Source organism: Paenibacillus sp. FSL E2-0201 (assembly GCF_037963325.1).
GTDB lineage: Bacteria > Bacillota > Bacilli > Paenibacillales > Paenibacillaceae > Paenibacillus_AQ.
On the sequence record NZ_CP150154.1, the window covers coordinates 3,690,584 to 3,748,254 of the forward strand.

Annotated in this window: 56 protein-coding genes and 1 pseudogene (2 of these 57 running past the window's edge); 19 read left to right on the forward strand and 38 right to left on the reverse strand. The window is 43.4% G+C overall.

What is annotated here, in order from left to right; genetic code table 11:
* The 3 genes from NSU15_RS16675 to NSU15_RS16685 form a co-directional block, all read left to right on the forward strand.
* Nucleotides 1-79, forward strand: partial view of a L,D-transpeptidase gene (locus tag NSU15_RS16675; protein WP_339286816.1) — the end only. The gene continues 260 nt to the left of window position 1, outside the view; only the last 79 of its 339 coding nucleotides appear in the window; its start codon lies off the left edge, out of view; it ends in the stop codon at nt 77-79.
* Between the two features lie 147 nt (nt 80-226).
* Nucleotides 227-607, forward strand: a complete 381-nt coding sequence (locus NSU15_RS16680; RefSeq protein ID WP_042128341.1) for a hypothetical protein — start codon at nt 227-229, stop codon at nt 605-607.
* Between the two features lie 219 nt (nt 608-826).
* Nucleotides 827-1,405, forward strand: coding sequence for a hypothetical protein (locus NSU15_RS16685; protein WP_042128343.1), 579 nt, complete (start codon nt 827-829; stop codon nt 1,403-1,405).
* A 125-nt stretch (nt 1,406-1,530) separates the two neighbouring features.
* Here the strand turns inward: NSU15_RS16685 and NSU15_RS16690 are convergent, their stop codons facing one another.
* From NSU15_RS16690 to NSU15_RS16700, 3 genes are all read right to left on the reverse strand, one after another.
* A complete protein-coding gene (locus tag NSU15_RS16690) occupies nt 1,531-2,310 on the reverse strand; it encodes an MBL fold metallo-hydrolase (RefSeq protein WP_170880280.1) in 780 nt (259 codons plus the stop codon).
* Nucleotides 2,310-2,810, reverse strand: coding sequence for a cupin domain-containing protein (locus NSU15_RS16695; RefSeq protein WP_076118734.1), 501 nt, complete (start codon nt 2,808-2,810; stop codon nt 2,310-2,312). The genes NSU15_RS16690 and NSU15_RS16695 overlap by 1 nt, the downstream gene beginning before the upstream one ends.
* A 73-nt stretch (nt 2,811-2,883) precedes the next feature.
* Nucleotides 2,884-3,909, reverse strand: a complete 1,026-nt coding sequence (locus NSU15_RS16700) for a CDC27 family protein (RefSeq protein ID WP_076118736.1) — start codon at nt 3,907-3,909, stop codon at nt 2,884-2,886.
* Between the two features lie 508 nt (nt 3,910-4,417).
* Here NSU15_RS16700 and NSU15_RS16705 point away from each other — a divergent pair.
* Nucleotides 4,418-5,638, forward strand: coding sequence for an IS256 family transposase (locus NSU15_RS16705; RefSeq protein ID WP_076119303.1), 1,221 nt, complete (start codon nt 4,418-4,420; stop codon nt 5,636-5,638).
* Between the two features lie 32 nt (nt 5,639-5,670).
* On the opposite strand, the gene NSU15_RS16710 is transcribed toward NSU15_RS16705, so the two are convergent.
* From NSU15_RS16710 to mutS, 14 genes are all read right to left on the reverse strand, one after another.
* The gene (locus tag NSU15_RS16710) at nt 5,671-6,603 is read right to left on the reverse strand and encodes a TraB/GumN family protein (RefSeq protein ID WP_339286821.1); all 933 of its coding nucleotides are present in this window, start codon (nt 6,601-6,603) and stop codon (nt 5,671-5,673) included.
* An 825-nt stretch (nt 6,604-7,428) separates the two neighbouring features.
* Nucleotides 7,429-8,757, reverse strand: coding sequence for a type I glutamate--ammonia ligase (gene glnA / locus NSU15_RS16715; RefSeq protein ID WP_076118740.1), 1,329 nt, complete (start codon nt 8,755-8,757; stop codon nt 7,429-7,431).
* A gap of 33 nt (nt 8,758-8,790) precedes the next feature.
* A complete protein-coding gene (locus NSU15_RS16720) occupies nt 8,791-9,201 on the reverse strand; it encodes a MerR family transcriptional regulator (protein ID WP_042128355.1) in 411 nt (136 codons plus the stop codon).
* A gap of 83 nt (nt 9,202-9,284) precedes the next feature.
* Nucleotides 9,285-10,538, reverse strand: coding sequence for a methionine gamma-lyase family protein (locus NSU15_RS16725; protein WP_076118742.1), 1,254 nt, complete (start codon nt 10,536-10,538; stop codon nt 9,285-9,287).
* Between the two features lie 133 nt (nt 10,539-10,671).
* Complete coding sequence (gene hflX / locus NSU15_RS16730; RefSeq protein ID WP_076118744.1) at nt 10,672-11,961, reverse strand: GTPase HflX; 1,290 nt, start codon at nt 11,959-11,961, stop codon at nt 10,672-10,674.
* Nucleotides 11,962-12,001: 40 nt separating this feature from the next.
* On the reverse strand, nt 12,002-12,967 hold the full coding sequence (locus NSU15_RS16735) for an AAA family ATPase (protein WP_042128361.1): 966 nt from the start codon (nt 12,965-12,967) through the stop codon (nt 12,002-12,004).
* A gap of 93 nt (nt 12,968-13,060) precedes the next feature.
* The gene (locus tag NSU15_RS16740) at nt 13,061-13,717 is read right to left on the reverse strand and encodes a YdcF family protein (RefSeq protein WP_076118745.1); all 657 of its coding nucleotides are present in this window, start codon (nt 13,715-13,717) and stop codon (nt 13,061-13,063) included.
* A 4-nt stretch (nt 13,718-13,721) separates the two neighbouring features.
* The gene (locus NSU15_RS16745) at nt 13,722-14,276 is read right to left on the reverse strand and encodes a DUF402 domain-containing protein (protein ID WP_042128364.1); all 555 of its coding nucleotides are present in this window, start codon (nt 14,274-14,276) and stop codon (nt 13,722-13,724) included.
* A 288-nt stretch (nt 14,277-14,564) separates the two neighbouring features.
* Nucleotides 14,565-17,141, reverse strand: a complete 2,577-nt coding sequence (locus NSU15_RS16750; protein ID WP_076118747.1) for a PBP1A family penicillin-binding protein — start codon at nt 17,139-17,141, stop codon at nt 14,565-14,567.
* A 139-nt stretch (nt 17,142-17,280) separates the two neighbouring features.
* Nucleotides 17,281-17,520 (reverse strand): RNA chaperone Hfq, encoded by a 240-nt coding sequence (gene hfq, locus NSU15_RS16755; RefSeq protein ID WP_042128368.1) that lies wholly within the window; start codon nt 17,518-17,520, stop codon nt 17,281-17,283.
* Nucleotides 17,521-17,539: 19 nt separating this feature from the next.
* Nucleotides 17,540-18,520, reverse strand: a complete 981-nt coding sequence (gene miaA, locus NSU15_RS16760; protein ID WP_076118748.1) for a tRNA (adenosine(37)-N6)-dimethylallyltransferase MiaA — start codon at nt 18,518-18,520, stop codon at nt 17,540-17,542.
* Nucleotides 18,510-19,289 carry a class I SAM-dependent methyltransferase gene (locus NSU15_RS16765; RefSeq protein ID WP_076118750.1) on the reverse strand — a complete coding sequence of 260 codons (780 nt, stop codon included), beginning with the start codon at nt 19,287-19,289 and terminating at the stop codon, nt 18,510-18,512. The genes miaA and NSU15_RS16765 overlap by 11 nt, the downstream gene beginning before the upstream one ends.
* A 42-nt stretch (nt 19,290-19,331) precedes the next feature.
* Nucleotides 19,332-21,320, reverse strand: a complete 1,989-nt coding sequence (gene mutL, locus NSU15_RS16770) for a DNA mismatch repair endonuclease MutL (protein ID WP_339286826.1) — start codon at nt 21,318-21,320, stop codon at nt 19,332-19,334.
* Between the two features lie 32 nt (nt 21,321-21,352).
* Nucleotides 21,353-24,100, reverse strand: a complete 2,748-nt coding sequence (gene mutS, locus NSU15_RS16775; protein WP_339286828.1) for a DNA mismatch repair protein MutS — start codon at nt 24,098-24,100, stop codon at nt 21,353-21,355.
* Between the two features lie 275 nt (nt 24,101-24,375).
* On the opposite strand from mutS, the gene NSU15_RS16780 reads away from it, so the two are divergent.
* Complete coding sequence (locus NSU15_RS16780; RefSeq protein WP_042128377.1) at nt 24,376-25,173, forward strand: GNAT family N-acetyltransferase; 798 nt, start codon at nt 24,376-24,378, stop codon at nt 25,171-25,173.
* A 115-nt stretch (nt 25,174-25,288) separates the two neighbouring features.
* On the opposite strand, the gene NSU15_RS16785 is transcribed toward NSU15_RS16780, so the two are convergent.
* The 7 genes from NSU15_RS16785 to NSU15_RS16815 all read right to left on the reverse strand — a co-directional run bounded on the left by NSU15_RS16785 (nt 25,289) and on the right by NSU15_RS16815 (nt 32,644).
* Nucleotides 25,289-26,671, reverse strand: a complete 1,383-nt coding sequence (locus NSU15_RS16785) for a hypothetical protein (RefSeq protein WP_339286830.1) — start codon at nt 26,669-26,671, stop codon at nt 25,289-25,291.
* Between the two features lie 221 nt (nt 26,672-26,892).
* A complete protein-coding gene (locus NSU15_RS16790) occupies nt 26,893-27,450 on the reverse strand; it encodes an outer spore coat protein CotE (RefSeq protein WP_042128379.1) in 558 nt (185 codons plus the stop codon).
* A 225-nt stretch (nt 27,451-27,675) separates the two neighbouring features.
* A complete protein-coding gene (locus tag NSU15_RS16795) occupies nt 27,676-28,698 on the reverse strand; it encodes an HD-GYP domain-containing protein (RefSeq protein WP_052414631.1) in 1,023 nt (340 codons plus the stop codon).
* 165 nt (nt 28,699-28,863) lie between these two features.
* Complete coding sequence (locus NSU15_RS16800) at nt 28,864-29,850, reverse strand: aromatic acid exporter family protein (RefSeq protein ID WP_042128381.1); 987 nt, start codon at nt 29,848-29,850, stop codon at nt 28,864-28,866.
* 105 nt (nt 29,851-29,955) lie between these two features.
* A complete protein-coding gene (locus tag NSU15_RS16805) occupies nt 29,956-30,792 on the reverse strand; it encodes an ABC transporter permease (protein WP_339286832.1) in 837 nt (278 codons plus the stop codon).
* Complete coding sequence (locus tag NSU15_RS16810) at nt 30,792-31,568, reverse strand: ABC transporter ATP-binding protein (RefSeq protein WP_042128385.1); 777 nt, start codon at nt 31,566-31,568, stop codon at nt 30,792-30,794. The genes NSU15_RS16805 and NSU15_RS16810 overlap by 1 nt, the downstream gene beginning before the upstream one ends.
* Nucleotides 31,569-31,621: 53 nt before the next feature.
* The gene (locus tag NSU15_RS16815) at nt 31,622-32,644 is read right to left on the reverse strand and encodes an ABC transporter substrate-binding protein (RefSeq protein WP_042128388.1); all 1,023 of its coding nucleotides are present in this window, start codon (nt 32,642-32,644) and stop codon (nt 31,622-31,624) included.
* A 272-nt stretch (nt 32,645-32,916) separates the two neighbouring features.
* Here NSU15_RS16815 and NSU15_RS16820 point away from each other — a divergent pair, with 272 nt between their 5' ends.
* Entirely contained in the window at nt 32,917-34,617 is a 1,701-nt protein-coding gene (locus NSU15_RS16820; protein WP_339286834.1) for an alpha-amylase family glycosyl hydrolase, read from the forward strand.
* Here NSU15_RS16820 and NSU15_RS16825 read toward each other — a convergent pair.
* Nucleotides 34,604-35,272: a hypothetical protein gene (locus NSU15_RS16825; protein WP_339286836.1), complete on the reverse strand. Its 669-nt coding sequence runs from the start codon at nt 35,270-35,272 to the stop codon at nt 34,604-34,606. The genes NSU15_RS16820 and NSU15_RS16825 overlap by 14 nt on opposite strands.
* A 142-nt stretch (nt 35,273-35,414) precedes the next feature.
* On the opposite strand from NSU15_RS16825, the gene NSU15_RS16830 reads away from it, so the two are divergent.
* Nucleotides 35,415-35,654 carry a hypothetical protein gene (locus NSU15_RS16830; RefSeq protein WP_042128392.1) on the forward strand — a complete coding sequence of 80 codons (240 nt, stop codon included), beginning with the start codon at nt 35,415-35,417 and terminating at the stop codon, nt 35,652-35,654.
* A gap of 120 nt (nt 35,655-35,774) precedes the next feature.
* Here the strand turns inward: NSU15_RS16830 and NSU15_RS16835 are convergent, their stop codons facing one another.
* Nucleotides 35,775-35,912 carry a hypothetical protein gene (locus NSU15_RS16835; RefSeq protein ID WP_170880275.1) on the reverse strand — a complete coding sequence of 46 codons (138 nt, stop codon included), beginning with the start codon at nt 35,910-35,912 and terminating at the stop codon, nt 35,775-35,777.
* A 227-nt stretch (nt 35,913-36,139) separates the two neighbouring features.
* On the opposite strand from NSU15_RS16835, the gene NSU15_RS16840 reads away from it, so the two are divergent.
* A complete protein-coding gene (locus NSU15_RS16840; protein ID WP_042128394.1) occupies nt 36,140-36,766 on the forward strand; it encodes an FMN-dependent NADH-azoreductase in 627 nt (208 codons plus the stop codon).
* A gap of 120 nt (nt 36,767-36,886) precedes the next feature.
* Here NSU15_RS16840 and rsgA read toward each other — a convergent pair.
* The 5 genes and pseudogenes from rsgA to NSU15_RS16865 form a co-directional block, all read right to left on the reverse strand.
* Nucleotides 36,887-37,621, reverse strand: a pseudogene (gene rsgA, locus NSU15_RS16845) (ribosome small subunit-dependent GTPase A); the annotation flags it as partial.
* A gap of 12 nt (nt 37,622-37,633) precedes the next feature.
* Nucleotides 37,634-37,981 (reverse strand): hypothetical protein, encoded by a 348-nt coding sequence (locus NSU15_RS16850; protein ID WP_339286839.1) that lies wholly within the window; start codon nt 37,979-37,981, stop codon nt 37,634-37,636.
* Nucleotides 37,982-38,471: 490 nt separating this feature from the next.
* Nucleotides 38,472-39,143: an HAD family hydrolase gene (locus NSU15_RS16855; RefSeq protein ID WP_042128397.1), complete on the reverse strand. Its 672-nt coding sequence runs from the start codon at nt 39,141-39,143 to the stop codon at nt 38,472-38,474.
* A 161-nt stretch (nt 39,144-39,304) separates the two neighbouring features.
* A complete protein-coding gene (locus NSU15_RS16860; protein ID WP_042128399.1) occupies nt 39,305-39,760 on the reverse strand; it encodes a DUF3939 domain-containing protein in 456 nt (151 codons plus the stop codon).
* Between the two features lie 121 nt (nt 39,761-39,881).
* Complete coding sequence (locus NSU15_RS16865) at nt 39,882-40,478, reverse strand: metalloregulator ArsR/SmtB family transcription factor (RefSeq protein ID WP_042128401.1); 597 nt, start codon at nt 40,476-40,478, stop codon at nt 39,882-39,884.
* Between the two features lie 179 nt (nt 40,479-40,657).
* Between NSU15_RS16865 and NSU15_RS16870 the strand changes: the two genes are divergently transcribed.
* Complete coding sequence (locus NSU15_RS16870) at nt 40,658-41,662, forward strand: YpdA family putative bacillithiol disulfide reductase (protein WP_042128403.1); 1,005 nt, start codon at nt 40,658-40,660, stop codon at nt 41,660-41,662.
* 1 nt (nt 41,663) lies between these two features.
* On the forward strand, nt 41,664-42,107 hold the full coding sequence (locus NSU15_RS16875) for a DUF441 domain-containing protein (protein ID WP_042128405.1): 444 nt from the start codon (nt 41,664-41,666) through the stop codon (nt 42,105-42,107).
* Between the two features lie 75 nt (nt 42,108-42,182).
* Here NSU15_RS16875 and NSU15_RS16880 read toward each other — a convergent pair whose 3' ends face one another.
* The 3 genes from NSU15_RS16880 to NSU15_RS16890 form a co-directional block, all read right to left on the reverse strand.
* Entirely contained in the window at nt 42,183-43,121 is a 939-nt protein-coding gene (locus NSU15_RS16880; protein WP_339286843.1) for a DUF4179 domain-containing protein, read from the reverse strand.
* Nucleotides 43,114-43,632: a sigma-70 family RNA polymerase sigma factor gene (locus NSU15_RS16885; protein WP_076118962.1), complete on the reverse strand. Its 519-nt coding sequence runs from the start codon at nt 43,630-43,632 to the stop codon at nt 43,114-43,116. The genes NSU15_RS16880 and NSU15_RS16885 overlap by 8 nt, the downstream gene beginning before the upstream one ends.
* A 134-nt stretch (nt 43,633-43,766) precedes the next feature.
* Nucleotides 43,767-45,515 (reverse strand): ABC transporter ATP-binding protein, encoded by a 1,749-nt coding sequence (locus tag NSU15_RS16890; protein WP_076118776.1) that lies wholly within the window; start codon nt 45,513-45,515, stop codon nt 43,767-43,769.
* A gap of 125 nt (nt 45,516-45,640) precedes the next feature.
* On the opposite strand from NSU15_RS16890, the gene NSU15_RS16895 reads away from it, so the two are divergent.
* Complete coding sequence (locus tag NSU15_RS16895; RefSeq protein ID WP_042128412.1) at nt 45,641-46,156, forward strand: hypothetical protein; 516 nt, start codon at nt 45,641-45,643, stop codon at nt 46,154-46,156.
* Nucleotides 46,157-46,232: 76 nt separating this feature from the next.
* On the opposite strand, the gene NSU15_RS16900 is transcribed toward NSU15_RS16895, so the two are convergent.
* Nucleotides 46,233-46,550, reverse strand: coding sequence for a HesB/YadR/YfhF family protein (locus tag NSU15_RS16900; protein ID WP_042128414.1), 318 nt, complete (start codon nt 46,548-46,550; stop codon nt 46,233-46,235).
* A gap of 546 nt (nt 46,551-47,096) precedes the next feature.
* Between NSU15_RS16900 and NSU15_RS16905 the strand changes: the two genes are divergently transcribed.
* The 3 genes from NSU15_RS16905 (at nt 47,097) to NSU15_RS16915 (ending at nt 52,341) form a co-directional block, all read left to right on the forward strand.
* Nucleotides 47,097-48,845 carry an ABC transporter transmembrane domain-containing protein gene (locus NSU15_RS16905; RefSeq protein WP_042128416.1) on the forward strand — a complete coding sequence of 583 codons (1,749 nt, stop codon included), beginning with the start codon at nt 47,097-47,099 and terminating at the stop codon, nt 48,843-48,845.
* 47 nt (nt 48,846-48,892) lie between these two features.
* Nucleotides 48,893-50,980, forward strand: a complete 2,088-nt coding sequence (locus NSU15_RS16910) for an ABC transporter ATP-binding protein (RefSeq protein WP_339286846.1) — start codon at nt 48,893-48,895, stop codon at nt 50,978-50,980.
* Between the two features lie 107 nt (nt 50,981-51,087).
* The gene (locus NSU15_RS16915) at nt 51,088-52,341 is read left to right on the forward strand and encodes a winged helix DNA-binding domain-containing protein (protein ID WP_339286848.1); all 1,254 of its coding nucleotides are present in this window, start codon (nt 51,088-51,090) and stop codon (nt 52,339-52,341) included.
* On the opposite strand, the gene NSU15_RS16920 is transcribed toward NSU15_RS16915, so the two are convergent.
* From NSU15_RS16920 to NSU15_RS16930, 3 genes are all read right to left on the reverse strand, one after another.
* Nucleotides 52,318-52,782, reverse strand: coding sequence for a hypothetical protein (locus NSU15_RS16920; RefSeq protein WP_042128422.1), 465 nt, complete (start codon nt 52,780-52,782; stop codon nt 52,318-52,320). The genes NSU15_RS16915 and NSU15_RS16920 overlap by 24 nt on opposite strands.
* A 240-nt stretch (nt 52,783-53,022) precedes the next feature.
* On the reverse strand, nt 53,023-53,370 hold the full coding sequence (locus NSU15_RS16925; protein ID WP_042128424.1) for a four-helix bundle copper-binding protein: 348 nt from the start codon (nt 53,368-53,370) through the stop codon (nt 53,023-53,025).
* Between the two features lie 94 nt (nt 53,371-53,464).
* The gene (locus NSU15_RS16930; RefSeq protein WP_076118782.1) at nt 53,465-54,490 is read right to left on the reverse strand and encodes a GTP-binding protein; all 1,026 of its coding nucleotides are present in this window, start codon (nt 54,488-54,490) and stop codon (nt 53,465-53,467) included.
* A gap of 172 nt (nt 54,491-54,662) precedes the next feature.
* On the opposite strand from NSU15_RS16930, the gene NSU15_RS16935 reads away from it, so the two are divergent.
* The 5 genes from NSU15_RS16935 to NSU15_RS16955 all read left to right on the forward strand — a co-directional run.
* Nucleotides 54,663-55,175, forward strand: a complete 513-nt coding sequence (locus NSU15_RS16935; RefSeq protein WP_339286850.1) for a MogA/MoaB family molybdenum cofactor biosynthesis protein — start codon at nt 54,663-54,665, stop codon at nt 55,173-55,175.
* A 99-nt stretch (nt 55,176-55,274) separates the two neighbouring features.
* Nucleotides 55,275-55,487, forward strand: coding sequence for a hypothetical protein (locus NSU15_RS16940; RefSeq protein ID WP_076118784.1), 213 nt, complete (start codon nt 55,275-55,277; stop codon nt 55,485-55,487).
* Between the two features lie 188 nt (nt 55,488-55,675).
* Nucleotides 55,676-56,713: a metalloregulator ArsR/SmtB family transcription factor gene (locus NSU15_RS16945; protein WP_076118786.1), complete on the forward strand. Its 1,038-nt coding sequence runs from the start codon at nt 55,676-55,678 to the stop codon at nt 56,711-56,713.
* A 24-nt stretch (nt 56,714-56,737) separates the two neighbouring features.
* Nucleotides 56,738-57,535, forward strand: a complete 798-nt coding sequence (locus NSU15_RS16950) for an ABC transporter permease (RefSeq protein WP_076118788.1) — start codon at nt 56,738-56,740, stop codon at nt 57,533-57,535.
* A 22-nt stretch (nt 57,536-57,557) separates the two neighbouring features.
* Nucleotides 57,558-57,671, forward strand: the 5' end (the start) of a protein-coding gene (locus NSU15_RS16955; RefSeq protein WP_339286852.1) for an ABC transporter ATP-binding protein. 906 nt of this gene lie beyond the right edge of the window; only the first 114 of its 1,020 coding nucleotides appear in the window; it begins with the start codon at nt 57,558-57,560; the stop codon falls past the right edge of the window.

A 57,671-nucleotide genomic window follows, 5' to 3' on the forward strand; every position in this document is an offset into this window, starting at 1 on the left:
TATTCGGATGTACAATGCGGATATGCTAGCACTAGCTGCGATTGTTCCGATTGGAACACAAGTAACGATCAGGAATTAAATCTATCCATAAATAAACACACCTCACTCATGGTTCAATGAATGGGGTGTGTTTGTATTTAAGTTTTTTTAATGGCGTAATAGGAATTATGTGGTTATATGTCGAATAATGTTAACAGGATTTCAAATAGAAAGGAAGTGTCTGGTTTTGAACAACTCCAAAATAAGAACCCTCGTCGATTTTAAAGTCGATGCACTTGTTAAACTCTCAGGATTATTGTTAAATAACGATCAAGCTAGTGGAAAAAAAGTAAATCTACTCACTTCATTTGGCAGTATTCAAGGGACGATCTCCCCTTCCGCCTCCAATAAAGAGGATGTTTTTGACTTAAAATCTCTAATGGATGATGTCATTGTAGATGAATACATATCTTATTTAGGTGCGGAACATCCCGATAAAAATTTCAGCTATAACTTTGTAGTCCTTAATGATGTTTCTGTAAGACCCTATGCTAACTATGAGTCATCGATCGAATACAAGCAGCTAATTGTGTATACCGATCAAATTACGGCTTTCAATTTCTTATAATTTTGACATATTTACATTAATAACTCTCACCTAAGCACTCAGTAACTGCCCAAGCATGCATTAAAGGCGGATCTCTGGGTGCTTTTTTTGCTAATGCTGTAATTATTCCTATTTTTCAACGAATTTCACTTTTAGCAGATACTAGTCGAGAAGATTTAGGCATATCTTTCATTAAGTAATAAATCTTGCTCTGCTGAGATAACTAGGAGGTGTGATTCCATGCTGATTTTCTTAATGTACATATTTGGTATTATAGGAGTTGTCTTAATTCTTAGTGCCGGTTTTCTAGAATTGAAAAAGCTATCTACTTCTTCAGACCTTTCAAAGCTGTTAAACGCAATCTCATCCTTTAACATCATATTCACCAAAACGTTCATTCCACCCAATCAATCTCACTTGATCGCCCTTAACGAATCCTATAAGAAAATAGCCATAGGCAGTAGCGATCCGAAAACACGTAAAAAAGCTATAGCAAAACTGTATTCCTTCGATAATGTAATGGGATCAGAGATTGTTGTTAACGCGCTAACCCATTCAAAAGTATCCAAAAGTCAACAAAGCAGCAAATCAACCGCTTCAAGTGCGAATATTAATGTGCTTAATAGCGCTGACGAAGAGGCTAGTGTTATTGAGGAACTTACGCTTAAAATATATATGAACAGCAGTGAAATGCCTGTGTATAGTATCTCCTTCTTGCCAGGCTTATTGCCTATTAAACAATCCGACAATCAGTATAAAGAAGCTTACTCCCAAGTACAGCAGTTGCATGCATTTTTCAGGACGATCGTATCCGAATAAACGCCCCCCTTCTGCCTCTTATTACTTCACTTTATTTTTTCCAATTAGAGATTTTGAAAGCCTTAAGGAATGACAAAAAAACGGTCCTTTTGGGAGGGCCGTTTTCACTGCAGCAAACATTCATTTTAAAATTGCACACTAAATCCTTTAAAGTGGTGAATGCCCGTACCATGAACGACAAGATCCAGTTCACGTAATTCACGAACTGCCTTCATAACCTCTTGCAAAATAGCTGGATCTAGACCCAACGTATTATGAGAGCCGAATACTTGAGATACATTTGGAATTTGCGCAATCTTTTCTAAAGAAGCCACTAAATCGACCGGACTAGTCGAAGGATAAAATGCATAAACAGGTGTAACATCATACAATAAATCCCCTGTAAACAGATACCCTTTGACATGATCAAAGACGCTTATATGGCCTGGTGAATGACCCGGTGTGTGGTAAATTTCTAATTCACGCCCTCCAATGTCAAGCACATCCCCCTCTTGCAATAGAGCTGTCGGTTTACCTTGAAATGGTGTGTATGTACTAGGATCAAAGGATTCAGGTGGAGTTAACGTAAGGTCTCTGCTCATATCTTTTCTGATCTGGGCAAGGGACAAGCCTTGTATTCCATTTATCAGCCAATCCTCATCCTCTTTATGAACATAGATCGTATCGAATTGTCCATGACTGCCTATATGATCTGCATGAACATGTGTGGTGATAACAGCAATAGGTAAATCCGTTAACTGATCTGTGATTCTTTTTATATTATCGATGCCTAATCCTGTATCAATCAATACAGCTTGTTCTTTTCCTAACAGCAGAAATGAATGCACCTTTTCCCAATGACCATATTCACTTATCGCATACGTTATCGGGTCAATTTCCGTAACTGTGAACCATCGATCTTTCATCAAGTGCGATCCTCCATTCCGTTCCACTTCTCTCGGACCTGTTCTTCACCTTTATAATAGTCCGCCTGCTCATCCGCTTGATAGATCTCTTGATATGGGAGAATGTTGATTTTACCTGAGTCAGGATATTCGCAAACATCTATGCCCTGATTCGTTCGAAGATCAAGATACCTGCAGGGTGCTTCCGTATGATTATAAAGTTGATGCGCACCTTCCGGTCCCATTTCAAAAAAAATCACATCGCCTTCACTAACCTCAGTAAAACCCTCAGGAGTTCTTAACATTGCTTTTCCTGCTAAGATCACAAATATCTCTTCAGCATTTCTATGAAAATGATAAGGAAAGGAATATTTATCTGGATCTAGCGATCTAATGTCGAAAACAAGATGTTTAGAATTAGCAACCTCAGCCAGCCTCTCACTTGTATGCCAAGCAAACTCAGGGATCGGAGATAACTTTTGTTTAAAAGAAACTGTATTTTCATTAAAAATCTTCACCATTATTAAGCCCCCTTATCCTCAAAAACTGTGCATACCATATCATTTGATTGGAAATTTAAGCAACAATGATTAATCAGGCTTCTAGGAAGTCAGGATTTTTATGTATTTTACAACCAAATAAATAACATTTTGATTCAACATATGCCGTAAAATTCATACTAGGACGATAATTTAAATGTAGGATATCATCATAGCCTCTAAGATAATCCCGTTTATCAGCCTCCAGTTCCAACTTATATCTTTCGCGATCTTCTGGAGTAAAATCTTCATCTTCATCCGTTATGCAACTAATTAATTCTTCATTAATCTTAACCAAGGCATTGTTCAGAATGTCCTTAGCCTTATCCAAAAATCCACATTGAACGTTGGCATACAAATAGCGAAGCACCCAGTCCGGACTGACCCATAATTTAGTTCCCTCATAAGCATTGACCACGTTAGTATACTGATCCAGTTCATAATAAATGTCTGCTAACCCTTCCTTATCTATCTCTGAATTCTTATCATCCATAGACCTCACAAGCTCTTCAATAGCCTCTTTTGGGTAAGATCCTGTCTTAATTTTACATACAGCATAATAATACAATGCCCAGTAGCTGTAGCATTCATTTTTAACCTGATGAGCCTTCCAATAGTACTCTGAAGCTTCTTCCAGTTGTCCCAATTGAAATAAAGTTGCTGCGAGATTATATTGATTTAGAAAGGTTGGTTTAACACTAAAAGATCGTTCTAGCGCTGATTTTGCTTCATTCCATCTCTCTTTTGCAAAATAAAATTGACCAAGCATTGCACTGGGAACTTCTGACTTTGGATTCAGCAGCATTACTCTTTCTAATAAAAGAATCGCATCTTCTTCACGATTGATCCATCCACCACTCTCGATCTCCGGCTCTCCTTCATGAAAATAAAAGTAAGCCAAATTAGATAATGACTGTTCAGAAGGGTTTATTTCAGCATTCCTCTTGAAGAGTTTAAAAGCTTCTAAATAATCATTAACTTCCATACTAGCCATCGCCAGTTGATTAGCTATTAATGGATTCGTTGAATCTTGTTTATACGCAAATTTTAAATCATTAAGTTCATTTGTATAATCAGTCATTCTTATTCCTTTCTAAAGTTCCAACATAAATTCCATAAATCAAAAAAATGCAGAGCTCTATTAAAATGGAAATCAGTTCCGTATCACTCCTACCTAGGAGAATGTCGTATATACCACTTAGTTTATCATTAATATTTGTAATTTTGGGAGATTAATCAGATTTTTGGAAATTATCCAGAAGTCACCCTACCGAAACAGGATTACCAAACACAAAAAGCCTCAACACCAAAGGTGTCAAGGGTTTGAAGGTTCTAGTAAAGAGTTATGTATTGCCTTGGAATGTTCCAGAGATTAATTTCCAACACCCACAACTATGTTAGTCTTCGAGAGTAACTGTTGATAAGCTATTTATTTACGAAAGACGGTAAAGCCCTTATCCTGAAGCAGTTCAATGATTCCATACTCACCCAGATAATGGAGAGCACCAACGACAAGGAGTCTGTAAAATATATTGTGTAAACTCTCAAACCCATTAAAATGGAAGTAAGAGAAAGGTTGGGGAGAACACATGGGACTTTGGACAAAACAGCAGTTACGGGAATTTATTAAGGAAAACAATTTGGTAAGCGCACAGGATGCGCAGAATGCTCTAAAAGAGCTGTTTGCGGAGACGATTCAGGAGATGCTGGAAGCCGAAATGGATACTCATTTGGGCTATGGAAAGCATGAGGTGAAAGCGAAGCTCACGCCAAACAGCCGTAACGGAAAGAGCCGTAAAACCGTAGTCAGTGAGTATGGTGAGCAGGAAATCGCTATTCCTCGGGATCGGTTGGGCGAGTTTGAGCCCTTGGTCGTCAAGAAGCATCAGTCGAATGTAACGGGCATCGAAGAACAAATTATTGCGCTGTATGCGAAAGGGATTAGCACCCGAGAAATTCAGGACCATTTAGGGCAGATGTATGGTATTGAGGTATCTCCAACGCTCATTTCCAATGTCACGAACAAGATTGTGCCTCTCATTAAAGAATGGCAGAACCGGCCTCTGCAAGGGGTCTATGCCGTCGTCTATTTGGATGCGATCCACTTCAAAGTCAAGCAAGATGGGGCCATTATCAATAAGGCTGCCTACATGGTCATTGGCATTGATCTGGACGGAAACAAAGACGTGCTGGGGATGTGGATTGGTGAGAATGAGTCCTCCAAGTTCTGGCTGAGTGTGCTGAATGAACTGAAGAATCGCGGGGTTCAGGACATTCTCATTATCTGCGTGGATAACCTGTCCGGATTCTCTCAAGCGATTGCCGCCTGCTATCCTCAAACGGAAATCCAGAAGTGTATTATTCACCAAATCCGCAGCTCCACACGGTACGTGTCGTACAAGGATATTAAGAAGGTAACAGCCGACTTAAAGCCTATTTACAAGGCAGCTACCGAGGAAGGTGCCTTGCTTGAACTCGACCGTTTCGAGGAAGTTTGGGGAGCGAAATATCCCCTCATTATCCGTTCCTGGCGGACCAATTGGGACGAACTCGCTACCTTTTTCAAGTACCCGCCTGAGATCCGCAAACTGATTTACACCACCAATATGATTGAGAGTTACCACCGTCAGCTTCGTAAAGTGACGAAGGGAAAAAGCATCTTTCCCACAGATGAGGCGCTACTAAAAATGCTCTATCTGGCCACCGTCGACGTCACTCGGAAATGGACAGGACGTGTCCAAAACTGGGGGCAAATGCTGCTCCAGCTGTCGGTCTTTTTCCCCGATCGGGTCGGTCAACACTTGCGTTAAATTCGCGACTTCCCCCTCGGGGGAATCTGTGCTTAAAAGAGTTTACACAAAATTATTGACAGACCCACGACAATGAAATACTCATCTTCCTTATTGGTATTTAGGTAACCTTCAATCTTTTCAGCCATACCTATATTACGATCAGTCAGCATCGCTTTTCCGTATTCTGGATCACTATATAGGCTGTTAGTTATTTTGAGCAGCGTTTGTTCATCGCCTTTCTTCCACATCTCTATCAATTCGTCTGTTGGATCATTGATGACGCCAGAATTATAATCGTCTAGCGTAGTATTGAGACTCTTCTCCTGCCGCTCCTTAGAGAAGCCAGCTAAGGCCCCCATCTGGGATTCCTGAGTTTCTAGTCCTATTACCGGGATCTTGCGTTCAAGGGCTTTCTGAAGAAAATACAGATCAATTCCTTCTTCTAGGTTGTAGTCAGCCTTCAACGACATAACTGAAATATTTCCTTCCACCTGCCAAGGCTTAAACGCATCATATGCGTTGGCCTCCAAACCGTTCTTCATCAAAAACTCTTTTACTTTCGCATACGTTTCCTTGGATACATGATCTTTTAGTGTAGTGCCATCCTTATACATCATCATATCTACAATCCTCTTCTGCTGCTCTTCATCAGGGGCTTTGGTAAAATCAATTTCAAGACCCAAGTAATCCGCTTCTGCAAAAACTTTCTCATATTTCGAATGCAGGGGGTAGAAGTTATCATCCGTAAGATGTATTGATCCTACGAGGTAAACCGTCGTTCCGTTATTCTTCACTTCCCACATGAAACCACGAGCGCCATCAATTGTTACGCCTTTCATAGTAGGCGAATTTGATGCATACTCGATCTCTTGATTATTTGCCTTCGAGGCCGCTTGCTGTGGAGACTTCATAGAGCAGGCCCCTGATACGAGGATGCATACGGAAAGAATGAGCCATAAGACCGATCTTCTCCATTTTTTCATATCGTATCTCCTTCCAATGATACACATCAAATCGATCAGATGTGATAACCGCTAATCTCCAAAATGCCGCCTTATTCTGGTGGAGATCTAAGCTCCATTCCGTTGTGAATATATTTCTACTTACTTCGGACAGACCAAGCGGTACTACCCCAGTTGCGAGAACATTGTGTAATCTGCTGTCGTTTATCTTTTTTGTTCTTTATCAGCTCTATATTTTTGATACTCTTCTATGTATGTTCTTTATGATGATTTCTTAATAATTAATTCATTGCACTCACTTAACACAGTCATTTCCTAACTTTACTTTTATAGCCATCCCCTTACTATTACTGGATACGATTAATTATGCATTATGGTTCCATTATTTTAATTCTTAACACTTTTTCGAATGAGGATGGTAGAATCGTCTAATTTCCTTGCCTTGTGCTATAGAGCAAAAGTGAGCATGAGAAACTGGGCTAATTCAGGTATGCTGCGGAGTCCGGTGTTTTCAGAGATTATCGTATAAGAAAAACAGACCCGTCAAGCAATAGCTTGGCGGGTCATTTTATGTATGCTTTAATTCAAAGTATTTCCTGGCAAGTTAGAGTATGGTCACTTTATTTCAAAAGTATAATTTACGTTCTCAAGTATTTCTTACTAGTAATCAAAATATGGGTAATTCCAAAATTGTACGAAGCCCATATGAGATCTATCCTCGAATAGCACCCACTATTTATTTGTGGGCATCTTGTGGGCACCGTCATTACAAAGGTCCCTTACTACTCCCACGCCCACACACAAAAAAAACCCTCAACGCCATTAGCGTCAAGGGGTTTAACAGTCCTAGTAAAGAGTCATGTATTGTGCTCTTTCCCACTCGTGAACTTGTGTTCTGTAGATATCCCATTCGATTTCTTTCAGCTCGTAGAAGTGAGCCAGAGCATGTTCACCGAGAGCTTCGGTAATAACATGACTGCGGATCATTTCGCTAAGTGCTTCTTTCAAATCGGATGGCAAGCTTGGAATACCTTCTTCAATACGCTCTTCTTCAGACATCACATAGATGTTACGGTCAATTGGAGCTGGAAGATCAAGCTTACGTTTAATTCCGTCAAGACCTGCTTTCAACATAACAGCAAGTGCGAGGTATGGGTTAGCTGCTGGGTCCGGGTTACGAACTTCAACACGTGTGCTAAGGCCTCTAGAAGCCGGGATACGAATCATCGGGCTACGGTTACTCGCAGACCAAGCTACGTAGCAAGGAGCTTCATAACCAGGAACAAGACGTTTGTATGAGTTCACTGTTGGGTTAGTAATCGCTGCAAAAGCACGAGCGTGCTTTAAAATACCTGCCATGTAGTAACGAGCAGTTTTGCTCAGACCCAACTTGTCGCTTTCATCGTAGAACATGTTTTCCTTGCCTTTGAACAAGGATTGGTGAGCGTGCATACCAGATCCGTTGATACCGAACAATGGTTTAGGCATAAATGTTGCATGCAAGCCGTGTTGACGGGCTACCGTCTTCACAACCAGCTTGAAGGTTTGAATTTGGTCAGCAGCAGTAATCGCATCAGCATATTTAAAGTCAATCTCATGCTGGCCGGATGCTACTTCATGGTGAGAAGCTTCGATTTCAAAGCCCATTTCTTCAAGGGTCAATACGATTTCACGACGACAGTTTTCTCCTAGATCTGTTGGCGCTAAGTCGAAATAACCACCTTGGTCATTCAATTCCGTAGTTGGATTGCCTCTTTCGTCAGTCTTGAATAGGAAGAATTCAGGTTCAGGTCCAACGTTCATAGCTGTGAAACCCATTTCTTCTGCTTCCTTCAGACAACGCTTGAGGATACCACGTGGGTCTCCAGCAAAAGGTGTTCCATCTGGCATGTAAACATCACAAATCAGACGTGCTACACGACTATCTGTCACCCAAGGGAAGATAACCCATGTATCAAGGTCAGGGAAGAGATACATATCGGATTCTTCAATCCGTACGTAACCTTCGATGGAAGAACCATCAAACATCATCTTGTTATCAAGTGCTTTTTCCAATTGGCTAACTGGAATTTCAACATTCTTGATAGTACCTAATAGATCCGTAAATTGCAGACGAATAAAACGAACATTCTCTTCCTTGGCAATGCGTAAAATATCCTCTTTAGAACAGCTCATGTGATCCTCTCCCTTTCAAACTTCTATATATTATTATTTATTAAAAAACCGGGATAACTCACCTTGAATCAAAGACACTTGTCCCGGTCTTTTACCGGAAACTAGTTCTTGCTTCAGCATTCGGTGTAACTGGGAATCGGATAGCTCTCTACGTCTAACCTCTGTATCAGGTGTAATAACAGTTGCTTCCTCGGATTCCTTAGAGACAGGATTCATCACTTGCTTAATGCCAGCAATATTAACACCCTTCTCTATCAGTGCTTTAATTTCTAATAGGCGCTCAACATCATTAAAAGAGAACAACCGCTGATTCCCCGACGTACGTGCTGGTACGATCAGACTGTGCTGCTCATAATAACGAATTTGTCTTGCAGACAGATCAGTCAGCTTCATTACAATTCCAATAGGAAATAGTGCCATATTTCTGCGGATTTCATCACCCATGACTCATCCAACCTTCCAATGATCTTTTTCTGATCTCATTGTACATTTCCTAATACAGCGTGTCAATGGTGTGTGAGATATTCTTACAGCAATTTTCTTTCACGCATACTTTGGAGCGCCATCAAAACGCCATATTTCACATGTGAATAAGTTAATCCACCTTGCATGTACCCAATAAAAGGAGCACGTATAGGTGCATCTGCAGATAACTCCAAGCTTCCACCTTGAATAAACGTACCTGCCGCCATAATAACAGGATGTTCATAACCTGGCATATCCCAAGGCTCTGGTACCACATGGCTGTCTACAGCCGCAGCGCGCTGAATGCCCTGAACAAAGGCAATTAAGTGTTCTGGACCATCAAAGGAAACCGCCTGAATTAAATCTGTCCGCGGCTCATTCCACGCCGGCTTCGTCTCAAACCCGCAGCGCTGAAATACTGATGCAGCAAAAATGCTCCCTTTTAGTGCTTGCCCTACAGTGTGCGGAGCCATAAACAATCCTTGGTAAAGACCACGAGTTGTTCCTAGCATAGCCCCTACCTCACCACCGATACCAGGAGCGGTTAGACGATAAGCTGCTAATTCCACAAGATCCTGTCGACCACAGATATAACCGCCGGTCTCAGCAATACCGCCACCTGGGTTCTTAATTAACGAACCTGCTACCAAATCTACACCAACCTGTGGTGGCTCAAGCTCTTCGGTAAACTCACCATAGCAATTGTCTACGAATACAATAACTTCCGGTTTCATCAACTTTACCTTCGAAGTCATCTCACCAATTTCAGCTACTGTGAAAGAAGCACGCCAATCATATCCTCGTGACCTTTGGATTCCAATTACCTTAGTATTTTCGTTAATAGAGAGAGCTACCTCATCCCAATCGATCTTTCCTTCTGCCGTCAGAGCAACCTCTCGATAAGTGATCCCGAAATCTGCGAGAGAGCCTGTCCCATCGCCGGCATGTCCAATTACCTTATGTAGGGTATCATACGGACGTCCTGTGATATACAGCAGCTCATCACCTGGGCGTAGCACACCAAATAGAGCTGTTGATATCGTATGTGTTCCTGAAGCGAAATGCGGGCGTACCAGAGCAGATTCCGCACCAAAAACGTCAGCATAGACAAGATCCAACACTTCACGGCCACGGTCATTATACGCATACCCCGTTGAACCGGCAAAGTGAAAATCACTGACTTGATGACGCTGGAACGCTTCTATAACCTTCCACTGATTCTTATCTACCATACGATCAAGGGCTTTGACAGCGCCTTCTATTTCAACTTCTGCGGCCTCTGCCGCGCTCAAAATATCCTCTGCAAAAACTACCATTCGTTCTTATTCGCTCCTTACATTTACTTGCCATCATAATGACAGAAAGCGGCAGTTAACTGACGCTTTCTAGATTAGCTATTATTTTATACCTATATACGCAGCATTTCCACTTTAGGAATAACTGACAAGATTACTGCTGGTCCACAAAATCAGCAAGCATGTAACCCCATTTGTCATAATCCTCTTTGTTGAGACGAACGTTATAGAGCACATCGTTCTCGTCATAAGTCGTTTCCAGAACTTCACCCACCCTATAGAGCAAGGAAGAAATGTCACCTCGGTCTCCGGGAATGCGGAAGTTGAGTGTGTCGCCAGCCAGTTCATCAGCGATCATTTCGGTAATCCGAGTTAAATCTTCAGGATTAAATGCACTGATCTTCAAGTATCCTGTACCTGTCGGCAACATTTCCAGTTGTTCAGGCTGACAAAGATCAATTTTATTAAAGAGTACGATTTGAGGAGTACTAGCTGCACCTAAGTCCTGCAAAATAGTTTGAACAACCTCCATCTGCTCCTCACGCATTGGTGAAGAGGCATCCACCACATGCAACACCAAATTGGCCTCATTGACTTCCTCCAGCGTTGCACGGAAAGAAGCGACTAGATCATGCGGAAGATTCTGAATGAAGCCTACAGTATCCGTAAGCACAACCTCTTTACCACCTGCTAGCTCAAGAACACGTGAGGTTGGGTCCAGTGTGGCAAACAACTGGTTTTCAATATAGACATCCGCATCGGTAAGTTGCTTAAGCAGCGTTGATTTCCCTGCATTCGTATACCCAACAAGTGCGACTTGCACCGCTCCCGCCTTGCGGCGACGCTCCCGATGTAGCTCCCGAGTCTTAACGACCTCATCAAGCTGACGCTTCAGCTCCGTAATCCGATCACGAATATGCCGGCGATCAGTTTCCAGCTTACTTTCGCCCGGACCTCTAGTCCCAATCCCGCCACCTAGTCTAGATAAGTTCTTGCCTTGGCCAGAAAGCCGGGGTAACAGATAGGACAATTGTGCCAGCTCAACCTGAATAATCCCTTCTCGCGTCTTCGCACGCCCCGCAAAAATATCCAGAATAAGCTGCGTCCGGTCAATAATCTTAAGATCCAGAGCCTCCTCAAGGTTCCGTACTTGGGCTCCGGACAATTCTTGATCAAAGATAGCTGTATTAGCCCCGTGAGCCTCAGCAGCCATTCGGAGCTCTTCTACCTTGCCTTTACCAATAAACCATCTAACATCAGGCGTTTCCTTATTCTGACGCAGCACATCCAGAACTTCAACACCTGCCGTTTCAGCTAATTGCACTAATTCCTGCAGAGAAAGCTCAGGATCAATTCCTGTTCTTTTAATTTTATCTGTGACGAGACTTACCAATATCGCTCGATCTTGTACATCTGTTTCCGTATCATGCGTAGTTATTGCCATGTATGCCATGCTCCTTATGACGGTGATAGTATCCTGTAAATCATAATTTAAAATCTTCAGTTCGAAGCGTCATTAATTCCTGCTTGCCTGGGCTGGTACTTTCATACTGGTTAAGCAGTCTTACAGCCTGCCCCCGAACAGCTTTTTCAATGGCGTTGCGAACATACCGCGCATTACTGAAAGCATGAAGACTTTCCGTCTTCTCTACTAACAAATGCTGCTTTAACTTGAGTATCGCCTGTGGCATCAAAATATAGTCGCGATCTTTTGCCATTAGTTCAGCAATCTGCAACAGTTGGTCGATCGTATAATCAGGAAATTCTACTTGTATTGGAAACCGTGAAGGCAATCCAGGATTGCTCATCAAAAAATACTCCATCTCCCCAGAGTACCCCGCTAAGATAAGTATAAATTGACTGCGATGATCCTCCATGGCCTTGACCAACGTATCAATCGCTTCTTTTCCAAAATCCTTTTCCCCGCCACGAGCAAGGCTATAAGCCTCATCAATAAACAAAATGCCGCCCAAAGCCTTTTTCACCAGATCACGAGTCTTCTGTGCTGTATGACCAATGTATTCGCCGACAAGGTCAGCTCTTTCCACCTCAATGAGATGTCCTTTGGTCAGTACACCCATACGTTGGAACAACTTGGCTACGATTCTAGCTACAGTTGTTTTACCCGTTCCGGGATTTCCTTTAAAAACCATGTGATAGGCTTGCCCGCCGCTTGCAAGTCCTGCCTCAGCACGCATTTGTGCAATCTGTAATAAAGCGTAGATTTCAAAGACTAGCTCTTTGATATTGTCCAGACCCACTAAACCCTCCAATTCTTGTGTTAACTCTTGGAACAAGCTAGTGTGGCCGTGATTTTTTGGAGGCAGTGGCCGACTCTCTCCAGTAGGGTGAGTTATAGCCGGAGGCTCTTGACTCCGCAATACAATGTTGATTTGTCGAGACGGTCTTTCTTCCTCCCGTCCACTGGCCGCTGCTACGCGTCCGCTCATCGGTATCACCTCATTATCCAGGGCTGACTTCTCTTATCAAGTCTATTCCATCAAATGAAGTGTTATTAGAAGATTCGGGATTTTTTGGACAAATCACAGGAATAGCTGCTGAAGCTTCCATTTCGTATAGGCTAGAATCTCACGTGATTTATGTCTTGTCATCGATAGAACGGTGGATTCTGTAAGTCCAAGCTCAGGATTCACATATCCAAGCTCGTCTGCAATTTCATGAGCCCGCCACCCATGATAAGTATGCGTAATGATTATTGCTGAAGACAAGCCTTCACGCGCCATAATCTCTTTACTATACAAAAGATTCTCGTAAGTGCTGGTAGCTTCATTCTCTACAAAAATAGCGCTATCCGGCACGCCTTTAGCAACCAAATAATTACGCATTCCTTGAGCTTCGGTATATTGTAAATCAGGTTTATCTAAACCACCAGAAACAATAAGATGCGGGAACATCCCTTCTTCATAAAGCTTCAGTCCGTAATCCAGTCTTTCCTTGAGTCCAGGGCTTGGCTCATCCCCCCACATCGACATACCAAGAATGATCCCAACTTCCGCCTTTTGCATAGGATCTGTCGTGGCAGCTTTATTAATATTGTTTAACGCATAAGCACACCACAACAATCCAGCAATCACAATAATCGATAAAGCGATAAGCAACGTTCGTTTCGACCAGAATCTGCGTTTTTTGGAAACAATCCGAATCGGGGAAGATCCTCTTCCGTAGACGTACCATTCCATTTCTTTATTTCCTCCTGAATTCTCCATGATGAAATAATTCGGCACGATGCTTCAAAGATAGTGAGAAATAAGGGAAAGCATGAGCATCAATGCCGCGCAAAATAGTATTGGCTGTCTCCCAGGCGAGTTTATAATCACTCTCGGAAATATCTTCCCTCTCCAGTGCTTCCTCTAATTCATCCTCATCAAGCAAGAAAACCTCGCCGTTCCAAAGCACAACCACATCCAGATACAAATCATCAAACCATGGAACGCCTTGGTCTGTGACGCCCTGAACCTTGCAGGTGTCTATGTACCATTGAATGATATTTTGCCGTTCGTCGAACATAGCCGTCACAATATAGTGACTGTCTTTGGGGAAATATTGCAGCCAGGAATAACCTTTATCCGCAATACGATATGTATGCCGTCCATAGCTCTTCCACAGTGGTTCTTTCAGCCCGTAGATGGTATAAAGCGTAATATATCCGCTGAATTCCCGGCTCTCCACATAGCGGCAGGCAAAATGGCGACGCGTAATCCGGCGCCAGTTGGCCCGGTCTCCGAATTTACGTTTCATAGAAATTACCCTCTCCAGTATGGTGTCTTCAGCTTAACACATTTAGCGGATACACTCAAAACATCCCGTAAAATACAACCAATTATTATTACAATACAGTTAGCAAAGTAAGGAGTTGTAACTGGCAATGTAGCTGAAATGGATGACAACAGTCCATTCAAAGTACCATTCTCTTCAAGGAGCACGTTAACCCTACTCAAAAAAAAGAAGCTGTCTCATTAGTAGCATTCACTACTTTTGAGACAGCCTCGGGTAAAGAATAGCTAACTTCATAAATTCTAAGCGTCTTTATTGAACAGAAGAATCTCCATTCAAATGGCCAACCTCTTGATCAGGGCTCGTCGTTGCATTACCGCTGTCATTCCCTGAGGTCCCGCCTCCAGAAGGTACATCTGGTGGCGCGGTAGGTATCGGTGTTATTGACGGTGGAGGCGTAGTGATTTCAGGCAAGGTACCTGTTCCACCATTATTCCCGCCTCCATTATTGTCACCACCATTATTCCCACCATTACCATTGCCATTTCCATTATCCCCACCATCTTCAGGTGTTGGTGTCGGAAGATTAGGATCAATAGTCGGCTCAGGTGTTGGCATCTCATCCTGCACAGAGACAGTAACCACATTTGATGGTTCACTTTCCAATTGGGTCGCAGGATCATAAGAAGTAACATAGTACTCGTAAACCAGCCCAGGCATTGCACTAAAATCTCCTGCACTAGTCGTGACCGTATTTAACAATAAGCTAAAATCTGCCTCAGAGGTCTCTCTACGATATATACGATATTCCACACCTGCAACAGGAACTGCCTTCCAACCCAGGTTTACTGTCATCGTAGATGGATCATAGGCTGCTGTAAGACCACTAACATTCTGAGCAGGTTCTGGTGTTTCAGTAGGCTCAGGAGCAATTTCATTATCTAGCTGTGGGAAAGACTTCTTAGGAACATCCCTTAACGCTTCCTCCATCACCTTGCCCCAGAATGCTGCGGCAAGCCCACTGCTATTCTTAAGCAGATGCTTCTTACTTGGCTTGTCATAACCCATCCACACAGCTGCTGTCCATTCTGGTGTGTATCCTACGAACCATACGTCACGGTTCGAGCTGATTCCAGAATATCCACTTTGAGTTGTACCGGTCTTACCAGCAACAGGACGGTCAATCCTTGCTTTTCTACCTGTACCACTCTCAACAACCTTTTGCATCATCTCGGTCATTTGATAAGCCGTCTCCTTACTCATTACACGTTCAGGAGTTGTATTGGCTTTGAAGACAGTCTCTCCGCTGCTATCAGTGATCGATTTAATCGAATAAGATTCTCGTAGTTCACCGCCATTTGCAAAAGCACTGTAGGCTTGTGCCATTTCCAGTGTATTCGTTCCTTTGCTCATACCTCCGAGAGCTAGTGAAAGGTTCTTGTCCTCATCTTCCAGTCCAATCCCTAATTTCTTGGCGAATTTAAATCCGGTATTCACTCCAATTTCATTAAGCAACCAGACCGAAGGAATATTCTCTGATTTCTGTATAGCATCACTCATACTGATACTCTTAGAATACCCGTGAAGGTTAGTTGGGCAATAGTTCGCGAAACACTGCTTCTCGTTGCTAAGCGTAGAATTCATGTTGTATTTTCCTGTTTCCAGTGCTGGAGCATAAGAAACGATTGGTTTAAAAGCTGAACCTGGAGAACGTCGGCTGCCCGTTACACGGCTGTAACCTTTTTTCTCATAATTCCGTCCACCTAGAAGTGCGACGATGCCACCATTCTCCTGATTGACGATGGTCATAGAACCTTGTACCAGCTCGTCGTCTACACTCTTCTCGAAGTTATCACTGTCTGCAAAAGCATCCTCTACGGTTTCTTGAGCGTGCTTATCCATCGTGGTGTAGATCTTGTAACCACCAATATTCAGATCATCTTCAGACAAGCCAAACTTCTCTTCCGCTTCTTCCACTGCGAAATCAATAAAAGCTTGGTAACGCTGTTTCTTTTCAGGCGGCTTATAATTATAATCCACGGCTTGTGCTTCGTCTCTTTCTTGCTCCGTAATATATCCTTGCTCATACATGAGCTGAAGCACTACTGCTCGTCTTTCCTTTGAAAGCTCTGGGTTGCGCAATGGGTTGTAACGAGACGGTCCCTTAGGCATCGCAGCCAATGTCGCAATTTCCCAAACCTTAAGATCATTCAGATCGCTTTTGCCAAAATATCTTACTGATGCTGCTTTAATTCCGTAGATCGTACCCCCAAAGTTTATTCGGTTCAGGTACATGGTAATGATCTCTTCTTTAGATTTCTGGTTCTCCAACGCTACAGCAATGGATACCTCAGTCGCTTTACGGAAAAATGTCTTATCCCGTGTCAAAAAGATGTTTTTGGCCAGCTGCTGAGTAATGGTACTACCGCCTTCTACCATGCTGCGTGCAGCAATATCTTTTACCGCTGCCCGGCCGATAGACCATAAATCCACACCAGAATGCTCAAAGAAGCGTTTATCTTCTGTAGCCACAAAGGCATTGATCAATAACGGAGGGATCTTCTCATACTCTACAGGATCACTTTTCTCAAGCGATAATTCACCGATTAAATTAGCATTGCGGTCATATACTTTTGTAGTTTCATTAACGGTTAGCTTATCTTGGTTCTCAAGAAGAAGTTTTTGACCATTCAGCATAATGAACAGATAACCGCCCAGCGCACAGAAAATGGCCAACGCTGTAGCAAAGAACAAGCTCCACAGCACACGCTTCTTCGTTAAAAATTTCTTTTTCTTTTTACTTTTAGGTTTTGTTTTTGAATTAGAATTGGAACTGGACGATCCTCTATTTCTATTGTTATTCGTCCTTGATGAATCATCTCTAGACATGATGCCTCCTGACTCCCTTCCTTGATAAATCATGTATGGACTGCTCTGAATGAAAAGAACAACCTTCTCAGGTTGCTCTAGCACTCTCTATTCAAACGATTTATAAACAAGAAAGGTTTCACTTCAAATTTGATAAATGTTATTCTTCGTTACTATTGTCCTGCATGAGTGACACACTGCGTTGTGGTGTAAATGTGGATATCGCATGCTTATACACCATTTGCTGGCGCCCATCACTATCAATAACGATTGTAAAATTGTCGAAAGCTTTAATAATTCCCCGGATTTGAAAACCGTTGGTCAGATATACTGTAGCAGGGATATTTTCTTTGCGTAGTTGGTTCAAGAATGTATCTTGGATGTTAATGGACTTGTTCATATGACGTACCCCCAATGGTTCAATTATATTGTTCAGAAGTATATTCAAGACCTGAGAGAAACTTTCCTGCTATTATAGCACGTATTTTTGAGAAATTCTCAGAAAAGTTTTGCTCACCTTCGACATCGATCCACTCGATTTCCTTCATGTGGCGAAACCATGACAACTGTCTTTTGGCGAATCGGCGAGTATCGCGTTTGAGCAGCACCACAGCTTCCTCTAGCGTCAGTTCTCCTGCGAGGTAAGCGGCAATTTCCTTGTAGCCCAACCCCTGCATGGACACAAGGCTTCTGCTGTAACCGTTATCCAGCAGTCCTTTTACCTCAGCAACAAGACCATCCGCAAGCATGCTATCAATTCGGTCCTCAATACGTTTATATAGTATTTTGCGGTCCATTGTCAAACCGATAAGGCATAAGTCATAGGGTGACTCCTTCTTTTGAGCGGCATGTGAAGCGGACAGAGTGGTGTTTGTCTGGTGATGAATTTCCAGTGCCCGTATAATTCTTCGACGGTCATTTGGATGCAATTTCGCCGCACTGACCGGATCAACCGCTTCAAGTTTGGCATGCAGTGCAAGCGCTCCATGCACTTCTGCGAATTGATCTTGCTCTTTTCGAAACGCTTCATCAGCTACAGCTTCAGAGAATTGAAATCCGTAACACAAGGATTCAATATATAGACCCGTCCCCCCTACAATAAATGGAAGTTTCCCACGGTTGCTTATTTCCTCGATCAGTCTGCTGCCTTGCTCCTGAAATTCAGCTGCAGAATATGGGTCCTGTGGATCATGAATATCGATTAGGTGGTGGGGAATTCCCATCATTTCAGCTGGAGTGATCTTAGCTGTACCAATATCCATACCACGATAAACCTGCATCGAATCGCCAGAAATGATCTCTGCATTATAGGCGGCCGCTAGCTCCAGACTTAACCTGGTTTTACCTACGGCTGTTGGTCCTAATAAGACTAGAACCTTATGTCTCTCTTTAGTTGTCAATGTGTATCACCCCGTACGATGTTTTAGAGTTGCTCCGAAGCAGCTCTGTAAAACCAAGACGTTCGAATTCGCCGCTTAAAGCTTTCTCTTTCAAAAGAACCGTTTTACGAGCAACTCTCACTGCCTCAGCTACACTCTCCAGAGATAAAGCAGCTTGATTAGCAAACTGCCGCAGCGGAGAAATTGAAGCAGAACCCGTAAGTGGCACCCGGAACATCGGATCGAAGTAGACAATATCAATACTTCGATCCGGTTGAGCCCGTAAGTAGTCCAAATGTTCACTATGCACGACATTAATTCTACGTAACGCCTCATTCACCAATACTTGCCCAGAGGTATAGTGACGCATTCCTTCATAGAGCAGTGCGTACAGCGGCAATGAGCTCTCCAGAGCGGTAACTATAGAGGACTCACCACCATGTACAGCAAACAGCAAGGAATCAGCACCTAGACCCGCTGTGCAGTCTAATACACTATCTCCGGGAAGCATTCGAGCGGCGACAAGCATCGGTTCAATATCACCCTTTAGAATCCGTTTCGCGCGAACGAACCCCATGCTCGGGTGAAACTCCATCGGCTCCATCCCTAATCGGTGTAAACGAACAGCTTCTTGAGAAAGAATTAGAATATCCTCATCTCCGTATTTTTCCACCAGCTTGGGTATGGAGAATTTCTCCCGTGGAGCGTAATTACAGCCCGTTCTCTCTGCGAGATTCTGAGCTCGCTCTACAATTTCCATTATCGGGCTATAACCCGTAGTTATAATCATGTTGCCTCCAGTCATACTTACAACAAATTTCTAATCGTACAATCACATCACCCGTTTAAACAATTTCTCTAAATCATAGGATGAAAAAGAAATTACAATCGGCCGCCCATGCGGGCAGGTATACGGCTGCTTACAAGCTGCCAGACGAGACAACAATGCCTCGACTTCCTGTTCTGTTAGTTTCTGGTTAGCCTTGATAGAAGCTTTACATGAACAGAGTATTGATGATTTCTCACGCAGCTTCGCAAGGTCAATCAAGCGTTCACTTAAGACCCACTCCGCCATTTCTTCAACGATCGCTTTTTCCTCGCCTTCAGGAAACCAATAAGGCAAGGATCGAATTAAAAATGTCTGTCCCCCAAAATGCTCAAGGTACACTCCGGCCTGCTGAAACCAATGCAGACGTTCACTAAGTTGACGACTTTCCGAAGGGGTAAACTCTAGTGTAATCGGCAAAAGTAAATCCTGAGAAGCATCTTCAGGTCGTCCGAACTTCTCATAAAAAAATTCGTAATTTATTCGTTCGTGAGCCGCATGTTGATCAATGAGATACAGCCCACCGTCATTCTGAGCGATAATATAAGTTCCATGATGCTGCCCGATATAATTTAATTCCGGGAAGGCAGGGAGTCCTGGTTCTTCCTGCTGCTGCGGAGGAGCCCACAGCTTTTCAACAGAAGGCAGTTGCTTCTGTGATGAAGCAGTTTGTTGTGGGTGATAACTATTCGTATAGTTATTGCTCACATTATTTTGACGTCCTTGTAAAGAGGTAGGCTGATAACCCGACCCATAAGATGGAGCCGCTTCACGAGTCATCGGATGATCAGTCAGCCCCTCCTGCCTGAACTCACGGGCGTTAAGCTCAACGTTTGATGTTTGTTGTCTACTGAAGGAACTACCAGCTCCCTGAGGAACTGAATCCTTGCCTCCGTCAACCGATGGCGGTGGCGGAACTGTTCCTTTGGAAAAAGCAAACTGTTCCTGTATAAAGGAACTACTGCCCTTTGGTCCGATGGTTTCTTTACCAGGACGGGGTATTAAACTTTGTCCCAGCAATACTTTACGGATTTCTTGTTCAACAAATGAGTAAAGCTCGTTCTCTTTACTAAATCGAACCTCTAGCTTAGCCGGATGAACATTGACATCCACAAGTGAAGGATGCATGTCCAGTTCAAGCACCAGCAGCGGATAACGGTTTATCGGAAGCAAAGTATGATAAGCACGCATGATCGCCGCGTTCAGACCATTGCTGCGAATATAGCGTCCTCCAACAATGGTAGTCACTGCATTCCGATTTGATCGTGTCCATTCCGGACGGCTTATATAACCGGAAATACGATAATCCAAGTCCTCTGCCGTAATCGGCAGCATAGCCTTGGCTGCGGAAGTCCCGTATACTGCTGCGATCACTTGCAGCAGATCACCGTTACCAAGCGTGTGCAGCAGCTGATTGCCATTATGATGCAAGGTAAAAGAAATCCCCGGATGCGCTAGCGCCATTCGATACATGGCATCCGATATATGACCAAGCTCCGTCTGGATACTCTTCATATATTTCAGCCTTGCCGGCGTATTAAAAAATAATTCACGCACCGCTAGATCGCTCCCACGACCCGAAGGGGAATCTTCATTCCGAATTAAATTACCACCCTCAATATCGATCAAGCGTCCTTTGCCGTCATCGGCAGTAGCCGTGAGAAGAGAGACTTTGGATACCGCCGCAATACTGGGAAGTGCCTCCCCACGGAACCCTAAGCTAGTAATCTGGAATAAATCTCGCCCATTAGCGATTTTACTTGTAGCATGGCGATAAAAAGCGGTCTCGCAATCCTCAGGCTCAATCCCTGAGCCGTTATCTTTTACTCGAATGCTCTGTAAGCCGCCTTCCTCAACCGAAACCTCAATTCTTGTACTTCCGGCGTCAATAGCATTCTCAACCAACTCCTTCACGACAGAAGCTGGCCGCTCTACAACTTCCCCCGCAGCAATCTGGTTGGCAATATGCTCGTCCAATATATGAATTTTGGCCAATTTCATTCACCTCTTATTTAGGCAATCAATTATTAAAGATCCTTCGCTTTCATCTTCAGATCATTCAGCAGGCTCATAGCCTGCAGCGGAGTCATATTCATAAGATCTGCGTTACGTACAGAAGTGATAAATTCTTTTATTGCAGGGTTCTCTTGTACTTCAGATCCTACTGCCGCCTGATTTCCACCTTTGCGATTCTTACGCGGTTCTTCCTCACCAAAGATAGACAATTGAACAACTTCATTTCCTACGAAAGAATCCGCAGGAATTCCTGACGTTTCAGCGATAAGGCTATCGGAATGTTGGATAGATGATGTTGTTGCGATCTCTTTTACAGCGGCATGACTCTCTAGTCCACCGCCATAATGTATTGAGGAGCCTCCCTGATGCGCTGCCTGCTCGATGCTCTGAAGCAGACCGTAAGCACGATCAATAATGCCTTCAGGAAGCCCGGCAAGACGTGCACAATAAATTCCATAACTGCTGTCTGCCGCTCCCGGAACGAGCTTACGCAGGAAGTTTACTTTATCGCCACTCTCTTGAACGGCCATAGAATAATTCTTAAGCCCTTTAAGACTTTCTTCTAAGTGAGCCAACTCATGAAAATGAGTTGAAACTAATGCTTTGCAAGAAATGGTATCGTGCACATACTCAATCACCGCCTGTGCGATCGCCATACCCTCACTAGTCGAAGTTCCTCTACCAAGTTCATCTATTATGATCAAACTCCGGGCGGTTGCTTTCTCTGTCATGACCTGAATGTCGGCCATTTCTACCATAAATGTACTCTGACCTCCGATCAAATCATCGGCTGCCCCAATACGTGTGAAGATCCGATCAATAAGAGGTACTTCTGCACTGGATGCCGGAACGAAACAGCCAATCTGAGCCATAATGCAAATAAGTGCAACCTGACGCATATAGGTACTTTTTCCAGCCATATTAGGACCAGTGATCAAAAGAATATTTCCCTCTTCCTTACTGAGCGTACTTCCGTTTGCTATAAACGCCGAGTCTTTTAACACAGCCTCTACGACAGGATGGCGACCGCCTTCAAGTCGAAGATCGTACCCATCGGATAGGACTGGTTTCACGAAGCGATGCTCTGCACTCACAGCTGCCAGACATTGATACACATCAATTTCCGCTACCTTTTCTGCAAGATTCTGCAATCGCGGTATTTGGCTGCTGATTCGATCACGCAGTTCAGTAAACAGGCTGTACTCCAAATCTGTCATTTTATCTTGCGCTTCAAGAATCAGTGCCTCTTTTTCCTTAAGCTCTGGTGTAACAAAACGCTCTGCATTTGCAAGCGTCTGCTTACGTTCATAACGCCCTTCCGGCAACGCGGCCAGATTGGATTTGGTAATCTCTATGAAATAACCGAAGATTTTGTTATAGCCGATCTTCAGTGATTTAATGCCAGTGACTTGCCGTTCCTTCGCTTCCAGTTCAGCAATCCAACGTTTACCATTACTGCTAGCTTCTCGCAGCTCGTCCAACCGGGCATGATAACCAGACCGGATAATACCTCCGTCTCGTACGGACACCGGCGCATCCTCTACAATTGCTCGGTCGATATCCTCCCGGATCTCGGCGCATTCATCCATACTCGCACCAATATCGCGTAAGGTTGCAGACCCCGAAGTCATACATAATTCCTTCAAAGCAGGGATTTGTGCCAGCGATAGCTTCAAAGCATTCATGTCACGACCATTCGCACTACCAAAGGCAATTCGACCTACCAGCCGCTCTAAATCATAAATTTCTTTCAACGCTAAACGCAGGTCCTCCCGAACAATAAACTGATTGTACAAATAATCAACCGCTTCTAGGCGACGTTCGATCGGAGCTCGCTGCAACAGCGGCTTATCAATTCTACGACGTAACAAGCGCGCACCCATGGATGTTTCGGTACGGTCTAGAAGCCACAGGAGAGATCCTTTTTTTGATCGTTCTCGGACCGTCTCAGTAAGTTCCAGATTTCGGCGCGTGAAGGGATCAAGAATCATATAATTGCCTGGTTCATAAGGGGAAATTTGACTAAGCTGTCCCATTGAACGTCGTTGCGTCTCGTTTAGATAGGAGATCAGCAGCGCTAGACATTGTCCGCGTTCTTTCTCCAAACGTACCCATGCAGCTTCACCAAATTGACGGCGTGCCAGTTCCTCTTCGCGTTTCTCCCAAGGTGTGTACACCACAGGCTTCGCTAACAGAGGCGTTTCACTGCGTAAAAGTTCCAATAAAGCTGGGTCTCCGATGATCTCGGCCGGTTCATAAATACCAATCTCATCGCGCAGCCACTCTCCACCAGATAAAACTGAAGTAACATACAATTCACCTGTTGTTAAATCACAAGCGGCTAACGCCATCATCCCATCACTTTCGGTTACACAAACGAGATAATTGTTACTTTTGTCGGCAATGATTTTTCCATCCATAACCGTTCCCGGTGTCACGACACGTACGATATCCCGCTTCACCATTCCCTTAGTGACGGAAGCATCCTCTAACTGCTCACAAATGGCGACTTTATATCCTTTTTCAATCAGACGCTGAATATAACCCTCGGCGGCGTGATAAGGTACTCCACACATCGGGATCTTCTCTGCGCCCCCGCCTTCGCGACCTGTCAACGTAATTTCAAGCTCCTTGGAAGCCAAAATGGCATCTTCAAAGAACATTTCATAGAAATCGCCCAGTCTAAAAAATAGGAAGGCATCCTTTGCCCCTTCCTTTACTTTCAAATATTGCTCAATCATCGGCGTGTATTGTGCCATGGTCAACCTCCATGCCTATTTATTGCTGTCCTCCATTATAACAGAAAGTCGGCGTACAAAGTCACCCTGCGACCTCATGGAAGCTTATCCTATTCAATCCTCAGGTAAAAAATTAAGAAATCTCACACAATTACTAAGGCATAATGGGTATTACCGTTTGTTTATTTTTCAAGCATCCATTGTTCCTTAGAAAGAGGTATATTCTTCTGCATTTTAATATTGTAAAATCTTAACACAGAGTGTCAACTCATAAGAAAATCAAAGGAGAATATCAGATGATACGAAGACTCACGGAGGATGACCGGGAACTACTAATGGCATTGCTGCGGAAAGAGCCGGCTCTTAATTTATTTATCATCGGAGATGTAGAGAATTTCGGGTTTGAACAGGATTTCATGACATTATGGGGGGAGATAGATTCAACGAATGGTCGAATGAAAGCCGTTCTTTTGCGTTTTTATAGAAGCTATCTTCCCTATGCAGATGGGCCGTTTGATGTCGAGGGATTTGCTACAATCATGCGAAAAGATAACGATATTCATATGATTTCCGGTGTAACCGAAGTGGTAAAAGCCTTTGACGGAGTGGTTGACTTTAAACAAGAAAAGCAATTGTACTTTTCTGAGCTAAAGGAAATGAATCCGAAAATTAAAGCATCCAATTCATCTACTGAAAACATAAAAAAGGCAACCGTTCAGGATGTAGAAGCGATTTGCTCGCTTACGGATACTATTGAAGAGTTTGAAAGCAGTCGGGACGGATCGAGAACTAGCCTACGTAAAACACTGGCGAGTGGTACAGGCCGCACGTATTATATGAAACGTGAAGATCAGGTAATTGCAACAGCCTCAACATCGGCAGAAAATTCCATGTCGGCTATGATCGTAGGGGTTGCCACGCATCAAGCATTCAGAGAGCAAGGATTAGCTACAAGCGTAGTTGCACAGCTATGTACAGACTTGCTCCATGAAGGGAAATCTTTATGCCTCTTTTATGACAACCCTCATGCCGGGGTTATTTACAAACGTCTTGGATTTCAGGATATCGGTTCTTGGAGCATCATGTACATGTAGACAAGCATGAACGCCTTGGGCGCCCTTATTAGGCGCCCAAGACGTTCATGCGAGAAATATTAGATATATGGAATATGCGAAAAACTAATACTTTCTAATATTTTGAAATATAAGCTCAACCTTTAACTTTGCTGCACCAAAGCTCACGGATATCGCGAGATTCATCCCACGTTCGTTCAGCGGCGATATATTGAAACAAAGGCTCTATGTGTTGGGCGGCCATCTCGTAGCCGCCTAGAGCGCGCAGCTGCGCCAGCAGAGGGGGTACTGCGTCGCGCAGCGGGGATTTATCGCCGCAGTAGTAGGCGATATGCAGGTCTTCCCGGTCGAGCGGGCGCAGCGTCAGGTCTTCATAATGGCTCACGATAAGATGAGCCAGATAGACCGCGCCTTTAGCGATGACCGGGGATACCAGGAAGCTCGGCAAGGTCCGGTACTCAAAGCCGCCATGCGGCTGAGTCCGGAAATCGCCGAGCACGCCGTAACGAGGACGACGCGCTCCCGCGCGGACGTCCTCAAGCAAAAGCATGGGCAGCGCGAGATAGTTATCGAGCGCGCGCAGCAGCGGCGCTGTCAGCGTCACGCCGCTGAAGTGCAAATGGCCGCCGAGGGCCCAGCCCGTCAGCGGCATGCCTCCCGCCCGCCAGCGCAGCGTGCGGTCAGCGATGAGCCGGTCCGCCGTGGCCGCGGCGGACATCAGCTGCGCCAGCAGCGCGCGCGGTTCCCCGCGCGGCTGGGGGCGCAGCTCGGCGACCGGGAACACGCCCCGCGTTCCCGGAGGTCCGGCGTCGCAGCCAGCGACGCCGTCCGTGGGCAAGTACCGCGACGCAGGCACGACGCGGCCGGTGGATTCCCGGAGGATGATGAACTCCGGGTCCATGCCCATGAGCAGGCCGCTGCGGCCTGGCTGCTCCAGAGCAAGGTTCCGTTCCAGCGCTAATGCCGCGGAACGATATGGCTCAGGCAATGATTTGCCGGAACTCTGTAAAAGTGGAGTAACTCTCTCCACAACATACCTCCGGTTCCCCATTGCCCTCAATAGTACTTCACCACTATCCAGCCCCAAGCTGTATAAAGTTCGAACAGCAATACGCTGAAGCAATTTCATCACCCCGCGCCACTCTCCTGAGGCACTGCTCATTGATTCACTGTTATCCAAACGATCCTCATTTAATGCCCCGGAAAACACATCTAAGGCTGCTCGCATCCCTAAACCTGCTCCAAGTGGAGTGATCTGAAGAACATTCAGATTATATACGAGTATGTTATAGCACTGTTTATGAGCCTTTTCGAAAGACGGAGCACCATATGTATCGGCTAAACGAGTTCTTTCATCAGAGGTCTGGTTTCTCTGCGTCTGTATAGATGTTTTTGTGCCTTTTTTTCGCGACAGGATCTGTTTTGCAGACGACAACGTCGCTTCAATACCACTCCTAAGTAACCTAGACTCTCTCTGCGCTGCTGACAATCCCGAATACACTTTATAGCCTTCATTCATTTTTCTCGCCCCTCCATCCCTTCCACCCGAGATTGAAAGCTCAGCACTAACTCCTTCACATCTTACTTCCCTGAATTCGAACCGATTCTCACTAAATGCATCCGATTTCCTAAAAAAAATAAATAAAAAAAAGGAGGGCATTCGCCCTCTACGCCGCCGCCCCTCCTACATATAATGGACCATAACCCATCGATACTCAGTTAGCGGCGGCGCATCCTTCCTTACAGTTCATCATCCAGATTGTCAGGGTCCAGATCATCGTAATCGAAGCTATCACCGTCAAAATCATAATCCTTGTCTTCCGGATCATCACTTTGCTCAGTAACATACACACGGACTTTGGTCTCAGCCACCAACTCCACTTCGAATTCGCGCTCTACGCGAAGTGTCACACTGCCTCCGCCTGGCGATACGCCCGCTTCTACACAGTTGGGTTCCTGCGTTGCCTCCGCAGAGACCTCAACGGTAGAAGTGCGGTGTCTCGTGTCCAGGTACGAGAGCGGAATGAGCTCCACATAGGAGACCGTTTCTTTAGCTACCTCGGTCTGCTTGTTCTTGTCGTACGAGTACCAGATGTTTACATCGTAAGTACCAATTACTTCGATTCCGTTCCCGGCGGCAACCGCTTCGTACTGGTGGTTGATAATCCAAGCCCCCAGAATACTAGTCGGATGATGTGGCGGAGTCACGGTATGGGTTGCTGTAGAGAACTTACGACCTTTGCCGCAAATTGCCTTCGTAATGATCTCCCTTGTTTGACGTTTATGGCTTAATGACATCTTTAAACCTCCTCCATACAATCATTCACTATCAAGTGTATGCAGGTTCTAGGCATTTGTTGATTGTTAGTCTATAAATTTATTTGAGTAAGCCCTCCAAAAGGTCTTATCAGAAGACTCATAGTTCATTTTATTTCGAAATTTGTACAGATATGAGTAGATTATAAAAATGGTCCAGCCTATTACATATCTATCCTGAATGTTAAAAAAGCCTTATAAAGCGCGCTATTGCGGGATTACGCGTACAATACCAAGTGATCTATGTTTGCTTAAGTCAATAAAGTCCTCATCAATATTCACGAGCGGGCGCAGTGGATCCGTAGCAAGAATCATTATGATTTTTCCTGTCCGTCCATCTGTCAATTCCACTTCATTCCCTATCATTGACTGCATTAACTTATTAATAAAGACTCTACAAATATAAGGGTCAAGCTTACCAAACACATTTTCCTCCATTTGCAACAATACTTCATATAGAGGGGATGCTTTACGATAAAAACGGTCGGATGTCATTGCATGGAACACGTCTGCGACAGCAACAATTTTACTGAAATCAGTGATCCGATTTCCAAGAACGCCGAACGGGTAACCGCTGCCGTCCATTCTTTCATGATGCTGCAGGGCGACGAGCGCTTGCATATGATTGGTTCCAATAGTGTCACGGATCATCTCGTAACCATAAGTCGTATGCTTTTTCATAAGCTGATACTCTTCATTGGTCAACGGGCCCGGTCTAGTTAGTAATTCATCCGGAATCCTCATTTTGCCGATATCGTGCAGAGTCGCAGCGATCGTCAGCATACTCAAATCCTCAGGCTTTAATTTTAGCCATTTCCCTAGCAAAGTAGATAAAATGCCAACCGCTACATTATGTCTATATGTATAATCATCCTTGGACTGCAATGCAGCCAATACGCCATAAAAATCATTTTTTTCGCTTACCTGCTGTATAAACGGAATGACTTCATTTCTAACTTCAAGCATAGGAATTCTTTTGTTTTTGTTATGTCGAATCTGTTCAAAAATATTCTCTATTGCAGCTGTGCAATCATCAATGGCTAGTTGGAAAAACTCCGCGCTGTCCAGCTGCACGACGTCATGTGACTCTAACGTGATCTTATGTTGACTGATTAATCGTATATGCTCAGCACTTAATAAAGTCAATGCGGGTAAAACAAATACACCTTTGTCATTAAAAAGGTTAGCTATAAGTTGTTTTCCGATAAATGATTCCATAACTTTGTCCATACGCCTCACCTGCCAATGCGGAAAATTCGACTACCGAACTTCCTGCTATTATTTGAACTCACCATAAAATCGTTAATCCTATCTTGTGATTAACTTTTAGTTCATACATATCTTATCGTGATTTTGACAGAGATAGTTAATACTTCACTTTATTAAAGCCTCAGTTTAAGCTTTTTTTCGTATGCTAAGACGTTTCTCCGGCTTGTAACTGACCGGTATTTTATGCCGCTTAGCGATCTTTAAATAAAGTGCCAATTCCCTACATAACTGAAGAATAGCTGACCGTACTTCAAATTCCTCACGTGTCTCCGGCAGATCCATTTCTTCGAATTCTCGTGTTAGCTCGTCCAGCAGATGTTCAGTTCGTCCAGTATATTCCTCTGCAAGCACATCCCCACTAAGCTGGTCGAACAATTCGGCAACCATCTCCCCATGTGGTAAGTGGCGATACACTTGAGACAGCAGCTGCATCATACTTTGAATCGATTCCAGTTGCTCCTTCCGCATATAGAAATAGACATTCCATGCTTCATCAGGATGAATAACATGATTCTCCATCTCACGGGTAGCTGCCGTTAGTCCCCGCTGCACTGCATTATCTGCATCAATTAATTCTTTACCGTCCCAAATATACAAAGGGTCACGAAGCGTACGGGCCATCTGAGTAAAAATAACTGAGAAATAACGATCCACTTCCTTACGGATCCCATAAATAACTCCACCCGTCTGAGGCATGTAAACCAAGTTTACCAATCCTGCTGAACCTAGTCCTATAGCCAAAAGCTCAATTTGCTGCAGCAGGACATGGAGCGACAGTTCAGCTTGTCCAAACACGCGAAATACGATAACCGAGCTGGTGACGATCCCCTCTTTGTAGCCAGACTTCACGATCATCGGAAAGCCTACGAGTACATACAGCCCAAGTACCCAGTAATGGAACCCTAGAAGCCAGAATAGGATGCAGCCAAAAAAGAGTCCCACGAGCGAGGCTAAAAAACGAGCCGTTATCGTTCGGAAACTCCTTTTCAAAGTAACCTCTACACCTAAAATTGCCAACAAGCCTGCACTCTGTGCATTAGGTATACCCACTGCAGAAGCAACTAGTACGGATAATAAAGTAGCTGCTGCTGTTTTAATCACACGAAATCCCATAACCCTATCTCTCCTTACAAACACTATACAAACACTATCCAATATATAGGTAAAGATATAGACATGTTACAAGATTTTGTGTACGGACACAATATTACATAAGGATCATCGTCTTGATAGCAATCGTTTCTCTAGATATACCACTATTTGATACATTGCCGTTGCCACTGCCGCGATAATCAAAAGACTGGACATCACGAGAGTGAAGTTAAATACCTGGAAGCCATAAATAATCAGATAGCCCAGACCAGATTTCGCGACTAGAAATTCCCCTACAATAACCCCTACCCATGACATCCCCACATTCACCTTGAGGGTGGACACCACCGTTGGGAATGAAGCAGGCAGAATCACTTTAAAGAACACCTGAACTCTGGAAGCTCCAAAGGAACGAACCACCTTGACCAGATTCGGATCTACACTGCAAAAGCTGTTGTAAACAACAAGCGTCGTAATAATCACCGTTATAGATAAAGTGGTAACAACGATAGCAGTGAATCCGGCCCCGAACATGACGATAAAAATCGGCCCCAGCGCCACCTTCGGCATACTGTTAAATACGACCATATACGGATCAAGTACTGCTGATAAAAAAGGAGACCACCAAATAATCACAGCCAGCAGTGTCCCTAACAGCGTTCCCAGTACAAAGCCTACCGCAGTCTCACCTACCGTCATCCCCAGATGCGGCCACAAGCTCCCACTAACCATATCTTCCCAGATTTGGCGAAAGACTTTTGTAGGATAGCTAAACAGTAGCTCATCAATCCAGCCCATTCTTGCTCCTACTTCCCAGAGAACAAAAAACAATAGTAACAGGCTGCCCCTTACAACATTCACTCGATTGCGCCACCGGTGCTTCGTTTTCTTATAATCGCCATGCATTTGCTGTAGCCACTGTTCACGGGAAGCTAATAACCCCGATTGCTCCGTATGCTTCATTAGCCTTCCCTCCCTGCAATCTCCATCTCTTGCCATATCTCATGAAAAAGCTCCGAAAAGCCTGGCTGATCACGTGCAAACAGCGGAGGTGCTGTTCGGATTTGCTCTGGCACTGAGAATACTTTGCGGATCTTCCCCGGATTTCGTTGTAGAAGAATAACACTACTGCTTACTGCAATAGCCTCAGATAGATCATGCGTAACTAATATTGCAGTCGTTCCTCTGCTGCGTAAGGTCTCAGAGACCAAATCTTCCAGTTGTAATTTAATCTGATAATCCAGCGCCGAGAACGGCTCGTCTAGTAGAAGTAGTCCAGGATTTGTAGCCAAGGTACGTACCAGAGCCACTCTTTGCCGCATTCCACCTGATAACTGAGAAGGATAAGCGTGCTCTTTTCCCTCTAAGCCCATCTCCCTAAGCAGCTCCAAGGTCCGCTTTCTGCTCTCCTCGTTCAAGCTTCCAGTCAGCTCCAGACCCAAAATCGCATTGTCCAGTATACTCCGCCAAGGAAAAAGATAATCCTGCTGCAGCATATACCCAACCTCTGGTGAAGGCCCCGTAATGGTTTGACCGTTTACGAATACTTCGCCTTGAGATGGCTGCAGCAGTCCTGCAATAATCGATAGGAGAGTCGTCTTGCCGCAACCACTTGGACCTACTAGGCTAACGAACTCTCCCTGCTCGACATTAAGGTTCAGGTCCTCAACGGCCAGTGAAGCTTCACGGTCGCCAAGATAGGCATGCGTTACTCCCTTTAATTGCACTACTGGAAGCATTGTCAGCCCCTCCTTCATGTTTACACATCTTATTTAGGATCTTTGGTTCTCTCTTATTTTGAAGTGCTACTCTTTATATTCTTCTCAGCTTTCTCAGCAAAACTGTTATTCACTATTTTGTCAGCGGGAACGCGTTCTTTAAGCTCGCCAGCAAGATCGATGACATCAAGCAAATTGTTCCATTCTTCATTATCTATAATTGGATTAACCGCATAGGTATCCTGTTCCTTATATCGTTTGACTGCAGAAACCACGATGTCTCTATCTGTTTTATCAAAATAAGTCATAATCGCATCTGCAATTTCTTCAGGGCTATGTTCTTTCACCCAAAGCTGAGCACGCTGGATCGCATTCGTGAACTTCTGTACCGTGTCTCCATTTTTACTAATATAGCTATTCTTAGACATAAACACGGTGTACGGTAAATAGCCGCTCTCGACTCCAAACGAAGCCACTACTTCCCCTCGTCCCTCACGTTCAAAGATTGAAGCCTGAGGTTCAAACAACTGCACATAATCGCCAGTACCTGAAGCAAAAGCACCTGCAATATTGGCAAAGTCAATATTTTGGATCAAGGTGATGTCTTTGGCAGGATCTATTCCTTTTTTCGATAAAGTAAACGCGCCTGCCATTTGTGGCATTCCGCCTTTTCTTTGACCAAGGAAGGTAGACCCCTTCACTTTATCCCAGTTAAACTCACCGTCAGCTTTACGGGCAAACAGGAACGTTCCATCCCTCTGAGTCAGCTGTGCAAAATTAATGACTGGATCATCTGAGCCCTGCTGATACACATAAATAGAGGTTTCAGAACCTACCAATGCCACATCGATGGCGCCAGAGAGGAGTGCAGTCATAGTTTTATCTCCACCGGGGATCGTCTGTAGTTCTACGTCAAGTCCTTCATCTTTAAAGAAATTTTGTGATAAAGCAACATATTCGGGTGCATAAAAGACAGAACGTGTGACTTCACCAATCTTCACCTTCACCATCTCTGACTTTCCGCCGCAACCGGCAAGCACTGAAAAGCATAAAGTAATGATCATGAGCGACAATGACAGCTTTTTCCTAATCTTCATTCTTCATTCTCCTTTCTTACCGGGTCCTTCGCCCTTGCTTAAAGCATATGCAGATGCCTACAAAAAGGTTAAAACCTCCAATAACATAGGGAAATCCAAGAATAACCATGATATTAGCAATTTTCATTGGAATAATGGATAAATATCGATTAATTTGCTGTTTTTGTATCTGTGCAAACGTTTTACCAAAAGGGATGCATTCGAGTACTATAGGAAATAAAGCGCTTTCTATTTCTTGTATCGGAAAATTGCGGTAAAAGGGGTTAGTTCATATGTATAAAGGTGCTACATCCATAACCAAAAAAAACATAATATTTAGTCTGGTAGGCATTAGCCTAACCGCATTACTGCTGACCAGTTGTTCTGGAGATGCAGGCAACAAAGCATCCATTGCTTCTCCTTCCCCTAAAACAGACTCAGTTCACCCCCCCGCTACCCCTCAAGCTACAAAAGTCATAGCTACGGTGGACGAACAGCCCTCTACGGTTTATTATGAATTATTTGTTCGTTCCTTCTATGATTCAGACGGGGATGGCATCGGAGATCTCAAAGGAATCACCCAAAAGTTAGATTACTTAAATGACGGGAATCCTGAGACCAACAACGATTTGGGAATCGGTGGGATTTGGCTTATGCCCATCAACCCATCGCCAAGCTATCATGGCTATGATGTAACCGATTATCGTTCGATAAATCCTGATTATGGGACACTTGAGGATTTTCAAGAGCTTATTACAGAAGCGCATAAACGAGGAATTAAAATCATTATGGATCTGGTTGTGAATCATACCTCCATAGAACACCCATGGTTCGTAGATTCGGCTAAAAACACAGATAGCAAATATCGAGATTGGTACGTCTGGGCTGAAGATCAAGGCCGTGCCGCAAACGGAGCCAGTGCTGCGGGTGGAGGCAATGCGTGGCATTCTTTACTTGGCAGTCATTATCTGGGCGGCTTTTGGGAAGGCATGCCAGATCTAAATTTCGATAATGCTGAGGTTCGTACGGAAATGAAGGACATCGGAAAGTTTTGGCTCGAGCAAGGTGTGGACGGATTCCGACTGGATGCTGCGAAGCATATCTATGAAGATCTGTTGAGTGACAAAACTGAGGCTACTACGGCTAAAAATGTATCCTGGTGGCAGGAGTTCCGCAAAGCCATGAATGAAGTTAATCCTGAGGCATATATAGTGGGTGAGGTATGGGAAAATTCTGCTGTCACCGTCGGGGCTTATTTAGATCAAGCCTTTGACTCAAGCTTTAACTTTGGTTTAGCAGAAACACTAGTCAATTCTGTAAAAACTGAAAAAGACAGCGGGACTGCCTTTACGCTAGAGCGAACGTATAAATTGTACTCCAAAATATCCGACAATCATTTTACCGATGCTACTTTCTTAACGAATCATGATCAAAACAGAGTCATGAGTCAATTAGACAACAACCCAAATCATGCAAAAATGGCAGCAGCCCTACTGTTAACTTTGCCCGGAAATCCTTTTATCTATTATGGTGAAGAAATTGGAATGCTAGGTGTGAAACCAGATGAAGGCCTTAGAGAGCCTATGAGATGGGTGGCAGCCGATCAAGGAGAGGGGCAGACTACGTGGGAGCCGGGAAGTAATAATGCGGGTGCGATCAACGTTGATGTTGAGAGCCAGTTAAATGACAGTAGCTCACTGCTTGGAAGATATCGCGAACTCATTGCATTAAGAAATGAGGTCCCAGCGCTCCGGGATGGAGGTATCCGTGACTATGCATCTGGCAATACCGGGGTTATGGCTTACGAACGACTAACAACACAGAATCAGGTGCTCGTCGTTCATAACCTTACTGGAAAAGAACAAACCATTGTTCTACATCCCAATGTCGAGGGTTTCTCTTATTCCAAGATCCTAAAGACCATTACTATCAAGTCGACCTTGAATTCAGATCAACTCACCCTCCCTCCTTATTCAACAGCTATTGTGGAGTAAGAAATGAGGAGGCATGCAACACCCATTTTGTTACTGAACCGCATAATTGAGCTTTTGTAATCGGGAGGGCTATAAGCCAGTCTTTGGATGGATCGCTGCTCATTCGTAGCAACCAGCCACTGGAATGATCACCCATGAAGCGAGCTTTTTGAAACATCCATCCACTATCACTGGATGTGCAGAGTCGTAATTCTCCTTCTGCCATGAAGCACTTCATCACCCGTGCTAGTTGGATGGAATGTACATCATCCCCTGTCTCTGCGGCTAAACAATCTGAAAGCATTTGCAACGTGGATGAGCAAGAGCTTCTTCTCAGCTCTTCAAATCTTTTTTTTGACATTAGTAATGCCGGAATCCCATGATTGTAGAGCTCCTTCGTGTTCACACATTCGAACAGCTGAAGACAAAAGCTCACCGTTTCACTTTCGTCCTTTAATTCATAGGGCAGGGATTCTGGTTTACTATTGCAGATTACTAATATTCGATCTTTATGTACTTGGAGACAAAGGTCCTTCATCTTCTCCTTTTCTTTATATTTCAATCTACAGATCCGGTCTGCGGTAGAAGCTTTATGTAACTGATCCCTTATTACTTCCCCCTCTATCCCATCTGGAAATAAAAAATGCGTTAAATCCGTTACTCCATTGTCATTCACATCATTGTATCCTTCCTGTATTACATATATATGTATATTAATATAACAATCTTTATGTTATCATAAGCTAATTTTAAGGTAAAATTAAGAAACAAAGGGTATTATCATTAACATGAAATACTTTTAGCGAGGTGTCTTCAAAATGAGAATGCTCATCACTTTTCAGAACAAACTTGTACCTGTGTATTTCACAACAGAAAATAAACAGCCCACTCAGAAAGTACTTAGATTACTTAACAGTACGTTGGAGCTCAAAATTCAAAAGGGCAAAAATGCCATCCAGAAATGCCTGAATTCTCTGATTAGTATCGAAATTAAAGGCTCTGAGGCTATATTGCACAGTTATAGTGAGAATGATTCATTGGCGCTATCCCTCTATTAATAGAGGGGTAGTTTTTTTGTAAAGTTTTTTCACCTTTTAGCAGACTAAACAGCAAGTCTCTGAATGAGACTTGCTGTTTTTAATTTTGCAGATTTAGTGAATTACGAGTATAAGTCAATTTCAGCTAATCTTATAGTTCTTATCTTCTGCTTTTTCAGCCTTCTGTATTCGAAGCTTAAAGAGGCTCACTAAATTTTGGCGTGTATGCTCTTCGTGACAGCTATCCAATTTCTTAATGATAAACCGATCAATGGACATGTCCATCGCTCCTTTTAATTCATTCAGATACTCATGGATATAGGGAAATTTTTCCTGTTTCCTTGTATGTTTATTAACCGGAAATTCTTTTTTTTAAACTTTAGCACTTTTATTAAACTCCTCAATTCCCAAAAAACTATTACAAAAAAATAATTTACAAACAAAAGAATACATGCTATATTATTTATAGTTAATATTAAATACACACATCCAAGGGAGCAATCATAATGTCTAAAGTTCTATTTATTAAAGCAAACAACCGTCCAGCAGAACAATCCGTAAGTGTTAAGCTCTACAATGAATTCTTGGAGAACTACAAACTTAACAATCCAGAAGATGAAATCACTGAACTTGATCTGTTCGCAGAACAACTTCCTTACTACGACAATACCCTGATCACTGGTATGTACAAAGCTGCTCAAGGTTACGAACTAACCGCTGAAGAAGCTGCAGGTGCTGCTGTAGTAAATAAATATTTGGAACAGTTTATTGCTGCTGATAAAGTAGTATTCGGTTTCCCACTGTGGAACATGACCGTACCAGCTGTATTGCATACTTATGTCGATTACCTTTGCCAAGCTGGTAAAACATTCTCTTACACTGCTGAAGGTCCAGTTGGTCTTTTGACAGGTAAAAAAGCAATCGTTCTGAACGCTAGAGGTGGCATTTATTCCGAAGGCCCTGCAGCAAGTGCTGAAATGGCTGTAAACTTCATCGTTGGTAACCTTAACCTTTGGGGTATCAAAGATATTACACAAGTAATCATCGAAGGTCACAACCAACTTCCTGCACAATCCGCTGAAATCATTGAGAACGGATTACAATTGGCTAAGGAAACTGCTGCATCGTTCTAATACAAGCCTATAAGAGCAAATTCAATATAAAGGGTGACCCTGAGCACAGGGTCACCCTTTTTGAATTTTTTTCCTATTAGTAAATTACTACTGTCAATGTTACTGTCTTTAGCAATTCTTCTAATACTCATCCAATTCTTTGCGCCACCCGTATCCTCTGGTTCTTGAAGAATTAACTTTTGAGGAAGCAGCACTTTTTCTCTTAAACTTCACTTCTTTGGTGCTTTGGTACAACAGCTCCCGCTGAGTCTTTCGGTAGTTTAGCAGTCTCTTCTCTTCCAGCTCACCAGTTCGAACCGCTTCAAGCACTGCACAGCCCTCTTCACGTTCATGGCTGCAATTACTAAACCGACAGGCTGCAGCATAACTGCTAATATCACTGAACGCCAGATCTAATCCACCTTCATCTTCCCAGAGCTGTAGCTCACGCATCCCTGGTGTGTCCACAATAATTCCTCCGTCCGGCATAACAAACAATTCACGGTGAGTAGTGGTATGGCGTCCGCGGCTATCTCCTTCTCTAACATCCTGTGTAAGCTGAAGGTTCTTTCCGCATAGCCAGTTGACCATCGTTGATTTACCACAGCCTGATGAGCCCGTTAGAGCCACTGTCTGTCCACTCCCGATGTAAGGCAGCAGTTTCTCACGGCCATTATCCTGCAGTGCACTAACTGCATGAACTGATACACCTGGGGCGGCGCTTTCCATTTCCGCGATTTTACGATCTGCATCTGAACAAAGATCCGCTTTGGTCAGCAGAATGACTGGATTTGCCCCACTATTCCACGCCATAATCAGGTATCTCTCCATCCGCCGAACATTAAAGTCATCATTCAAAGCACTGACCAGAAATAAGGTATCTACATTCTAAGCAACAATTTGTTCCTCTTGTGTGTTACCTGCTACCTTACGTGAGATGACACTATGTCGAGGCAATAACCCATGTATAATCCCATGCTCCCCCCCATCCTGCATTGAAAGTGCTACCCAATCACCGATCGCAGGAAAGTCACCTGAAGCCACAAATGTATGTCTCAGCTTTCCTGATAGTTCACCCCATGTCTCTCCCATATCAGTCATTACTCTATACTTACTTCCGAAATCACCTACAATTCGTCCGGGAACTAACTGTTTATTATTCTCCGACTCTTTCCATCTTTCATCCCATTTTGAACTCCAATTTTCATTCCAACCATATTGCTGTATGTTAGTCATTTGAATCCTCCTAAAGATCTGTTAAAGGTTTATTTTTTTGTCCTACCAGCATTTTCCGAGAACACAAAAAGCCGCCGGAATTTAAGAATCCGGCGGCGGTCCACACTTCTTGTACTCTTCTAGGACGAAAAGGACAGGAAGTGCATACACAATCAGAAAAGTGTCTTATCGTAAAGGCTAGGATAAGTTCATTTTCCCGTGCGATATATAGACAAATAGGCATTTAACTACAAAATCCTATCGGTTCTATACACGCAAAAAAGCCGCCGGACCCAATACGGTTCCCGCGACTCTAATAAGCGTAATAGAGCTTATCTGCTAAACTGCACGAATAACTTATTCGGCAGCCGCTGTTCCCGGAAGACACGTATCCACAACAGTTGAGTTCATTACATTTAAAACTGTCATAAAACATCGTCTCCTTCCGAAATAAGATGTTGTTATCATAATCGGTTCTGCCTTATAATGTCAACTACAAATTTCTATATGATTACAAAATAGACCTAAGCTCATTCAACTCACGAATCATCTTCCAAGGTTGAATGTCTAATTGATCATCCCAGGCATGTTTCCTTTGCAGCCAAATCCCTTGAAGTCCTGCTTTGCCAGCACCCCAGATGTCATTCACTGGATGATCTCCAATAAACAATGTCTGATCAGCAGTAACCCCCAGTCTGTCTAATGCAAGTTGATAAATCTTAGGATCGGGCTTAGCAATTCCTACTTCTCCGGATATGACAATAACCTTAAAGTACTCTCGTAGGCCAAGTGTATCAATTTTGGTATTCTGAATTTCTACTTTGCCGTTGGTAACGAGACCAAGAATATAACCACGGTCTTTGCAGTACTTCAGAATATCTACAGCATCTTTCATCGTTGCGCCATGATTGATATAGCTCGCATCGTAATACGCACGAATATGCTCAGCTGTAACTGGCGTTTCCCATGGCAGTATCTCGCTTAGCTCAATGAAAAATCCGTCTTTATCACGGTATCCATCAGCATCTCTATAGATCATATCCTCTATTACATCCTGCGCTTCCGCAGGTTCCAAATGTCCTAGAAAATCTTGCACAAACTGAGTACAAAAACTGCGAAATGTATTGTCACGATCCATTAAAGTATTATCCAAATCAAATAATATGGCTTGTACTTCTTTCATCAAGCGATTCCCCTTATATGCTGTTGATTTTAAGAATTGAACTTTCAGTAATCTATTGTACTATGCCTTTTAAGACAATGAAAAGACCATTCTGTAAAAAGGATTAGCTGTCTCCCCTTCTACCGAACAGTCTTTATAAGATTTATATTAGATTTATTCATTTACTCAAAATGCTCCGCTCGATGTGTCAGCATCATTTCCTCTTCTGTGATATACAGTGGGAAAGGAGGGGTTTCTTTGAGATAACTTTCTGTGGCCAGCAATCGATAATGAACCTCTGGCAACCAAGAATCTTCAACAAGAGGCAGCTGACCTGTATCACTGATGTAATTATCGACAGCAGACTGAACCATATCAAGATAATAGGGAACCAGCTTATCTTCTTCCTCGAAAACTTCATATGTCTCACGTGACATATAGAAATTCTGGTCTGGAACTCCACCTAAATATCGTTTTAGTCGACTCAAATCTATTCTTTTGTCGTCAAGGATTAAGGCTGTTCTATTAATGAGCGCAGGCATATCTTCTTCAAATTGTCTGATTGCCTGTTTGACTTGATTCAAGGTAACGGTAATGTGATCGGATTGGGGTTGTTTTTTTATGCGTTTGAAAAACATAAGACAAGTCTCCTTTCGAAAAACTATCTTTGTTAACGCTTACAATTCTATTATATTCGAATTCCTCCTTCTTAATCAGCATATTTCCAATCGACACAAATTGTTAACAATTATATGATCATTATTTGACATCTTCCCAACGAGTCCATATTTCTCGGGGATTAAGCTCATATTTATCATTCTCTCGATACATAAACTGATGCATAATAAATTCACGCCGAATGGTAGCAAAATCCTCATGAAACTGCTTAATAAACTCGTTAATTTCCTTTTCAGTATAAACTACCCTAGGTTCTAGCTTCTCAACCATGTACTGAAGGGCGATCAATTTCTTTTTATACTGTGCCGGGATTTGCCGTAGCCGTCCATCCTTCGAGAAAAAATTACGAAGCACAGACTCTTTTAGACTATTCTCAGGTGATTTCTCCTCCATATTTCTCGCTCCTTTCGAAAAAATAAACTGAAGTGAAGCCTCAGCGCCACTACTAATGAACTCCGGATTCAACTTAAAATAAACGGTATTCTTGTCGCGCCGCTCCTTAATTAAAGCCGCTTCCCGCAATTTCGCAGCATGATGAGTTACTGTCGGTTGCGATAAATTCAATTTTTCAGCCAGCGCTTGTCCATGCATTTCTCCTTGTGACAGAAGCAGCAATAAACGCAAACGTGTTGGGTCAGCCAAAGCTTTATGATAGTTCACTATTTTTTCCAACTGCATCGGAATCACACTCCTCACTTTCTTAAGCTATATTCTCATTAGATATATGTCTAATTATATAACAATCAACATTACGGTTGCAATGGTTATTATGTTTAATCCTACGCTTATGGCAAAATGAATGAATTTAGGGTAGGATTTAAAGAAAAGATAGTAACAATCAGGAGGTAACCCGCTGTATGAAAGATGTAATTATTATCGGTGCAGGTCCTTGCGGCCTCTCGGCAGCTATTGAATGCCAACGCCAAGGACTGTCCAGTCTCATTATTGAAAAAAGCTTTATTGTTCACTCCATTTATTTGTATCCAACAAATATGCAATTCTTCAGTACAGCTGAGCTATTGGAGATCGGAGACGTTCCTTTCACCTCGACTAATGATAAACCGTACCGTCATGAAGCACTTGTCTATTACCGCCGGGCTGCGAAACAGTATGGTCTAGATATAGCCGCTTACGAAGAAGCGACGTCCATTGAGCCTTTGGAGGATGGAACCTTTGCTGTACATACGTCCAATATGCGGGGTGAGCATCAAACACGGATTACCGCGAATGTAGTAATAGCTACAGGTTATTTTGATCAACCGAATATGATCGGTATTCCAGGTGAAGAGCTTCCTAAGGTTACCCACTATTTCGGCGAAGCCCATCCATATACAGGGATGAAGGTTACAGTAATAGGTGGAAGTAATTCCGCCGTAGATGCAGCGCTGGAGCTTATGCGTGTTGGAGCTACAGTAGATATGGTCTATCGTGGTGAGAGCATTTCCTCGAATATTAAACCTTGGGTTCGGCCAATCTTTGAAGGGATGGTACAAAAGGGAAGGATCACCCTTCATTTGGAATCACGTGTGACTGAAATTACGGCTAATTCGGTCATCGTTACAAGTCACAATGGAGATAAGAAATCCATAGATAATGATTTCGTCCTTGCTTTGACAGGCTTCCGCCCTAGCCGGGTGCTTCTCACTTCAGCGGGAGTAGTTATGGATGACGATATGGATAAGCCAGCTTTTAACCCCTCCAGTATGGAAAGTAATATTCCAGGTCTTTATGTTGCAGGAGTAATCGCATCAGGTCGGAATGCGAATGAAGTATTTATTGAGACAGGACGTGGGCATGGTAAACTTATCGCTGATCATATTCTTTCGAAGCGAAGTTCTCACAATAAGGAGTTGAACGTTTAAGATGGACATGACCTCTTTGCTTTTGCTTGGACTTGCTGCGCTAGGTATTATAAGCAGTAATTCCCCTGTAACAATAGCAATGGTCGTCCTATTACTGCTAAGAGTTCTTGGGCTGCAGCAGACCTTCCCTTGGCTTGAAAAATATGGTTTAACCCTCGGGATTATCATTCTTACGATCGGGGTCATGACACCTTTGGCCAGCGGAAAAATATCGCTACAAATGGTCGGTCAATCCTTCCTTCACTGGAAGTCACTTCTTGCAATTGCGATCGGTATTCTCGTCGCTTATCTTGGAGGGCGAGGAGCTATCCTTATGACCAACCAGCCCACAGTTGTTGCGGGTCTCCTGATCGGAACAGTGATAGGCGTTGCATTGTTCAAGGGTGTCCCTGTAGGACCGCTTATCGCAGCCGGTATATTATCGCTCTTGATTGGCAAAATGTAAAAGGTGAGCAACGATTGAACACAAAAGTAGAGCAGCGATTCTCCACTACGAGAGAATCGCTGCTCTACTTTCTTTTTATTCAGCCTGAGAAATGGACTGTGGAATTTCCTGAGATGATCGTTTTTCTACAAACAATAAATCACTAATACCATACTCTGTTTGAATTTTTTCCAGCTGGGCCAACGCCTCTGCTTCTGAATTGAAATAGCCAGCTTCCACTAGGAATAATCCCTTCTGATCCTTTAATACGCGCACGTCTTTTAACCCGAATAACATCTCTTCAGCCATGCCTTGACTCTCGCCAGAAGGTGCTGAGATCGTTCTAAGTGAATAGATAGAAGCTCCTTCCCCCACGTCACCCTTCTTATCCATCAATGTAATCGCCACCTGTGCCGGGTCCTTATATTCCTTTACCTCATAAGCAACTGGCTCTTTGAAGGTCACATTGAAACGTATCATCGAGTCATCCAATGTAATTAAAGGATAAGCATCTTGAACATACTTGCTTTCTTTTAATGTCTCAAGATCTTTAACAGCTGAGAAGTTCCTTGCCCCACTCACGGTTACGGTCATTGTATAAGGATTGTCAGTGAATTTTACGTTATAAGAGCTTGCAAGATCTTGTGTATTGTCCGAATTCGCGAAGTTTAAAATCATTTGATCACTGTTCTTCTGATGTTTCAACGAAATGAAATTAACATCTACTCCATCCTGAATCGTGCCGCCTCCTGCACTTCCATCCGTAAATTTCAAAACACTTACCAGCTTACCGAGCACTGGCACATCATTCATACTATCAGCGAAGGCTGGCACCGTATTTACGCCCACTGTAAAAGAAATAATAACTGCTGCTGCAACTGACCCTGTCCATTTTAATCCATTCATTTTTATTCCTCTTTTCTGTTGTTTATGAAGTTTTCCTCTTTCAATACCTTTACGAGAGGCTTGTGATAGTTCTTCAGGGATTTCAATATCGTTGTATGCTTTCTGTAAACGTTCCATTTGATTATCCAAAGTACTCACTCCCCTTCATATTAATTTTCAATTTTCCTAATCCCCGATAGATGACGGTTTTCACTGAACTCTCTGGCATGTCTAATACCCCGGCAATTTCTTTTATGGGCAAGTCTTCAAAATATCTCATCACAATAATCAATCTTGATCTTTTATCAAGGACTCTTAATGCCTCCTGAAGATCAATGACATCCTCTATGGGTTCTGAAGCGTAGCTGCCTTCGGGATTTTTCTCCATATACACAATTTTTTTGGATTTCCGGATAAAGTCTAAGGCACAATTGACGGCTATTTTTGTCAGCCAAGTTTTAAAATATTGAGGTTGCTGTAGTTTATGAACAGAGATATACGCTTTATAGACGGTCTCCTGCACAATCTCTAGCGCATCATCCTTATTCCTCACATAGGAGTATGCCATACGGTAAAGACGCTCTTGCATCCCCTCTATCAATGCAGTAAAGCTGTCTTCATCACCCGCTATCGCCTTTTCCTCCAGCTCTGTTGTATTCAAGTTCTCACTACCTTTCATGTTGCTTATATTTTTTAGACGCATGTGATATCCAAAAAGACTCAATAGAGTTTAAAAAAAGTGGCCCTCTCTCCCGAGAAGACCACCTAAGTAATTTATTATAATGATATATCTTATCATGTATCCAAATGCTGTACGTTAAACAATCTCGCATAACTCCCATCTATCCCCATTAGTTCTTCATGTGTACCACGCTCTGTGATTTCACCGTTCTCAAGTACTACGATCTGATCAGCATGTGTAATGGTAGACAGTCTATGCGCAACAATTAGTGTGGTCCGTTCCGACGAGAGGGATTGCAGCGCTTGTTGAATTAAATGCTCTGATTCCAGATCCAGCGCTGATGTAGCTTCGTCTAAGATGAGAACCTTCGGGTCTTTAAGAAACACCCTTGCAATGGCCACCCGTTGCTTTTGCCCACCGGACAGCTTCACTCCACGTTCTCCCACTTCTGTGTCATAGCCTAGCGGCAGCTGCTCAATAAAATCATGCGCATTGGCAGCTTTTGCCGCCGAGAGGACTTCTTCCTCTGTTGCATTAGGATTACCAAACAAAATATTATCTCGTACAGATCCGCTAAATAAGAAATTATCTTGAAGCACCATCCCAACAGTTCTTCGCAAACTCTCTTGCGTCAAATCTTGTATATCCTGGCCATCCATCTTAAGGCTACCCTTGCTGATGTCATAGAATCGCGGGATCAAGCTGATGAGAGAGGACTTCCCACCACCACTCATTCCGACAAAAGCGACGGTCTGCCCAGGTTTGATACTTAAATTGATATCCTTCAGTACCCAATCATTCTCTTCGTTGTATTTGAACCATACATTATGAAAATCAATTTCACCTCGTGCATTCGTCAGAGGTCTCGCTCCCGGTTTATCCACGATATCATAAGGCTCTTCTAGCAGCTCAAGCACCCTTTCAAGGGAAGCCGAGGCTTGTGTGAGCACTGTTGAGGAATTAATCAATCGACGCAGCGGCGCATACATCCGGTCCAGATAGCCGAAGAAAGCAACAAAGGTTCCCACAGTCAAATTGCCATGAATCACTTGATAACCACCGTATCCGATGACTAGCAGTGGTGCAATATCCGTTAGTGTGTTAATAATCGCGAAGGTCATCGCATTCCAACGAGTTTGAGCCATCGCTTTTTTGAGAAAGTTACCGTTAATATCCTCAAACTGCTTCTGATCCACTTTTTCCATGGTGAAGCTGCGAATGATCGATATGCCTTGAATCCGTTCATGAAGATAGCCTTGAATACCTGCCAGAGCTTGTGAACGGTCTTTGGTTAACTTCTTAAGTCGTTTATATAGTTTGCTTACCGCAAAGGCGTAGAACGGAAGGACAGCGATAGATACTAGCGCCAGCACTGGATTCAAATAAAACATAAAACCAAGCGCAAACACTAGCGTAAATAAATCCAGCCATACATTCATCATTCCGACTTCTACTAAATTTTTGGTCTGTTCCACATCATTTATAAATCTTGAAATCGCTTCGCCCACTTTTGTATTCTGATAATACCGGAGTGATAATCGCTGTAAGTGACTGTATAGCTTATTCCGCATGTCGAACAATACCTTGCTTGTAATCAGCTGAGCAAAATACTGACGGTAATACTCCACCGGTCCTCTCACGATTACAAATAGAACAAATGCGCCTCCGAGGATGAGCATCAATTGGGATACCCGCTCTTCGACGCTCATGGCAGGGTTCATCAGCAGGTCATCGACTACATATTTCAGAATCATTGGCAGTGTTAATGGAATGCTGAACTTGATCATACCTATAAATAGCGTAAACACAATCAATTTCATGTAAGGACGTACGAAAGTAAAATATGATTTCCATTGCTTCACAGGAATATTCTGTCCTTTCTCTTTACTGAGTTGCTTAAGTACAGTTGACTTTTGCGCTCTACAGTGTTTTTATATTTTTAAGTCCATAAGTACGATAGCAGTACCCGAACTTCAGGAGGATAAAGATGTCTAGACAATTTGTGACGGAAGCCGTCATGATGGCGATTTACGGCCAGCTTCTCATATCGAGCAGCCCTGTAGAATATATAGTGCCTTATACGACCGTAATGGAATTATACGAACTGCGGGACAGTGATGATCCGTTAATGAACCGTCCAGATGATGACAAGCATGTCAAACTCAAAATTGGTGAGCTGATAGCCTATTTCGAAGAGCCGCTTAATGCTAAAAAAATCAACCGTTGTCTGGCCGTTCCTTGGGCAAAAAGCTCTGGAATTCTTCTCGGTGGACAATCAAAAATCACCATCATTAACAGCATGGATACCGCAGTTTATGGAGAAACGTTCGATCCAATCGAAACAGAGTTGCTATTGTCCTCTCAACGTGAGAAGGTGCCTATTCTTACTGACCAATTCGAGCTGATTCAACGCATTATTGAAGGTGGAGTCCCAGTTCAAGTATACGACATTGACGATTTTGATTTTGCTATGGAGGAAGAAACGTTCCGCAATTCACACTGATTATATCAACGTAGAAAAAGCCCCTGCCTTTTGGCAAGGGCTTTTCATCATTAGTTAATAAACAAAATTAAGTCAGTTAAATCTGTACACTATCAGGCACTGACTTGGCTTCATACTTATATTCAATGTCATCCTCTGCCTCAGAATACACAATAGTTAAACCATAACCTTCCATATACCATAAGTCCTGCTCCTCCATGTAGAACACAATACCCTCTTGTTCAACTTGAATAGCCGGACGTCCAGGCGCCTCTGTTGCGATACCCAGTGAGAAGCCAGGGTGAAGTCCGCCTCCCGAGCTATAACGGGGAAATAAACGAATATAGTCTCCATTGTTAAGATCCAGTTCTCTTTTAAACCAAGCTGCCGCTGCTTGACTAATTTCCATGTTCATCTCTCTCAGCTCCTTTGTATAGTCTAATCATACTGAAAATGAATCGATATTCAAATACCTTTATACAATTAATGTTTTCCCAAGCTCCTCAAAAATTAGTTTGACAACTTTGCGAAGCGAGTGATAAACTCTGAACATAACTAACGGTCTACTAGTTATTACCAGTAGTTATTATTAAATCATTGAAAGGGGTGAGCGCGGTGTTTACGAAGTTACAGCCATATCATATCACTATTGTTGGAATTTCCAATCAACCGAATACCGAAGCAGCCCAAGTGGTGAAACCATCCTGAAGTTCCCTGCGAGTGTAATTGATCGTATAACTTTAGTTCTTGAAGGTCTCTCGCATGCCTGGTGCTGTATAGCACCGTGCGCATGATAGCTGTAAATTACAGGCATATCGTCCGTTTTCGGATGATATGCCTTTTTTGTCGGTTGTCATCTTTAAAGGACGGCACCGTCGTTTTTTTCTTGGCTGTAGAGATAACCACTTCTGCTTTTTTCAACGTCACAGCTATTACTTCAACTCGAAAGGAAGGGATTTACTTGTTCTCCGTTCTCCGCAATCTTGGCTGGTTCTTTCGCCGAGAAAAAAAGCGTTACCTGATTGGCCTGATCTTACTAATTGGTGTTGGTGTTCTTGAATTACTCCCCCCACGCCTACTAGGCAATGCCATTGACGACATAGTACGCGGTTCGATAACTACAGCATCATTAGCCAAATATATCGGCATGATCCTCCTTTTGCTGCTAGTCATTTATTGGATTACCTACATATGGATGCACAAATTATTCGGAGGCTCCAACCTCGTAGAGCGCCTACTGCGCTCGAGATTTATGAATCATTTGATGACCATGACCCCATCGTTTTTCGAACGCAATAGAACCGGCGACCTGATGGCCCGGGCAACCAACGATATCAGAGCTGTCTCAGCTACCGTTGGATTTGGGATGCTCACACTGGTGGATTCTACGATCTACCTCACAGTCGTATTGTTCGCAATGGGTTTTCTCGTCAGCTGGAAGCTGACTCTTGCAGCAGTATTGCCATTACCATTAATTGCAATAGCTATGATTTTTTATGGTAAGGCTATCCATGATCGCTACAGTTTAGCACAAGATGCATTCGGGGATATGAATGATCAGGTTCTCGAATCTGTCTCAGGTGTTCGAGTTATCCGAGCTTATGTACAAGAAAGACTCGATGAGAAACGTTTCTCAGATATTACTGAAGATGTATACAACAAGAACATGGCTGTCGCCCGTGTCGATGCCTTCTTCGAACCGACGATTCGGTTCTGCGTAGGGCTCAGCTACATTATCGGTCTTACCTATGGGATTTATCTTGTGTTCCGAAATCAGATCACGCTAGGTGATCTTGTCTCCTTCAATATGTACCTCGGGATGATTGTGTGGCCGATGTTCGCCATTGGAGAGCTAATTAACATCATGCAACGTGGTGGTGCCTCTCTCGAACGTATTGATGAGACCCTAAACTCCAAAGCGGATGTTCAGAGTGCTGCACAACCGGTTCATGTTGCCAATCCTACCCGAATTGAACTAAACGATGTGACATTCCGTTATCCCTCATCGACGATTGACAATCTAACCAATGTCAGTCTGACCTTGAACCAAGGGCAAACACTAGGTGTAGTCGGTCGTACGGGAAGCGGTAAATCAACGCTCCTCAAACAGCTGCTTCGTGAATATCCGACAGGTAATGGTGAAATCCTCATCTCTGGAGTTCCGATTCAACAGATTTCATTGGATCAGCTACACAGCTGGATGGGTTATGTTCCTCAAGAGCAGATCCTTTTCTCCAAATCAGTACGTCAGAATATTCAATTTGGTCTAGACAACGCGGATGACGATACGATCATGAAAGCTATCACAGCTGCCGCCTTCCAAAATGACTTAGGAACATTATCCGATGGTTTAGATACATTGGTGGGTGAACGTGGAGTATCCTTATCCGGTGGACAAAAGCAACGTGTATCCTTATCCAGAGCCTTTATCGCAAATCCAGATGTTCTGATTCTTGACGATGCCTTATCCGCTGTTGACGCTCGTACCGAAGCTCAGATTATCGAGAACATCCGACAAGAGCGTGCAGGAAAGACTACATTAATCTCTACGCACCGCCTCTCAGCTGTTCAACATGCCGACATTATCGTCGTACTGGATAACGGACATATCGTGGAACGTGGCACGCACCAAGAGCTGCTGGATATGAATGGTTGGTATCGTGAGCAGTATGACCGGCAGCAAGTAGAGAATAATTTATCGAATGATTAAAAGACATACTAGCTATGATTATGCAAAACATTTAGGAGGTGTCACCGTTGACAAAGAGTACAGGCAAACGCCTGCTTGAATACGCATTGACTGCGAAAAAAACCTTTATCGCAGCTCTTCTGCTCCTTTCCATCGGGGTAGCGGCGGAACTGGCAGGCCCATTTATCGCCAAAAGTATGATTGACAATCATATGTTGGCCATCGAAAAGCCTTATTTTAGTACTACGTCTCCAGATGAGGCGGTTCAGTATAACAACACTTATTACAAACGCGGAGACCGTTTTGAACCCGGGGAAGCTAAGGGTCAAGAAATTCGCATTCTGCAAGAGGGAAGAACCTTTTACTTTATTAATGAAGCTGTAACACAGCCTGATGGTGAGCGAAAGTTCAGCAATGGTGAAATGCATATCACGCGCGGTGAAGATGAAGCCATCTATCCTGCGGTTAAACTATCAGCAGATGAGCTGTTCGATTTTTACAAACCTGAGCTTCCAGGAATTTATCAGCTGGTCGGTTTGTACGCTATCTTCCTAGTCATCTCGATCTTTGCCGAATTCGGCAAGACTTATTGGCTGCAATCTTCGGCGAATCAGGTAATCCGAAAGCTGCGAACCGATGTGTATGCGCATATTCAGCGACTTCCGGTTTACTTTTTTGACAACCTGCCAGCAGGTAAGGTAGTGTCACGTGTTACTAATGATACCGAGGCGATTAAGGATCTCTTTATTGCGGTTCTCTCCAATTTCAGTACCGGTATTATTAATATTACTGGCGTATACATCGCCTTGTTCTTGCTTGACGTTCGACTAGGTCTGATCAGCTTGTTCATCATCCCGATTCTTATTCTTTGGATCGTGCTTTATCGTAAAATCGCAACAAAATACAATACGATCATCCGCTCACGCCTGAGTGAGATCAACGCTATCATTAATGAATCGATTCAAGGAATGTCCATCGTTCGCATATTCCGCCGTCAAAAGCAGCTTGGTGAAGAATTTGAGAATCTGAACGATGACTACTTGAAATATCAGAATAAAATGTTGAATCTGAATGCCTTTACCTCCCACAACCTGGTGAACTCTCTACGCAGTCTCTCTTTTGTGATGGTGCTTTGGTATTTCGGACATGGCAGTATTACGGGTTCTACATTTGTATCTTTAGGTGTGCTGTACGCCTTCGTCGATGTGCTTGGACGTTTGTTCCAACCGATTACGGGTATGGTGAATCAACTCGCAAACCTCGACACTTCTATGGTATCTGCGGGTCGTGTCTTTACACTTATGGATGAGCCCGGGGAGAATGTTACCGATGGTTCCATGCCGCGTTATAAAGGAAAAGTGGAGTTTAAGAATGTATCTTTTGCCTACAAAAAAGACTTCGTCCTTCGCGATATTTCCTTTGAAGCACGCCCGGGAGAAACTGTTGCTCTAGTTGGTCACACCGGATCTGGTAAAAGCTCGATTATCAACTTGTTATTCCGGTTCTATGATCCGCAAAAAGGGGAAATCACGATTGATGGCCAGAAGGTTACGGATATTCCGAAACAGTGGCTGCGCAATCACATGGGGATTGTTCTTCAAGACCCTTACCTCTTCACTGGTACCATTGCTTCCAATGTCAGCCTAGGAGATGAACGAATCTCACGCGAACGGGTAGAACGGGCTTTACGGGAAGTCGGAGCTGATAAATTGTTAGCTCACCTTCCTCAAGGTTTTGATGAACCCGTTATTGAAAAAGGGAGTACCTTATCCGCAGGACAGCGGCAATTAATTTCTTTTGCCAGAGCGCTCTCCTTCGACCCAGCTATTCTAATTCTTGATGAAGCCACCTCCAATATCGATACGGAGACAGAAAGCGTCATTCAAGATGCACTAGAAGTTCTTAAAAAAGGTCGCACCACATTCATCATCGCACACCGTCTATCGACCATTCGCAGTGCAGATCAGATTCTTGTTCTGCATCACGGAGAGATCGTCGAACGGGGTAGCCACGATGAGCTAATGGCACTCGGCGGTAGATACTTCCGAATGTACCAGCTACAAGTAGGTGCTGGTTCTAACAGTATAGACAATAATAAAGGTGCACCCTCAAGACCTTCATTAGGTAGCTTGCAACCATCGTTAGAGAAAATGTAAAATATGCCCTGAGTCACATCCAGTGATTCAGGGTTTTTATATACTTGATATTAGAACATTTGTTCTGTAAAATGAAAAATAATACATAAAGGTCAAGGGGGCATTTGATGCGTACATACACAGTATCTAAGAAGCAAGCTCGACTTTTTCTCCTGGCTCACCAAAAGTTAACTAAAGGTGCACTTCCTGCCGGTAAACTTAGCATTTATGATTATGTCCGTCACGTAGGTTGTATTCAATATGATCCACTTAACATCGCAGGCCATAACCATGAGCTTGTTCTCCAAGCACGAGTTCCCGGGTTCACACCCGAACAAGCCCAGGAGCTTCTGTATCAGGACAGACTATTATTAGATGGCTGGGACAAGAACATGTCCATTTATTGTACAGAGGACTGGCCTTTTTTTAAACGCAGAAGAGATGCATCAGCCTCATACCATCAGGCAAATGAACCTGTAATGGTTACAGTAGCGCAGGTTCGTGAAGAGTTATTGAAGCGCGGGCCTCTCTCCTCTCTGGATCTAGATGGTAAGGACAAGGTAGATTGGGCTTGGGCTCCAGCTAGGTTAACTCGGGCCGCGTTGGAAAGTATGTACTTTTGGGGTGAAGTAGTCGTTCATCATCGTGTTCATACCCGCCGTTATTACGATTTCTCAGAACGCTTGCTTCCTCATCATCTTTTAAACACTGAAGATCCTAACCCCACTGATGAACAATTTCATGATTGGTATGTGCTGCGTAGAATAGGCAGCATCGGACTGTTATGGAATAAATCCGGAGACGGCTGGCTAGGGATTTCCGGTCTGAAGAGCAAAGAACGTACTGCCGCGATTCAAAGGCTGTTAATAGCGGATAGTCTCAGGGAAGTTCTAGTGGAAGGTATTAAGCTTCCACTCTACATCCGTAGCATAGACGCGCCATCTTTAGAAGCTGTATTACTACAGGAATCTGAAGAAGATGCGCGTCAATCAAATTATTCGTTTGCGGCGGTATTAGCACCACTGGATAACTTGTTATGGGATCGAGAATTAATCCGCCAATTATTCGGATTTCATTACCGCTGGGAAGTCTATAAACCCGCCTTGGAACGGGAGTATGGTTATTATGTACTGCCTTTATTGTATAATGATCGTTTAATTGGGAGATTTGAACCGGTGATGGATAAGAAGAGCCAAACATTGAACATTGTGAATTGGTGGTGGGAACCGGGTGAGCACCTAACGCCAGAGATGCTTCCGGCATTAGGCGAAGCTTTATCTGCACTCTCACGCTGCGTTAGAGCTTCTAAGATTCAATTTAGACCGGAGGTTGTAGAGGGCTGCGGATTAGAAGGGTTATTAGAACAACTTCTCCTCTTCTAACCCCAGCTTCGTGAACATTTCTGTGCAATAACCTTGTAATTTGATTTCAAGCCTTCTAGCTTTATTTTTGAATCGTTTTAACTCCTCGATCATTTTTGCCCTTCCAGCGGGGGTAAACGTTTCTTGTATCCGTTCCTTGAAATAATCGTGAACAATATGGTTTCGCTGTTTCCACACTTCTTCTAGCTGAGCGGTTTCTTGCTCTGAGAAAGGAAAGTGATGCTGGATTTCTTTGATGAGTTGACCGAGTGAATTGCTGAGTTTTCGCTGATACAGATCCGTCAGGTCTGCTTCTGTGGGCGCTTTGCCTTGAGATAATTTGGTGAGCAATAACAAATTGGTCAACTGTTGTTCTAGGGCTTGACCATAATAAACTGCCAGTCCAAAATATGCAAATAACTCCTTTGATTGTTCACTCTCTGGTACTTGTGTATGCTTCATCTTTCCCCTCCACTTCTGTACGGTCTGCCAGAGCTATAATAAACTGATATTATCCAGGTGATTTGGAGAAGTTTATGTTCGCTTCACATCTACTGTTAATTCTCCAGTTCACTACATATTTCCTCTTCAAGAAACAAAAATAAATCTAACCTTGTGCTAAAAAGAAAAACAGACCATGCTGTACATCCACAGCAATGGTCTGGTCATTTGCTTATATATAGTTAGTTTGAGTATACAATCTTACGCGTATACTTCAACCGCATCGCTAATCAAACGGCACGCCTCAGCACATCTACGGCAGGCATCGATACATTCCTGACAATGTGTATGTATATGCTTGCTGCTTTCATCTGCACAGGCTTCACAAATTTCGGCACACAGACGAAGAATTCCGGCTACAAACGGACTTTGGCGAGTCATCGCTTGTACGGCATAAGAACAAATATCCGCACATTCACGATCTAACCGCATGCTTTCACGTAGAGAAGCAAGATCATATTCTTTTAGGCTTGAGACATAGCTATAATTACAGGCATTCATACTTTCCAAACAAGCGTCAATGCACTCCTGATATTGAATTCGGGTCATAGCCTTAAACCTCCTGTATTTTTATAGGGTATGCGATACTATTAACCTACAAGATTAGGAATGAACCATTACAACTTCTGACAAGGAGATCTGATTATAGGCTTCTCTTAACTGTACTAGGACGAACGTAGTTACGTCCTTCCATCTCCAGAAGCCTAGTGCGCAGCTCGCTAGATGAGAAATGTTCACCGATAAATACCGCTACGTCAGGCACTTCGCCTTGTGGTGTAATTTTCATAAAATCAGCTTCACGATAGGCATATTGGAAAAGAAACCGGCTGGAAGTGTCATTAAAGGTCACAATACCTTTAGCTCGATAAACATCACGCGGCAGTTCCTTAACAAACTGTTCGAATTCCTCACTGTTTACTGGACGTTTAAAATAATGTGTGTACGCCATAACATGATCGTGAGTAGCATGTGTGCCACTAGTAGTGTGTTCATCTTCATGATGTGATGAGCTTACACTCGCGTCCTCAGTCTCTTCCAATTGTGCATCTGTAAGAACTCCACCTGCATCACGCAGCAGTTCCTCCGTATCCACCTCACAACGTACAGTTGGCAGAATGGGTGCATAAGCGTTCCATTTCCGCAGTACAGCGTTAACCTCCTCCGCCTCTTCTGCGGTTACACGGTCAATTTTATTTAATAACAAGACAGAAGCGCAGCGAATCTGCTCCTGCATCAAACGATACGTTTGCCCCTGCTGCGCGCGATACAGTTCCAGAAGATGCGCGGCGTCAACGACGGTGATCAAGCTTTTCAGCTCTACTTTTTGATATAACGAAATCTCGGTTACGCCATCCACAATTTCCAGCGGATTCGCGGCGCCTGTTGCCTCAATCACTACGACATCTGGAGACTCCTTCTTGATCAGAGTAGCCAGCTCTGTACTGAGATCACTTCGGATAGAACAGCATATGCATCCACCAAGCAGTTCTGCCATAGGGACAGTTTGCTCAACTAGCAATCCATCCAAATTCACTTCACCCAGTTCATTCATCACTACTGCAGGACGTGAACCTTGATTTTTCCAATGATCTAGTAGACGCTGCAGCAGTGTTGTTTTGCCGCTTCCCAGAAATCCTGACAATATATACACAGGTACGACCTGTTCCATGTTTCATCGCTCCCCAGCAAATTACAGTTATGTGTAGCGAGTGTACTACATGCGCGCGAAGCACGCAAGCGGTACCGAAAATTCCAGGTGCTTTTTGTAAGTCTAAGTCAGCTTGTCTTTATTTCAGCCATACCCTATCATGAAAACATCTCTAATTTAGGAGTTGAGCCATTTGTCATCTGTTGAAGAACATCGGAAAGAAGCGCCACAAACCGTTTCCTGCTATATCATTACTGTCTCGGACACCAGGACTACCGAAACAGATACCGGAGGAGCTTTGATTAAATCTTTGCTCGTAGAAGCCGGGTATGAAGTGATAGGCAGCACCATTACAAAAGACAATTATCAGGATATTCGTGAGCTATTGTATAAATGTGTCGACCATGCCGGAATAGAAACGGTACTCCTGACTGGTGGAACAGGGATTTCTCCACGGGATACGACCTATGAAGCTGTTGCCTCTTTGCTAGATAAAACATTACCTGGCTTCGGTGAGATTTTCCGGATGCTAAGCTTCACAGAGGACATCGGTTCAGCTGCCATTCTTAGTCGAGCCATTGCCGGCACCATGGGAAAGACCGCAATCTTCTCGATGCCTGGCTCTACTGGAGCCGTAAAGCTGGCTATTGAACGGTTAATTATCCCCGAACTTCGCCATGTCATGCGTGAAATTTACAAGCGTTAAGCTAATACCCATTTTTAAATACAATAGACAAACAACCAAGCAGGCTTTTGTTCTGTGCGTATAATACGGTAAGTCCACACACAAAAGGAGCTGAAGGAAATGTCTGATTGTCCAAAATGCCCGGCCCAAACCGTTACTGACCCACCTAAGGTCATTTATCAAGATCACTTCCACCCACAAGTAGTAAATGTGATTCATCCTGTTGAAATCGTTAGACGTCACCATTGTGTACCCGTACCACGTCATTGCTACACCTATTCCGTTAAAGATGTATTTGTTGACAACTCCATGATGCCAAGAGGCGGAAGATAACTCTACTTCACAACACTATTAAAAGTCCCCAATAAGTGAGAGACAGCCCCGTGCTAAATGCAATGGGTCTTCTCTCGCTTTTTTTTGCAGAAAATATTTGACAATATCGACCATTGCCCATATAATTTTGAACACTTTACGCGAAAGTGGTTTTTGATTAACCAAACGGTTAATCGGAAAGGAACGAGATGAGCTCACTCCCAACATTAAATCGAAAAATTAAAACGATTGTCAGCCCTTTTCACGAATTATTATGCAGTCTGCATGTCTTGTATCAACCGGAGCACCATCCGAAACGATTGCAGTGGGCGCTATCTCTCAAGAAAACAATGCCTATCGCACTCCAACAGGACATCCTGTCCTTAGGAGAGTTGTCTGACGGCTGGATAGCACTCTTAGATCTTCCAGATCAAACAGGTGCCCCCATTTCTTGCAAGCAAGGGATCACTATGCTGTGTAAACTTCCAGATGCGGAATTTGTGTATCTAATGATGAACCAAAAAGTCACATTAAGTACGATTGTGGAAGCCCTGTGTGGTTCGGATAGCAGTAATTCCGGAGCTTTAATCAATGCACCTATGCAGATTTTGATCGAGAATTTAGGCAGTGTACGAAATCTACTGATCGAAACATTAATTACTTATGAACAAGATTATTTTCGTCAGGAATGGGACTATATCCAGCCTTGGATGAATACCACTGCCGCTCATTTTCAAGATTCAGCCAGTCGCACTCCGGAAAAAGCATTACGTACGCTGCACCCTCGCCTCTCAGCTGAGAATGGGACACTAACCGCACAAAAAGCACATACTTATTATTTTCCATATGAAACTTTGCAGCAGGTGTTTGTGTTTCCTTCTTCATTTATATTCCCACACCTGCTTATTGGCTGGAACGAGGATACTTTATTCTTACCTCTAACCGTCGATATTCCAGGTCAAGCTTATAATGACGGTCCACCAAGCGACCTGCTGCGTCAACTCAAAGCCTTAAGTGATGATACACGAATGCGTATTTTGAAGATTCTGTGGAAAGGTCCTCATTGTACGAAACAGCTTGCGCCAGTATTGGGGATCTCTGAGGCTGCAGTATCCAAACAATTAAAGCAGCTTACTGAAGCTGGATTCACCAAGTCTGAGCGTAAGGGAAACTATTTATTCTATTCAGTCCATAAAGAATCCTTTGATAGTCTAATCGTTCTGCAAAGGCAATATCTGGAACAATGATATATTTGAAAGGAGTAGATTCGTTTGTGGCATACCGCTATCGCAACCCTAAAAAGGAACCAAAAGGCCAATCTTAGAGCCTTTCCCTGGACCTTTACATTCGGACACATCATTGAAGGGGCCTATCTCGTACTAATCTCATATTTTTCATATGTCTACTTAATTAAAGGAGATGTCGATTCAAAATTCGCAATCTACGCTGGCAGTAATGACTATTTAACCTTCGTAATCATTGGTGGTTTACTCAGCATCTTTTCCGTCAGCATGATGATGAATGTATCAAGAGCGCTCATTACCGAATGGCGGGAAGGTACACTAGAGGCACTCCTACTCTCCCCTTCTAGTCGGAGCGGTTATTTTCTAGGGAATGCAGTTCAGCAGTTATATCGGAGTGGGTTCGAGTTGCTGGTGGTCCTCTCATTCGGTCTTCTAGCCGGATTACATTTACCTTCTGTACATGTGTTTTCTATCCTCTTGGGAAGTTTACTATATTTACTATCTTGTTTTGCCATGGCTCTAGTACTAGGAAGCATAATGCTCTATACACGGGACACATTCATTGTGCAAAATACGTTATTTACGATTACCGCTCTGTTATGCGGATTTCAATTTCCAAGGCAGTATTTACCTGAGATATTACAGACTGTAGGTGAAATATTCCCGCTGACCCATGCGCTTCAACTCCTCCGGGGGACGTTGCTTACTGGAGAATTGATCCGACTTCATGATATTTACCCGATTTTATTGTTAAGCATTCTGTACATAACCATTGGACTATGGACGAATCATCGCGTTGAACGGGGCTTATTCGAACGATTCTAGTATGAGAAGGAGTGAAACCAAAGTGATTACTATGAATGAGGTCACTAAAATTTATGAAACGAAGCATAGACAAGGCTGGTTCCGTTCCGAGAAGAGATCCGTCTCCGCAGTAAAATCTCTGTCTCTGAATATTGTC

Bases quoted from the DNA above. Each gene is read 5' to 3' on its own strand.
- NSU15_RS16945 (WP_076118786.1), top strand. From the start codon at position 55,676: ATGAGCTCACTCCCAACATTAAATCGAAAAATTAAAACGATTGTCAGC.
- NSU15_RS16790 (WP_042128379.1), bottom strand. From the start codon at position 27,450: ATGTCATTAAGCCATAAACGTCAAACAAGGGAGATCATTACGAAGGCA.
- NSU15_RS16915 (WP_339286848.1), top strand. From the start codon at position 51,088: ATGCGTACATACACAGTATCTAAGAAGCAAGCTCGACTTTTTCTCCTG.
- NSU15_RS16810 (WP_042128385.1), bottom strand. From the start codon at position 31,568: ATGCTTCCAGTAGTGCAATTAAAGGGAGTAACGCATGCCTATCTTGGC.
- NSU15_RS16860 (WP_042128399.1), bottom strand. From the start codon at position 39,760: ATGTTTTTCAAACGCATAAAAAAACAACCCCAATCCGATCACATTACC.
- NSU15_RS16815 (WP_042128388.1), bottom strand. From the start codon at position 32,644: ATGAAGATTAGGAAAAAGCTGTCATTGTCGCTCATGATCATTACTTTA.
- NSU15_RS16720 (WP_042128355.1), bottom strand. From the start codon at position 9,201: ATGGGTGATGAAATCCGCAGAAATATGGCACTATTTCCTATTGGAATT.
- NSU15_RS16740 (WP_076118745.1), bottom strand. From the start codon at position 13,717: ATGGAATGGTACGTCTACGGAAGAGGATCTTCCCCGATTCGGATTGTT.
- NSU15_RS16750 (WP_076118747.1), bottom strand. From the start codon at position 17,141: ATGTCTAGAGATGATTCATCAAGGACGAATAACAATAGAAATAGAGGA.
- NSU15_RS16780 (WP_042128377.1), top strand. From the start codon at position 24,376: ATGATACGAAGACTCACGGAGGATGACCGGGAACTACTAATGGCATTG.
- NSU15_RS16735 (WP_042128361.1), bottom strand. From the start codon at position 12,967: ATGAGCGGACGCGTAGCAGCGGCCAGTGGACGGGAGGAAGAAAGACCG.
- NSU15_RS16745 (WP_042128364.1), bottom strand. From the start codon at position 14,276: ATGAAACGTAAATTCGGAGACCGGGCCAACTGGCGCCGGATTACGCGT.
- NSU15_RS16685 (WP_042128343.1), top strand. From the start codon at position 827: ATGCTGATTTTCTTAATGTACATATTTGGTATTATAGGAGTTGTCTTA.
- NSU15_RS16840 (WP_042128394.1), top strand. From the start codon at position 36,140: ATGTCTAAAGTTCTATTTATTAAAGCAAACAACCGTCCAGCAGAACAA.
- glnA (WP_076118740.1), bottom strand. From the start codon at position 8,757: ATGAGCTGTTCTAAAGAGGATATTTTACGCATTGCCAAGGAAGAGAAT.
- NSU15_RS16870 (WP_042128403.1), top strand. From the start codon at position 40,658: ATGAAAGATGTAATTATTATCGGTGCAGGTCCTTGCGGCCTCTCGGCA.
- NSU15_RS16930 (WP_076118782.1), bottom strand. From the start codon at position 54,490: ATGGAACAGGTCGTACCTGTGTATATATTGTCAGGATTTCTGGGAAGC.
- NSU15_RS16925 (WP_042128424.1), bottom strand. From the start codon at position 53,370: ATGACCCGAATTCAATATCAGGAGTGCATTGACGCTTGTTTGGAAAGT.
- NSU15_RS16805 (WP_339286832.1), bottom strand. From the start codon at position 30,792: ATGAAGCATACGGAGCAATCGGGGTTATTAGCTTCCCGTGAACAGTGG.
- NSU15_RS16710 (WP_339286821.1), bottom strand. From the start codon at position 6,603: ATGAAAAAATGGAGAAGATCGGTCTTATGGCTCATTCTTTCCGTATGC.
- NSU15_RS16695 (WP_076118734.1), bottom strand. From the start codon at position 2,810: ATGGTGAAGATTTTTAATGAAAATACAGTTTCTTTTAAACAAAAGTTA.
- NSU15_RS16705 (WP_076119303.1), top strand. From the start codon at position 4,418: ATGGGACTTTGGACAAAACAGCAGTTACGGGAATTTATTAAGGAAAAC.
- NSU15_RS16800 (WP_042128381.1), bottom strand. From the start codon at position 29,850: ATGGGATTTCGTGTGATTAAAACAGCAGCAGCTACTTTATTATCCGTA.
- NSU15_RS16725 (WP_076118742.1), bottom strand. From the start codon at position 10,538: ATGGTAGTTTTTGCAGAGGATATTTTGAGCGCGGCAGAGGCCGCAGAA.
- NSU15_RS16765 (WP_076118750.1), bottom strand. From the start codon at position 19,289: ATGATTATAACTACGGGTTATAGCCCGATAATGGAAATTGTAGAGCGA.
- NSU15_RS16835 (WP_170880275.1), bottom strand. From the start codon at position 35,912: ATGTCCATTGATCGGTTTATCATTAAGAAATTGGATAGCTGTCACGAA.
- mutS (WP_339286828.1), bottom strand. From the start codon at position 24,100: ATGGCACAATACACGCCGATGATTGAGCAATATTTGAAAGTAAAGGAA.
- NSU15_RS16875 (WP_042128405.1), top strand. From the start codon at position 41,664: ATGGACATGACCTCTTTGCTTTTGCTTGGACTTGCTGCGCTAGGTATT.
- NSU15_RS16820 (WP_339286834.1), top strand. From the start codon at position 32,917: ATGTATAAAGGTGCTACATCCATAACCAAAAAAAACATAATATTTAGT.
- NSU15_RS16940 (WP_076118784.1), top strand. From the start codon at position 55,275: ATGTCTGATTGTCCAAAATGCCCGGCCCAAACCGTTACTGACCCACCT.
- NSU15_RS16850 (WP_339286839.1), bottom strand. From the start codon at position 37,981: ATGACTAACATACAGCAATATGGTTGGAATGAAAATTGGAGTTCAAAA.
- NSU15_RS16830 (WP_042128392.1), top strand. From the start codon at position 35,415: ATGAGAATGCTCATCACTTTTCAGAACAAACTTGTACCTGTGTATTTC.
- hfq (WP_042128368.1), bottom strand. From the start codon at position 17,520: ATGAACAAGTCCATTAACATCCAAGATACATTCTTGAACCAACTACGC.
- NSU15_RS16690 (WP_170880280.1), bottom strand. From the start codon at position 2,310: ATGAAAGATCGATGGTTCACAGTTACGGAAATTGACCCGATAACGTAT.
- NSU15_RS16895 (WP_042128412.1), top strand. From the start codon at position 45,641: ATGTCTAGACAATTTGTGACGGAAGCCGTCATGATGGCGATTTACGGC.
- NSU15_RS16785 (WP_339286830.1), bottom strand. From the start codon at position 26,671: ATGAATGAAGGCTATAAAGTGTATTCGGGATTGTCAGCAGCGCAGAGA.
- NSU15_RS16900 (WP_042128414.1), bottom strand. From the start codon at position 46,550: ATGAACATGGAAATTAGTCAAGCAGCGGCAGCTTGGTTTAAAAGAGAA.
- NSU15_RS16700 (WP_076118736.1), bottom strand. From the start codon at position 3,909: ATGACTGATTATACAAATGAACTTAATGATTTAAAATTTGCGTATAAA.
- NSU15_RS16865 (WP_042128401.1), bottom strand. From the start codon at position 40,478: ATGCAGTTGGAAAAAATAGTGAACTATCATAAAGCTTTGGCTGACCCA.
- NSU15_RS16795 (WP_052414631.1), bottom strand. From the start codon at position 28,698: ATGGACAAAGTTATGGAATCATTTATCGGAAAACAACTTATAGCTAAC.
- NSU15_RS16855 (WP_042128397.1), bottom strand. From the start codon at position 39,143: ATGAAAGAAGTACAAGCCATATTATTTGATTTGGATAATACTTTAATG.
- hflX (WP_076118744.1), bottom strand. From the start codon at position 11,961: ATGGCAATAACTACGCATGATACGGAAACAGATGTACAAGATCGAGCG.
- NSU15_RS16920 (WP_042128422.1), bottom strand. From the start codon at position 52,782: ATGAAGCATACACAAGTACCAGAGAGTGAACAATCAAAGGAGTTATTT.